The sequence below is a fragment of the Grimontia sp. SpTr1 genome (assembly GCF_947387585.1).
GTDB lineage: Bacteria > Pseudomonadota > Gammaproteobacteria > Enterobacterales > Vibrionaceae > Enterovibrio > Enterovibrio indicus.
In genome coordinates this window covers 115,344-173,014 of sequence record NZ_CANDOD010000010.1, presented here as the reverse complement: position 1 = coordinate 173,014, position 57,671 = coordinate 115,344, and the positions used below count along the sequence as shown (strand labels likewise).

51 protein-coding genes, 1 tRNA gene and 2 other RNA genes (1 of these 54 only partly in view) are annotated in these 57,671 nt (G+C 48.7%); 36 read left to right on the top strand and 18 right to left on the bottom strand.

What is annotated here, in order from left to right; translation table 11 throughout:
- Positions 1–182: 182 nt before the first annotated feature.
- Complete coding sequence (locus QL223_RS15425; RefSeq protein WP_281545227.1) at positions 183–656, bottom strand: GNAT family N-acetyltransferase; 474 nt, start codon at positions 654–656, stop codon at positions 183–185.
- A gap of 54 nt (positions 657–710) precedes the next feature.
- Complete coding sequence (locus QL223_RS15420) at positions 711–1,133, bottom strand: GNAT family N-acetyltransferase (RefSeq protein ID WP_281545226.1); 423 nt, start codon at positions 1,131–1,133, stop codon at positions 711–713.
- 275 nt (positions 1,134–1,408) lie between these two features.
- Here QL223_RS15420 and QL223_RS15415 point away from each other — a divergent pair, with 275 nt between their 5' ends.
- On the top strand, positions 1,409–3,040 hold the full coding sequence (locus QL223_RS15415) for an MFS transporter (protein WP_039850418.1): 1,632 nt from the start codon (positions 1,409–1,411) through the stop codon (positions 3,038–3,040).
- On the opposite strand, the gene QL223_RS15410 is transcribed toward QL223_RS15415, so the two are convergent.
- Positions 3,037–3,723, bottom strand: coding sequence for a hypothetical protein (locus QL223_RS15410; RefSeq protein WP_281545225.1), 687 nt, complete (start codon positions 3,721–3,723; stop codon positions 3,037–3,039). The two genes, QL223_RS15415 and QL223_RS15410, sit on opposite strands and share 4 nt — an antisense overlap.
- A 63-nt stretch (positions 3,724–3,786) precedes the next feature.
- Complete coding sequence (locus QL223_RS15405) at positions 3,787–4,278, bottom strand: DUF2867 domain-containing protein (protein WP_281545224.1); 492 nt, start codon at positions 4,276–4,278, stop codon at positions 3,787–3,789.
- 313 nt (positions 4,279–4,591) lie between these two features.
- Here QL223_RS15405 and QL223_RS15400 point away from each other — a divergent pair, with 313 nt between their 5' ends.
- The 5 genes from QL223_RS15400 (at position 4,592) to QL223_RS15380 (ending at position 11,555) form a co-directional block, all read left to right on the top strand.
- Positions 4,592–5,806 (top strand): NRAMP family divalent metal transporter, encoded by a 1,215-nt coding sequence (locus QL223_RS15400; RefSeq protein ID WP_002541328.1) that lies wholly within the window; start codon positions 4,592–4,594, stop codon positions 5,804–5,806.
- A 195-nt stretch (positions 5,807–6,001) separates the two neighbouring features.
- On the top strand, positions 6,002–7,015 hold the full coding sequence (locus QL223_RS15395) for an adenosine deaminase (RefSeq protein ID WP_002541327.1): 1,014 nt from the start codon (positions 6,002–6,004) through the stop codon (positions 7,013–7,015).
- A gap of 71 nt (positions 7,016–7,086) precedes the next feature.
- Complete coding sequence (locus QL223_RS15390) at positions 7,087–8,889, top strand: amidohydrolase (RefSeq protein WP_002541326.1); 1,803 nt, start codon at positions 7,087–7,089, stop codon at positions 8,887–8,889.
- 292 nt (positions 8,890–9,181) lie between these two features.
- Positions 9,182–10,408, top strand: a complete 1,227-nt coding sequence (gltS, locus tag QL223_RS15385) for a sodium/glutamate symporter (protein WP_002541324.1) — start codon at positions 9,182–9,184, stop codon at positions 10,406–10,408.
- Between the two features lie 115 nt (positions 10,409–10,523).
- Positions 10,524–11,555 carry an FUSC family protein gene (locus QL223_RS15380; RefSeq protein ID WP_039850416.1) on the top strand — a complete coding sequence of 344 codons (1,032 nt, stop codon included), beginning with the start codon at positions 10,524–10,526 and terminating at the stop codon, positions 11,553–11,555.
- 77 nt (positions 11,556–11,632) lie between these two features.
- Here the strand turns inward: QL223_RS15380 and QL223_RS15375 are convergent.
- The 3 genes from QL223_RS15375 to QL223_RS15365 form a co-directional block, all read right to left on the bottom strand.
- Positions 11,633–11,777, bottom strand: a non-coding RNA gene (locus QL223_RS15375) — RtT sRNA.
- A 43-nt stretch (positions 11,778–11,820) separates the two neighbouring features.
- A non-coding RNA gene (locus QL223_RS15370) (RtT sRNA) lies at positions 11,821–11,965 on the bottom strand.
- A gap of 43 nt (positions 11,966–12,008) precedes the next feature.
- Positions 12,009–12,099 (bottom strand) — tRNA-Ser (locus tag QL223_RS15365).
- 694 nt (positions 12,100–12,793) lie between these two features.
- On the opposite strand from QL223_RS15365, the gene QL223_RS15360 reads away from it, so the two are divergent.
- The 6 genes from QL223_RS15360 to QL223_RS15335 all read left to right on the top strand — a co-directional run bounded on the left by QL223_RS15360 (position 12,794) and on the right by QL223_RS15335 (position 18,279).
- The gene (locus QL223_RS15360; RefSeq protein WP_338035033.1) at positions 12,794–13,798 is read left to right on the top strand and encodes an amino acid ABC transporter substrate-binding protein; all 1,005 of its coding nucleotides are present in this window, start codon (positions 12,794–12,796) and stop codon (positions 13,796–13,798) included.
- Positions 13,799–13,881: 83 nt separating this feature from the next.
- Positions 13,882–15,090, top strand: coding sequence for an amino acid ABC transporter permease (locus tag QL223_RS15355; protein ID WP_002539044.1), 1,209 nt, complete (start codon positions 13,882–13,884; stop codon positions 15,088–15,090).
- Positions 15,091–15,093: 3 nt separating this feature from the next.
- Positions 15,094–16,194 (top strand): amino acid ABC transporter permease, encoded by a 1,101-nt coding sequence (locus QL223_RS15350; protein WP_002539045.1) that lies wholly within the window; start codon positions 15,094–15,096, stop codon positions 16,192–16,194.
- Between the two features lie 18 nt (positions 16,195–16,212).
- A complete protein-coding gene (locus QL223_RS15345; protein WP_002539046.1) occupies positions 16,213–16,962 on the top strand; it encodes an amino acid ABC transporter ATP-binding protein in 750 nt (249 codons plus the stop codon).
- A 213-nt stretch (positions 16,963–17,175) separates the two neighbouring features.
- The gene (locus QL223_RS15340) at positions 17,176–17,841 is read left to right on the top strand and encodes a Bax inhibitor-1/YccA family protein (protein WP_002539047.1); all 666 of its coding nucleotides are present in this window, start codon (positions 17,176–17,178) and stop codon (positions 17,839–17,841) included.
- 108 nt (positions 17,842–17,949) lie between these two features.
- Positions 17,950–18,279, top strand: coding sequence for a TusE/DsrC/DsvC family sulfur relay protein (locus QL223_RS15335; protein ID WP_281545223.1), 330 nt, complete (start codon positions 17,950–17,952; stop codon positions 18,277–18,279).
- A gap of 33 nt (positions 18,280–18,312) precedes the next feature.
- Here QL223_RS15335 and yccX read toward each other — a convergent pair whose 3' ends face one another.
- Positions 18,313–18,585: an acylphosphatase gene (gene yccX / locus QL223_RS15330; RefSeq protein WP_039850065.1), complete on the bottom strand. Its 273-nt coding sequence runs from the start codon at positions 18,583–18,585 to the stop codon at positions 18,313–18,315.
- Positions 18,586–18,683: 98 nt separating this feature from the next.
- Here yccX and QL223_RS15325 point away from each other — a divergent pair, with 98 nt between their 5' ends.
- The 9 genes from QL223_RS15325 to QL223_RS15285 all read left to right on the top strand — a co-directional run bounded on the left by QL223_RS15325 (position 18,684) and on the right by QL223_RS15285 (position 31,295).
- Positions 18,684–20,069 (top strand): methyl-accepting chemotaxis protein, encoded by a 1,386-nt coding sequence (locus QL223_RS15325; RefSeq protein WP_281545222.1) that lies wholly within the window; start codon positions 18,684–18,686, stop codon positions 20,067–20,069.
- A gap of 139 nt (positions 20,070–20,208) precedes the next feature.
- A complete protein-coding gene (locus QL223_RS15320; protein WP_281545221.1) occupies positions 20,209–21,396 on the top strand; it encodes a class I SAM-dependent methyltransferase in 1,188 nt (395 codons plus the stop codon).
- Between the two features lie 63 nt (positions 21,397–21,459).
- Positions 21,460–22,122 carry a DUF2057 family protein gene (locus QL223_RS15315; RefSeq protein ID WP_046306765.1) on the top strand — a complete coding sequence of 221 codons (663 nt, stop codon included), beginning with the start codon at positions 21,460–21,462 and terminating at the stop codon, positions 22,120–22,122.
- A gap of 511 nt (positions 22,123–22,633) precedes the next feature.
- A complete protein-coding gene (locus QL223_RS15310) occupies positions 22,634–25,801 on the top strand; it encodes a glycosyl hydrolase family 18 protein (RefSeq protein ID WP_281545220.1) in 3,168 nt (1,055 codons plus the stop codon).
- Positions 25,802–26,076: 275 nt separating this feature from the next.
- On the top strand, positions 26,077–27,906 hold the full coding sequence (locus QL223_RS15305; protein ID WP_281545219.1) for an ABC transporter ATP-binding protein: 1,830 nt from the start codon (positions 26,077–26,079) through the stop codon (positions 27,904–27,906).
- Between the two features lie 132 nt (positions 27,907–28,038).
- Positions 28,039–28,290 carry a hypothetical protein gene (locus tag QL223_RS15300; RefSeq protein ID WP_002539055.1) on the top strand — a complete coding sequence of 84 codons (252 nt, stop codon included), beginning with the start codon at positions 28,039–28,041 and terminating at the stop codon, positions 28,288–28,290.
- Between the two features lie 48 nt (positions 28,291–28,338).
- Complete coding sequence (locus QL223_RS15295; protein ID WP_165016770.1) at positions 28,339–28,596, top strand: hypothetical protein; 258 nt, start codon at positions 28,339–28,341, stop codon at positions 28,594–28,596.
- Positions 28,597–28,902: 306 nt separating this feature from the next.
- On the top strand, positions 28,903–30,279 hold the full coding sequence (locus tag QL223_RS15290; RefSeq protein WP_281545218.1) for a hemolysin family protein: 1,377 nt from the start codon (positions 28,903–28,905) through the stop codon (positions 30,277–30,279).
- Positions 30,279–31,295, top strand: coding sequence for a hemolysin family protein (locus QL223_RS15285; RefSeq protein ID WP_039850081.1), 1,017 nt, complete (start codon positions 30,279–30,281; stop codon positions 31,293–31,295). Before QL223_RS15290 ends, QL223_RS15285 begins: the two co-directional genes overlap by 1 nt.
- Positions 31,296–31,398: 103 nt before the next feature.
- On the opposite strand, the gene QL223_RS15280 is transcribed toward QL223_RS15285, so the two are convergent.
- Positions 31,399–33,003, bottom strand: a complete 1,605-nt coding sequence (locus tag QL223_RS15280) for an ABC-F family ATPase (RefSeq protein ID WP_281545217.1) — start codon at positions 33,001–33,003, stop codon at positions 31,399–31,401.
- A 224-nt stretch (positions 33,004–33,227) separates the two neighbouring features.
- Positions 33,228–34,271 carry a PHB depolymerase family esterase gene (locus QL223_RS15275; RefSeq protein WP_281545216.1) on the bottom strand — a complete coding sequence of 348 codons (1,044 nt, stop codon included), beginning with the start codon at positions 34,269–34,271 and terminating at the stop codon, positions 33,228–33,230.
- A 355-nt stretch (positions 34,272–34,626) separates the two neighbouring features.
- On the opposite strand from QL223_RS15275, the gene QL223_RS15270 reads away from it, so the two are divergent.
- The 5 genes from QL223_RS15270 to QL223_RS15250 all read left to right on the top strand — a co-directional run bounded on the left by QL223_RS15270 (position 34,627) and on the right by QL223_RS15250 (position 38,075).
- Positions 34,627–35,589 (top strand): transposase, encoded by a 963-nt coding sequence (locus QL223_RS15270; protein WP_002539061.1) that lies wholly within the window; start codon positions 34,627–34,629, stop codon positions 35,587–35,589.
- A gap of 432 nt (positions 35,590–36,021) precedes the next feature.
- The gene (locus QL223_RS15265; protein WP_152442372.1) at positions 36,022–36,666 is read left to right on the top strand and encodes a hypothetical protein; all 645 of its coding nucleotides are present in this window, start codon (positions 36,022–36,024) and stop codon (positions 36,664–36,666) included.
- 62 nt (positions 36,667–36,728) lie between these two features.
- On the top strand, positions 36,729–37,046 hold the full coding sequence (locus QL223_RS15260; RefSeq protein WP_002539063.1) for a hypothetical protein: 318 nt from the start codon (positions 36,729–36,731) through the stop codon (positions 37,044–37,046).
- The gene (locus QL223_RS15255; protein WP_002539064.1) at positions 37,036–37,200 is read left to right on the top strand and encodes a hypothetical protein; all 165 of its coding nucleotides are present in this window, start codon (positions 37,036–37,038) and stop codon (positions 37,198–37,200) included. The genes QL223_RS15260 and QL223_RS15255 overlap by 11 nt, the downstream gene beginning before the upstream one ends.
- Before the next feature lie 41 nt (positions 37,201–37,241).
- A complete protein-coding gene (locus tag QL223_RS15250; protein ID WP_281545215.1) occupies positions 37,242–38,075 on the top strand; it encodes a hypothetical protein in 834 nt (277 codons plus the stop codon).
- Positions 38,076–38,216: 141 nt separating this feature from the next.
- On the opposite strand, the gene QL223_RS15245 is transcribed toward QL223_RS15250, so the two are convergent.
- Positions 38,217–39,341 (bottom strand): M14-type cytosolic carboxypeptidase, encoded by a 1,125-nt coding sequence (locus QL223_RS15245; protein WP_281545214.1) that lies wholly within the window; start codon positions 39,339–39,341, stop codon positions 38,217–38,219.
- 528 nt (positions 39,342–39,869) lie between these two features.
- Here QL223_RS15245 and QL223_RS15240 point away from each other — a divergent pair.
- Both QL223_RS15240 and speG read left to right on the top strand, forming a co-directional pair.
- On the top strand, positions 39,870–41,072 hold the full coding sequence (locus tag QL223_RS15240) for a sugar transporter (protein ID WP_281545213.1): 1,203 nt from the start codon (positions 39,870–39,872) through the stop codon (positions 41,070–41,072).
- 160 nt (positions 41,073–41,232) lie between these two features.
- The gene (speG, locus tag QL223_RS15235) at positions 41,233–41,757 is read left to right on the top strand and encodes a spermidine N1-acetyltransferase (protein ID WP_046303507.1); all 525 of its coding nucleotides are present in this window, start codon (positions 41,233–41,235) and stop codon (positions 41,755–41,757) included.
- Between the two features lie 68 nt (positions 41,758–41,825).
- On the opposite strand, the gene QL223_RS15230 is transcribed toward speG, so the two are convergent.
- From QL223_RS15230 to QL223_RS15205, 6 genes are all read right to left on the bottom strand, one after another.
- Entirely contained in the window at positions 41,826–42,800 is a 975-nt protein-coding gene (locus QL223_RS15230) for an ABC transporter permease (protein WP_046303508.1), read from the bottom strand.
- 1 nt (position 42,801) lies between these two features.
- Entirely contained in the window at positions 42,802–43,920 is a 1,119-nt protein-coding gene (locus tag QL223_RS15225; RefSeq protein WP_046303509.1) for an ABC transporter permease, read from the bottom strand.
- Complete coding sequence (locus QL223_RS15220) at positions 43,917–45,461, bottom strand: ABC transporter ATP-binding protein (RefSeq protein ID WP_281545212.1); 1,545 nt, start codon at positions 45,459–45,461, stop codon at positions 43,917–43,919. The genes QL223_RS15225 and QL223_RS15220 overlap by 4 nt, the downstream gene beginning before the upstream one ends.
- Positions 45,462–45,604: 143 nt before the next feature.
- Positions 45,605–46,603 carry a BMP family ABC transporter substrate-binding protein gene (locus tag QL223_RS15215; RefSeq protein ID WP_002539073.1) on the bottom strand — a complete coding sequence of 333 codons (999 nt, stop codon included), beginning with the start codon at positions 46,601–46,603 and terminating at the stop codon, positions 45,605–45,607.
- A gap of 190 nt (positions 46,604–46,793) precedes the next feature.
- On the bottom strand, positions 46,794–47,924 hold the full coding sequence (locus QL223_RS15210) for an endonuclease/exonuclease/phosphatase family protein (protein ID WP_281545211.1): 1,131 nt from the start codon (positions 47,922–47,924) through the stop codon (positions 46,794–46,796).
- A gap of 46 nt (positions 47,925–47,970) precedes the next feature.
- Positions 47,971–48,474: a hypothetical protein gene (locus tag QL223_RS15205; protein ID WP_002539075.1), complete on the bottom strand. Its 504-nt coding sequence runs from the start codon at positions 48,472–48,474 to the stop codon at positions 47,971–47,973.
- A 377-nt stretch (positions 48,475–48,851) separates the two neighbouring features.
- Between QL223_RS15205 and mobB the strand changes: the two genes are divergently transcribed.
- The 3 genes from mobB (at position 48,852) to fabV (ending at position 51,318) form a co-directional block, all read left to right on the top strand.
- Positions 48,852–49,433 (top strand): molybdopterin-guanine dinucleotide biosynthesis protein B, encoded by a 582-nt coding sequence (gene mobB / locus QL223_RS15200; RefSeq protein ID WP_281545210.1) that lies wholly within the window; start codon positions 48,852–48,854, stop codon positions 49,431–49,433.
- A gap of 222 nt (positions 49,434–49,655) precedes the next feature.
- Complete coding sequence (locus QL223_RS15195) at positions 49,656–50,111, top strand: methylglyoxal synthase (RefSeq protein ID WP_039850084.1); 456 nt, start codon at positions 49,656–49,658, stop codon at positions 50,109–50,111.
- A 10-nt stretch (positions 50,112–50,121) separates the two neighbouring features.
- Positions 50,122–51,318 (top strand): enoyl-ACP reductase FabV, encoded by a 1,197-nt coding sequence (gene fabV / locus QL223_RS15190; protein ID WP_281545209.1) that lies wholly within the window; start codon positions 50,122–50,124, stop codon positions 51,316–51,318.
- 64 nt (positions 51,319–51,382) lie between these two features.
- On the opposite strand, the gene QL223_RS15185 is transcribed toward fabV, so the two are convergent.
- Positions 51,383–51,676, bottom strand: coding sequence for a winged helix-turn-helix domain-containing protein (locus QL223_RS15185; RefSeq protein ID WP_281545208.1), 294 nt, complete (start codon positions 51,674–51,676; stop codon positions 51,383–51,385).
- A gap of 253 nt (positions 51,677–51,929) precedes the next feature.
- Between QL223_RS15185 and QL223_RS15180 the strand changes: the two genes are divergently transcribed.
- The 5 genes from QL223_RS15180 to btsR form a co-directional block, all read left to right on the top strand.
- The gene (locus QL223_RS15180) at positions 51,930–52,178 is read left to right on the top strand and encodes a hypothetical protein (RefSeq protein ID WP_062714788.1); all 249 of its coding nucleotides are present in this window, start codon (positions 51,930–51,932) and stop codon (positions 52,176–52,178) included.
- Positions 52,179–52,309: 131 nt separating this feature from the next.
- On the top strand, positions 52,310–53,602 hold the full coding sequence (locus tag QL223_RS15175) for a permease (RefSeq protein ID WP_281545207.1): 1,293 nt from the start codon (positions 52,310–52,312) through the stop codon (positions 53,600–53,602).
- 152 nt (positions 53,603–53,754) lie between these two features.
- Positions 53,755–55,239, top strand: coding sequence for a carbon starvation protein A (locus QL223_RS15170; RefSeq protein ID WP_281545206.1), 1,485 nt, complete (start codon positions 53,755–53,757; stop codon positions 55,237–55,239).
- A gap of 96 nt (positions 55,240–55,335) precedes the next feature.
- Positions 55,336–57,033, top strand: a complete 1,698-nt coding sequence (locus QL223_RS15165) for a sensor histidine kinase (protein ID WP_281545205.1) — start codon at positions 55,336–55,338, stop codon at positions 57,031–57,033.
- Positions 57,027–57,671, top strand: partial view of a two-component system response regulator BtsR gene (gene btsR, locus QL223_RS15160; protein ID WP_281545204.1) — the 5' portion only. Its footprint extends 87 nt past the window's final position; only the first 645 of its 732 coding nucleotides appear in the window; it begins with the start codon at positions 57,027–57,029; its stop codon lies beyond the right edge, outside the window. The genes QL223_RS15165 and btsR overlap by 7 nt, the downstream gene beginning before the upstream one ends.

Genomic DNA, 57,671 nt, shown 5'->3' with positions numbered 1-57,671 from the left:
ATTAACACCGAATTTAATTATTTATTTAAACACGGCATGAATTAATATAGTTCAAAGTGACTGGTTCAACAGGAAAGATAAACATAGAAAGACATTTTAATTCAATCCAGCAATACATATATGCATTTTACACTTGTACAGCCTTTCGGACTGAGCCCAAGATCTTGTCTGTCCAAGCGGCTTTATCTACGCAACATTAGCTTCATCACATGTTGAGGTCCCACTGGACCACCGTGATACAGTGATCCTGTATCTTCAAAGCCCCCTTTAAGGTATGTCTGATAAGCAACCGTGTTTTTACAATTCACCGTCAGATAGAGCCAAGAGACATCAGGAAACTCGAGGGAAATGGAGTCTGCCAATAATGAGACCGCCTTTTTACCGATCCCCTTTCCTTGGTAGCGACGATCAATAGCAAAACTTCGAAGCCCTACCCCTGTAATCCCATCCCCAACGATTTCAGAATTAAAAGCAGTATCAATTTTGAAGTAGCCAACAATGAGATCGTCATGGACAATCAGAAAGCGATTGATGTTTTCCTCAACATCACTGATGAAATTTTCTGGTGGCGCTGTAAATTTGACCTGTTCTTCCGCTAATAATATTTTAAGCACATCATATTCATCTTTCTGTTTGAATTTTCTTATCGCTGTCATTCGTATTCCTTTAAAATCGTGCACTTCAGAATATTAGCAATCCCTGATCACGTTTCATTTATATATGTCAGGATGCCATACCTGCATTAACGAGTCAGGATTGGCAATCGGCGTAAAACCGTACTTTTCATATAACCCATGTGCATCACGGGTTGCCAGCATGGTTCGACGAAGACCTTGTAGGTCAGGATGTGCCACAATGCTATCCATCAATACTCTAGCAATCCCCTCACCTTGACGCTCTTCCACCACAAAAACATCTCCCAGATAGGCAAATGTCGCCCGGTCAGTGATCATTCTGGCAAACGCTAACTGCGTGTTGTTTTCATCAAACACACCAAAACAGAGAGAATGTGCTAATGCCTTTTCTAACGTCGCTTTTGGAATGCCTTTTGCCCAGTAGGACTCTGATATCACCTGATGAATGAGGTCGATATTCATGTGCTCTAATTGGTTGGATACGCGAAATCTTTCCATGATTCATTCCCTCAGATTTAGCAAAACTAGACCATACTCAATCATGAATAAGAAATATGTCGGATTTGCGAGAGCCAGCAGTGAAAGCCTTTGAGTTCTCTCATTTCCACGTTCTCTCAGTGGTAACATTTTTAGGCTAACACGCATTTTTGAAGCTCAGAGCCGGTTTGATAGAAAACCCTCATAAAAACTTCATTCTTTTGCTCTTTAAACCACCAATAACTAAGCTCCGATTCTTTCTTTATTGGAACTTGCATTACTCGGCATATACGGACATGAAAGCGAATATATTCATACGGATACGACCCATACTCTTCACGATATTTGGGTTTGCTATCAGCCACAACCTCTTTTTCGTCATGCTACCTATCCGCATGAAGGAAAACGGCTACCCGACAGCCGATATTGGTCTGGCAATGAGTATGTTTGCTGTAGGAGCAATTTGTGCAGGGTTGTTTGGTTCCCGGGCAGTGCTCCGTGCCGGACACATTCGCGCGTTTGCCTCAATGGCGGCAACCCTGTCTATTGTGTCTGTTGTTCATAGCTACACGACCGATATTGTTGTTACCGCCGCACTGCGCGCGATTGCAGGCTTCTGCTATGTCACGTCATTTATCACGCTCGAAAGTTGGCTCAATGTACTGAGTGATCGAAGTAACCGAGGCCGAGTTTACGGCACCTACCAGATCTGTTTTGCGATTGGATTCGGTACCGCTCCCTTTCTTTTCAGCGCATTTAACGAAAACGACCCACGGCTGTTTGGGGTGATTTCGGTATTCCTTTGTGTTTCCCTCATCATCATGTCAATGAGCCGTTTACCGGCACCGGAATTGCCCAAACGCGCGACACCGATTTCTCTTAAAAAGCTCTGGCAATACTCCCCTTCAGGCACGCTCGCTTGTTTCTGTGCCGGGTTGATTAATGCAGCCAGCGTTTCACTTATCTCTCTTTACGCTTACAGCAAAGGGATCTCAGGAATCTGGCTATCACTGATCCTGGGTTCTTACCAAATGGGCGGTTTGCTCACTCAGTTTCCAACCGGGTGGCTGGCCGATCGCTACGACAAACGTGTCGTGGCATCAGGTCTCATGTTTATGGGGATCATCAGCAACAGCTTGATAGTGCTTGATAACTTTTACCCTTATCCGATCGAATTGTTGGCCGTGCTGTTTTGGGTATCAGGCGGTTCAGGCGTGGCACTTTTCCCGCTTGCTGTTACTCAAGTGTTTGACCACATTGAACAAAAAGAAGCCATGCCTGCCACCAGTACTATGCAAATATTGCTAGGCGTCGGTGGTGTGATTGGGCCGATTGTGGCGAGTTTCCTGATGAATGAGTTCGACGTCGTCTGGCTCTACTACTACATCATTACGGTTCATATTTTCGTCTTTGTCTTCCTGATGGCACGTAAGCTGTTTGTTCGCACAGAAACATTGCCAGCGGCCTCTTCCTTCAAGGTCAACGTGCAACCTATGGGGAGTTCGAGTGATTATGACCCAATGATGGATTTCAAGGACATCGACAAAGCCAACCCAGAGCTAAAACTTCTCATCGCTGCGTTGGGTCAGAATCCATCCGATCCGGGGATTTTGATCCGACTCGCTCTACAAGGTTCTTCGCTGAACGCACATGACGTGGCGAAGAACATCGTGCTCGCCTATCCGAAAAAAGGTGGTGACATGCTGCGCCACTTGATTGAGCAGTTCCCTAAACGGCGCTTGGAAGTCGCTTATTCACTGCATGACCTGTTTATTTTGAGGAAAGAGCGGATTAACAACCTATTGCAGGAAGCGTTGTTAGACGGAGCCTCGATTGAAGAAGCAGAGAAGATTAATGAGTTGCTCGACGACATCGCGATAGCTAACAACAAAGCCGACGATAGCGATGCCGCCGAAAAGCCCGTTTAGCGTTTTCTCGGGCAAGACATGAGGTTGAAGCTTTTGTCGAAACAGATACCAAACTCATGACGGCTTTGATGCAGCCAAGTATTCTTCAGTTCAGGATTATTATCGCGCATCCAACGAATTGCTTTCTTGGCATTCAAGTCAGCAGGCGGCAGCTTAAATTGACCGGCAAGTTCGAGCGTCTTGTCGAAATACGCTTCTGCTGAATCAAAGTCGCACGAACCGTGTTTTTCCCACTGCCCTTGCAGCAGGCGCGTGCCCGGGCTCATACACAGATATGGCTTGATAGTTTCCAACGGCAATGGTGCTAAGTCGCCCTTACAGAATCGAGGATGTCCCTTGTTGTTGCCTGACTTATAAGCCTTTTCTGACTCTCCCCAAAGACCATGCACCACCCAACCGAAGTCATTCCCAGAGTCACACTGAAACCGCACGGACGCCTCGCGGCCCTTTCGTTCCATGGTTTTACAAAAGCCCGGCGAATTGGAGTAAACCAACAGGAAGAAATCAGTGGGTACGTTTTTGTTTTGGTAGTCGAGATGATTGTCATAGCGCAGGTTGAGGTCAGAGACATCAATATCACAACTTTCGGGAGTTAAAGCGTGAGAGCTTGTTACCGAGCCGAAGAAAAGCGCTAAAGCAGCAACGAGCGAAAAGTGTTTTAGTGAGGGAAGGAACCGAAGCACAACGCATACCTTTAAAACGATAAGTTGGCTTGAAAGATATTATGCTTCGTATCAATTGTCACATCAGAGCTTCTTCAGTGTCGCTGGCACGATGATTTTATGTACTGGCCCAACGAAGAACATGTATATCTTACCGAAGGTATTTTTAACGTGAACAACAGAACTTGCCGTCACCAACGCTTTGTCACCGTGAGGTTCAACAAAGAATGACAACTTCACATCCAGATGTTTATCTCTGTCTTCCATGATCACTTCTGAGTGAGATTTGTAGATCATCTCGAAAATGCCGACTTTATCGCCCACCTGATAGTCATCCGCCGTTTTCTTCGGGTAAAAGTCATCGAGATTACCAAGGTGTTTTAAGCCCATTCTCGAAACCACTTCGTTGCGGATTTTCATCAGCTTGTTCACCCAATCCGGTGTGCTGTTCATCACCCGGAGATAAACCTCCATGGCAGATTCGCCCTTGTAATCTATTTCTTTGGTGTAGTTATCTGCAAAGTAGGCATTATTCGAATAACGATAAAGCTCTGTGAAACTGGGTATTCCATCCATGATTTATCCTCTTTCATAGTTTTTGACGATTCGTCATTTTTTATTAAGGTACCATATGCATAAAGAATTAGGTATGCCAGAATCCATTTCTGGTCACAAAAGTCACCATTGAAAACCAAGATGAAAAAACCTCAAACTATTTGCGGTTTAATGATTGACTTGAAAGTTGGTTGCCATTAACATCCGCGCCCAGCAAAAAGAGAGCTTACCAAGGCTTTTCTTTTCAATAGCTTAACAGCTCTCTATCAGCTGATCCCGGTCAGTTGTTTTTCTTTTTTTATTAAATAGGAAGACAACAAAATCGGAACCCGGCATGACCGCAAAAGCACACACCCAACTCAACGCCAACTGGCAATCCAAAGCCATTTTCAGCGTCGCATTCTTAATGGCTACCACTTCAGTTGGCCCCGGCTTTCTGACACAAACCGCTGTTTTCACCAACATCTATAAAATCGACATGGCTTTCCCTGTGTTTGCCTCCATGTTTATCACCTTCGGTATCGTTATGAACCTGTGGCGAATCGTGGGTGTTTCAGGCCTTCGTATCCAAGATATCGCGAACAAAATCGCGCCAGGTGCAGGCTACTTCATCGGTATTCTGCTGGCATTAGGTGCGGTGGCATTCAACTTCGGTAACGTCAGTGGTGCTGCGCTTGGCATCAACGTGCTGACTGGCGTGGATACCACTTGGGGTGCGCTGTTTACCGGTGTTGTCGGTTGCCTGTTGTTTGTCGTTCATAACGCATCAAAGCGTATGGATCAGATGGCGCGCTACCTCGGCCTGTTTATGATTGTTTTAATCGCCTATGTCGCCATGACCAGCCTTCCACCTATGGGGGAAACCTTATCCGCAGCAGTGATGCCAACAGACATGGGCAGCCTTTTGCTTCCGACCCTGACCATTGTTGGTGGCGCTGTGGGAGGTTACTACACTGGCGCACAACGTTTGGTTGATATCGGCCTGCAAGGAAAAGAGAACGTTGAGCACATCAACAAAGCTGCCTGGGCAGGTATCTCTATCGCTGTTGTTATCCGCATTCTGCTTTTCATGGCCGTGTTTGGTGTGATTGCTGCTGGTGCAGTGCTGGACACTGCAAACCCAGCCGCAGACGCGTTTCGTCAAGGCGCGGGCGAAGTAGGTTACTTTATCTTTGGTCTGGTGCTGTTCGTTGCGTCTATCACGTCGGTGGTGGGTAACTCCTACATGGCTATCTCACTGATCAAAACACTGTTCCCTGTGGTTGCCCGTAACGAAAAAGCCTGGTGCTGTGGCTTCATCATCATTACCAGCGTTGGTACCGTGCTGATGAACATGCCAATCCTGCTACTGATGCTTGCTGGCTTGGTAAACAGCATCATCCTGCCTGTGGTACTGGGGTTTGTGTTGGCTGCGACGCGTCGTAAAGACATTGTGGGTGATTACAAACACCCTATATATTTAACCCTTACAGGTGCGGCGATTGTTGTCATCATGGCAATTTCGAGCCTGAGTAATGTGCAGAACTTTATGACTAAGTTCATCGGTTAAGCTTCCTTTCAAAGCAAAAATGCCGTCTGACGTTGGCGGCATTTTTGTGAACTTATGACAAGCTGCCGTATTGCGAATTCCAAAATTTGACCGATGAGTCAACACCAACTAGTTTAGATCCATACAGCATTCCATTCTCAAAAATTTGCCCTACCGATATATACCTTTCAATAAGTTACGAACAGGGAGAAGACGATGGAAAAGTTTATCCGATGCTTGCCGAAGGTGGAGTTGCATCTGCATATTGAAGGCTCACTTGAACCCGAGTTGATGTTTGAACTCGCAGAAAGAAATGGTATTTCCACGCCCTATTCAAGCGTTGAGGAAGCCCGCAACGCCTACCAATTCCATAACCTGCAGTCCTTCCTCGATATTTACTATCAAGGGGCCAATGTCCTTATTACTGAACGTGATTTCTTCGACCTGACCTGGGCGTATCTGCTGCGTTGTAAAGCCGACAATGTCATGCATACAGAAATCTTCTTTGACCCTCAAACCCACACCGACCGGGGGATTTCATTCGATACGGCTATCAATGGCATCTACCACGCTCTTCGCCAAGGGGAAAAAGAGCTTGGCATTACAAGCCAGCTGATCATGTGTTTTCTTCGCCATTTATCGGAAGAAGCGGCCTTTGAAACTTTGGAAAAGGCGAAGCCTCACTTAAATCGGTTAGTTGGTGTTGGGCTGGACTCTTCCGAAGTAGGCCATCCACCAGAGAAATTCCAACGTGTATTTGCTGAAGCGCGAGCACTGGGGTTGAAAACTGTCGCGCATGCAGGGGAAGAAGGCCCTCCGAGTAACATCAGAGATGCGATTAATCTTTTGCATGTCAGCCGCATTGATCATGGCGTGAAAAGCAGCGAGGACCCCGAACTGGTAAAAGAGTTGGCGATATCTAGAATGCCTCTCACCGTCTGCCCACTGTCTAACATCAAGCTTCGCGTGTTTGACAAGATGGCAGACCACAACATCCTCAACCTACTGGCTCAGGGACTCTGCGTGACCGTCAATTCCGATGACCCCGCCTTTTTCGGTGGATATATGACGGACAATTTTATTGCCCTTAATAATGCTTTATCTCCCAGCCCTCAGCAGCTGGCACAATTTACCCGAAATGCCATTGAAGCTTCTTTCGTCTCCGAAGAACGCAAGAAGGAAATGATGCAAAATCTGGACGACTTTTGGGATAAACACGGCATACACTGATTCCAATCAGGTTCATAACGCACTGAATCACAGACGGGCTAGGCCCGTCTTGTTTTTCCAGAGGAGTCTCCATGAAAGCTTCAATCGCCGCCCTTTCAGCGCTGTTTGTTTCTGCTCCAATCTTCGCTACCAGCCCACCAAAACCTTTTGCTGACACCATTTACCACAACGCTCAGGTCATAACGGTCAATGATAAACAACCCGAGGCGGAAGCTGTTGCCATCCTAAACGGAAAAATACTCGCCGTAGGGGAAGCAGAAGAAATTCTCAGGCTAAAGGGTGACAAAACCAAAGTGGTGGATTTAAAAGGTTTGACCATGATCCCCGGCTTTATTGATGCTCACGGCCACGTAATGAACACAGGCTTACAGGCTGTATCAGCCAATTTGTTGTCACCACCTGATGGCCCTGTGACTGATATCGCAAGCCTTCAACAAGCCCTGAGAAAATGGGCTGAAGTCCCAGTAAACAAAGCGCAGGACTTTATCATCGGCTTTGGCTACGACGACTCCCAGCTCAAAGAGCAAATTCACCCAACCCGCTTTGACCTTGATAAAGTATCAACCGACGTTCCCATCCTGATCATTCACCAATCTGGTCATATCGGAGTCATGAACAGCAAAGCGCTGGAGATGATGAAACTGACGGCGACCAGCAAAAACCCACCAGGTGGCGTGATTCGACGTGTGAAAGACAGTGATGAACCCAATGGTGTGCTGGAAGAGTCCGCTTTCTTTGGCGCGCTGATACCACTGTTCACGCAAATCAGCCCAGACGAAAATGAGATGCTATTCCGCGCAGGGATGGATCTGTACGCCAAGTATGGGTACACCACCGCGCAGGAAGGCCGTTCCATGTCTGACAGTGTCAAAACCATGTACGAGATTGCCCAGCAAGAGCCGCTTCCTATTGATGTAGTGGCCTACACCGACATTCAACTCGGCACTGACACTCTCACAGCACCTTACCTCAGCAATAGCTACACCAACGGTTTTCGCCTCGGTGGCGTGAAACTGACACTGGATGGCTCACCACAAGGGAAGACCGCATGGCTCACCAAACCATACCTAATCCCCCCTGAAGGCCAAAATGCTGAATATCGGGGTTATCCCATCATGTCTGACGAAGAAGCGGAGAAATATGTCGGCATGGCGATGGAAAATGGCTGGCAACTGCTAACCCACGCGAATGGTGATGCATCGATTGACCAATACATCCGCGCAGTAAAAAATGCGACAGCGAAATACGGCGCAAAAGAACGCCGATTTGTGGCGATTCACGCCCAAACTGCCCGTGAGGATCAAGTTCAGGCATTCAAAGACCTGAACGTGATTCCCTCGTTTTTCCCTATGCACACCTTCTATTGGGGAGACTGGCATGCGCAATCCGTGTTGGGTGATGAACGTGCTGAGAACATTTCCCCAACGGGTTGGGCACTGGATAGAGGCATGATTTTCACTTCGCACCATGATGCGCCCGTCGCTTTCCCAGACTCGATGCGGGTTTACTCTGCAACAGTTAACCGCATTACACGAAGTGGCCGTATTTTAGGTAAAGATCAGCGCGTATCCGCCATGACAGCGCTTAAAGCACAAACCATCTGGTCTGCGTATCAGCATTTCGAAGAAGACACTAAGGGATCGATTGAAGTTGGCAAGGTCGCCGACCTCGTTTTCCTCTCAGATAATCCGCTAACTATCGATCCAATGAAACTGGCGAACATCTCTGTGATGACGACGATTAAAAACGGCAAAATTATCTACACCAAAGCCAGTGACAAAACAGCCTTAGAAAGCTGCGCCAGCTCGACCAAATGCCAAAAGCTCGCCTCTCATACCATGATGATTGCAGGCCTTATTCCTCATAAACATTAATTGACTCAAGACGTTATTAAGCCGGGCTCAAATTTCAACATCGCCCGGCTTTTTCTGACAACGTCAACATGGCGTAGCGACACGTTCTCATCGCTTGTGGAGGGATGTGAATATTTTCTCGGATAGACTTGTCATTCTATTCAACAATATGAGATAACGTCGCCCTGTTTTAAGCTGGCTAGCGCTTGCGGTTATGGATACCGCCACCAGATTTAGTCAAATACTCTCTCCAAAGCGCGCTAGAACGAAGACTCTCACTCATTACGGACGATGATGAGAACACAGAGGCTTTATGAATCAACTCATTTCCGTGGGCGCACTCGAATCCTTCCTGATTGCGATTTTCGTGCTCTTCCTTGGACACTTTATTAACGCCCGCGTATCCGCATTTAAGAAGTTCAACATCCCTGAACCCATTGTCGGTGGCTTGGTGGTGGCTGGCGCAATTACTGCGCTGCACTTCAATGGCATTGAGCTGGAATTTCACCTTCCGCTACAACACACCTTTATGCTGATGTTCTTTGCAACTGTTGGACTGGCAGCGAACTATACCCAGCTTCTAAAAGGCGGGGCGAAAGTCTTTATTTTCCTCGGTGTTGCATCGCTGTATATCGTGCTGCAAAACGGCATTGGTATCTCGATGGCGACTGCGCTGGGGCTCGACCCACTGATGGGCTTGATTGCCGGCTCCATTACCCTTTCAGGCGGTCATGGCACGGGTGCAGCTTGGTCTCAAACCTTCCAGGATGTTTATGGCTTGGAAAATGTGCTTGAGATAGCCATGGCATCAGCCACTTTTGGCTTGGTGATGGGCGGCATTATTGGCAGTCCGGTAGCTCAACGTCTGGTTGAAAAGAACAAACTCAAATCCCAGTACGGCAACACCAACAATACGCATGAGCAATTCCCGGAGCTGGTCACGTATAACGAGAATGAGCAGGACAAAGTCACTGCAAAAAAAGTAATCGAAACCCTGTTTGTGTTGTTGATCTGTGTGACAGGCGCAAAGTATCTCGAGCAGTGGGTTAGCAGCTTTGAAATCAGCTGGCTGATGATCCCTGACTTTGTTTACGCCCTGTTTATCGGCGTGGTCATTACCAACGTTCTCGAAGTGACTAAAGTGGAAAAGCTGGATGTGGAAACCGTCGATATTTTGGGTACGGTTTCACTGGCACTGTTCCTTGCCATGGCGCTAATGAGCCTGAAGCTTTGGAACATTCTCGATCTGGCGTTACCATTCCTGGCGATTCTGATGGTGCAGTCATTGATGCTGGCGCTGTTTTCTTACTTTGTCACGTATCGTGTGATGGGTAGAAACTATGATGCCGCGGTGATTTCCAGTGGACATTGCGGTTTTGGTCTTGGTGCGACACCGACGGCGGTGATGAATATGGGTTCGGTGGTAAACCGCTTCGGTCCATCTCCACAAGCCTTTATGGTGGTGCCGATTGTTGGTGCGTTCTTTATTGATATCGTCAACCTGATCATTCTACAAACCACACTGACGTTCATCGGTTAACACAATCCCCGCTTCCTGCGGGGATTTTTCTATTCCTGACTGTCGCACTATTAGAAAAGCAAATTTTCACGTCTGTGAATAAGCTTTCTGCATCATTCTTCCAGCGCCTTTCGCTATGTCCCATTACCGCAGTTTTGCTATTCGACATTCACGGCTGCTTTATATGCTGAGAGTCGCCTTGGTAATGGGATTAATCCTCGTGATTGTCAGACAGTTCAACCTTCCTTATGGTTACTGGGCGCTGATCACCGCCGTCACCATACTCGGCGCAATTCCCTTTGTCGGTGGTGTGATATCCAAAGCAAACCAAAGGATTTGGGGCACGGTCGCTGGAGCCACAGTAGGGTTGGCCCTTTTCCTCATTCCTCCGCAATATCATTGGACACATCACCTCGCTTTTTTTGGCCTACTCATCGGCACTATGTACTTCACGCAAGAGAGATACGCTTATGCGGCTCTCATGGCAGCGATAACCATAGTGATCGTGGCCGGTGGTGGCCCAGCCGATTTTGAAGCGGCAGGCTGGCGTATTCTCAACGTTGTTTGGTCAGCAGTATTGTCGATTCTCGCCAGTCTTTATGTTTTTCCAGCAAGAGCTACCGATCAATTCATCTATCTACTTGAATCCTTTTGCCATCAATGCGGTCAGTTTTACCATCAACACAATGAAACCATGTCAGACAACACATTTGTCCCACAAAATGCCATTTCGCTGTCTGACCTGATTGAGAAACAACAAGGCTTACTGCCACATGCTGCGAGAGAATCGGGTCCCTTAAAGCCTGTCTTGGCCTCTATTCTATCCATAGAAAAACGCATTTATACCGACTTGGAAACCTTGATCAGCACACACTGGGATAGCCAACAAGGGAAAGAGAAGATTGGCGATCTTCATGGATTAAAAGCTGCTAAAGAAGAGTTAGCATCAAAATTTGATGCGTTGAGAGATGGCTTGGTGAACCGTGAAGTCGATATCTTGGATACGGATTCCTTGCTCCTGATGAGCCTCAAGCCCAAACACCAATTGTCTGAAGATGATGATGCCAGTGACATCAGTTATTACGGTTACCTTTGGTTGAATCGCGAACTTGCTAGACAGTTAGTACAACTTACCATCGCGAGCAAGAAGCTGTTTCTTTATCGATAAGTGAAGAGGTCGAAAACAATACAGAATACAGATAGAAACGAAAAAGGCCGCTGATAGTTCAGCGGCCTTTTCTAATGTGGCGGAGAGATAGGGATTTATGCGGTCGCTTCGCGCCCTTCCCTGCGGGCCGTTGCCTATTCGGCTTCGCCGGGCAACGTTGTCTCGCTTCGCTCGGCTGAACTTAGAGTCTAGGGTTCTTCACCCTATATCTTACGAGGCTCAAAATGCAAAAAGGCCGCTGATAGTTCAGCGGCCTTTTCTAATATGGCGGAGAGATAGGGATTTATGCGGTCGCTTCGCGCCCTTCCCTGCGGGCCGTTGCCTATTCGGCTTCGCCGGGCAACGTTGTCTCGCTTCGCTCGGCTGAACCCAGGGTCTAGGGTTCTGCACCCTATCTCTTACGAGGCTCAAAATGCAAAAAGGCCGCTGATAGTTCAGCGGCCTTTTCTAATATGGCGGAGAGATAGGGATTTGAACCCTAGATACGCTATTAACGTATGCCGGTTTTCAAGACCGGTGCTTTCAACCACTCAGCCATCTCTCCGTAAGTGCTGCGTATACTAATGTGCACATTGCATCGTGTAAACCCATTATTTATGCATTTTGGTTCGAATGCATACATTTACGCCATCATGCGCATATCACCACCAGCTCTTGACCTATATTCAATCAGTTATCTCTAAACAAGCTGCGCCTTGAATTTGGAAATGCATAAACATCTAATCAGATTTGAGACAGGATTCTAGTCAAAACTAAACGCTAAAAAACAATCAGGTAATGGCGATGTTGCTGCGTGTTGATTGTTCGTTAAACAATTTTACCTCTCATTTACATAAAAACAGCATGTTAGGAGTTAGACTTCTTCACATTTTCTCCTGAAAAATGTCTCATTTCTTCGAAGATCAATGCCTAGATCACACCTCCAACCTGTTCAATTTGCAGCCATGTTTTCTCCCCCTATACTAAATTTTGTTAACTTTGTGTTAATAAAACTTCTAAGTGGTTTTACGAGGTTCACATCATTTTTAGGCTGCTTGCCTCTTATGAGCCTTGTCCATGAGTAACAACCAGTAATAACCAATAAAGGATTGATAGGTATGGTTAATAAAAAGTCGACACTCGGGCTTGCAGTGCTCTCAGCTCTACTGCTTGCAGGCTGTGACAGCGGTGGTAACAGCGCTGAAAGTCAGAAGCAAATCGACGACCTTCAAAAGCAGGTGGCTTCCTTAGAAAAGCAACTGTCTGAAGCAAAAGCGAGTACTGCACAAGCTCCTGCTCCTTCTGCCCAAGGTGAAAATACTCTGGAGAAAGTGAAGAACGCAGGCGTTATCAGCTGTGGTGTGAGCACCGGTCTTCCAGGTTTCTCTAACCCTAACGCTAACGGTGAGTGGGAAGGTATTGACGTAGAGTTCTGTCAAGCCATGGCTGCCGCAGTACTTGGTGATAAGAGCAAAGTTAAATTCGTTCCTCTGACAGCGAAAGAGCGTTTCACCGCGCTGCAATCTGGTGAAATCGACGTGCTTTCCCGTAACACCACTTGGACACTGCAACGTGACGGCACACTGGGCCTGAACTTCGTTGGCGTTAACTACTATGACGGCCAAGGCTTCATGGTTAAAAAAGATCTGGGCGTGAAAAGCGCACTGGAACTTGACGGTGCTTCGGTATGTGTTCAATCAGGTACAACGACAGAGCTGAACCTGTCTGACTACTTCCGCTCTAACGGCATGTCCTTCAAGCCAGTGGTTTACGATACGTACGATGCGACCGTTAAAGGCTTCGAATCTGGCCGCTGTGACACGCTGACGACCGACCAGTCTGGCCTGTATGCGTCACGTATCAAACTGGCAGATCCAGACAGTGCTGTGGTACTGCCTGAAATCATCTCTAAAGAGCCACTGGGTCCTGTTGTTCGTCAAGGCGATGACAACTGGTTCAACATTGCTAAGTGGACGCTGAACACCATGATCAATGGTGAAGAGTTCAACATCACTTCTGCAAACGTTGACGAGATGGTTAACTCTAAAGATCCAAACATCCGCCGTATCCTGGGCCAAGACGGTCCTAAAGGTAAAGGCCTTGGCTTGAATGATGACTGGGGTTATCAGGTTATCAAACAAGTGGGTAACTACGACGAGAGCTTCCAGCGCACTGTAGGCTCAGACTCTCCACTGCAAATTTCACGTGGTGTGAATGCGCTATGGACTGACGGCGGCATCCTGTATGCGCCACCTATCCGCTAATAAGTCGTTCGTTTTATAAACGTATGCTGGGGCACAGTTTTCTGTGCCCCACAATTAACGTATAAGGATAGAGGTGCAGATGTATGGCATCTAAAGATAATGCGCTGAACTCTGGATCGGTCGCTCGTCCAGAGAAGAAGCAAAGCATCATTTACAATCCAACGTTTCGCTCTGTTGTTTTCCAAGCCGTAGCTATTATTGCGCTGGTGTTTTTTGTCTACACCATCGTGAACAATGCCCTGACTAACCTTGAGTCCCGTGGTATTGCGACCGGTTTTGGCTTTTTAACACAGGAAGCGGGATTTGGGATTGGTTTGACGCTGATTGAGTACGATGAAACGTACTCTTACGGCCGAACCTTTTTTATTGGCCTGTTAAATACCGCGTTGGTCTCCGTACTCGGTATCGTCTTCGCAACTATCATCGGGTTTCTGATGGGTATTGCGAGACTATCGAACAACTGGCTGCTAAGCCGTTTTGCAGCGGTATATATTGAAATCTTTCGAAATATCCCGCTACTTCTGCAAATTTTCTTCTGGTATTTCGCGGTTCTTCAAGCTCTGCCTTCCCCAAGAGAAAGTATCAGTATTGGTGAATCTTTCTTCCTTAACGTGCGAGGTATGTTCTTTACCCGTCCCGTCTTTGAGGAAGGTTCCACCATCATCTTTGTTGCGTTAGCTGCTGCGCTGGTTTTCAGCTTTGTGCTGGCCAAATGGGCGAAACGCAAACAGGAAACAACAGGTGAACAAACGCCGGTATTTACCATTTCATTGGCAGCCATCATCGGATTACCGCTGATAGCGTTCTTCGTTGCGGGCATGCCAGTGTCACTGGAATACCCAGAGCTGAAAGGGTTTAACTTCCGCGGGGGGATTTCCATCATCCCCGAATTAGCGGCGTTAACACTCGCATTGTCTATTTACACGGCCTCTTTTATTGCAGAGATCGTGCGCTCGGGCATTAATGCTGTGAGCCATGGACAAACAGAAGCTGCGATGGCATTGGGCTTACCGCGCGGTAAAACACTGCGATTAGTTATTATCCCGCAAGCAATGCGTATCATCATCCCCCCTCTGACCAGCCAATACCTGAACCTGACAAAGAACTCTTCACTCGCGATGGCCATTGGTTATCCGGATCTGGTGTCAGTGTTTGCGGGTACAACCTTGAACCAAACGGGTCAGGCTATCGAAATTATCGCAATGACGATGGGAGTTTACTTGACTCTCAGCTTGTTAACGTCCCTGCTGATGAACATATACAACGCCAAGATGGCACTGGTTGAGAGGTAACCCATGACAAGAAAACATGAGTTTCAACCTGATCTGCCACCACCACCAAACACGGTAGGTGCAGTGGGTTGGCTGAGAAAGAATCTGTTCTCAACACCACTTAATTCGGTCATGACTGTCATCCTGGCTTATATCGCCCTGATGGCACTCTGGTCTGTGTTTGATTGGGCGTTTTTGAATTCTGACTGGGTGGGAACAACACGTGAAGACTGCACAAGCGACGGTGCTTGTTGGGTATTCATCAATGTTCGCTTTGAGCAATTCATGTTTGGATTCTATCCAAGCGAAGAGCTCTGGCGCCCTAAACTCTTTTACGCGATTCTGGCAATTTTCACAGCACTGCTAGTCTATGAAAAGACACCGAAGCGCGGTTGGATTCTGCTCTTGTTCTTGGTGGCATTCCCCATTATGGCAGTCTTCCTGCTGTTTGGAGATGTTGCTGGTCTGCCTAAAGTGGAAACGCACCTTTGGGGTGGCTTGTTGATCACTATGATCATCGCCATCGTGGGTATCGTGATTTCACTACCTATCGGTATTGTGCTGGCACTGGGCCGACGCTCAGAAATGCCTATCATCCGAAGCCTTTCTACCGTGTATATCGAGGTATGGCGTGGCGTTCCACTGATCACCGTTCTGTTCATGGCGTCGGTGATGCTGCCATTGTTCATGTCGGGTGAATCGGAAACCAACAAGTTAGTGCGCGCACTGATTGGTGTGGTCATGTTTGCTTCGGCATACATGGCAGAGGTGGTACGTGGTGGCCTTCAGGCAATTCCAAAAGGCCAGTATGAAGCTGCTGATGCCCTGGGACTCACATATTGGAAGAAGATGAATCTCATCATCCTTCCTCAGGCGCTCAAAATCACGATTCCATCCATCGTAAATACCTTTATCGGTCTGTTTAAAGACACCAGTCTGGTTCTGATTATCGGTATGTTTGATGTACTAGGTATCGGCCAGGCCGCGAATACCGACCCGAACTGGCTCGGTTTCGCAACAGAAAGCTACGTGTTCGTTGCTCTCGTTTTCTGGATCTTCTGTTTCGGCATGTCCCGCTACAGTATCTATCTGGAAAACAAGCTTCATACCGGTCACAAGCGATAAAGAACAAGGATTGTATTTATGAGTCAACAAGACGCCCCTGTTATCAAACTGACCGATATGAACAAATGGTACGGTCAGTTTCATGTACTGAAAAACATCAACCTGTCGGTCGCGAAAGGCGAGAAAATCGTTATTTGTGGCCCTTCAGGTTCAGGCAAATCAACCATGATTCGCTGCATAAACCGTCTTGAAGAGCATCAACAAGGCTCGATCGTTGTTGCAGGCACCGAATTGACGGACGATTTGAAAAACATCGAAGCAGTGCGTAAAGAAGTCGGAATGTGTTTCCAACACTTCAACCTCTTTCCGCACCTTACTGTTCTGGAAAACTGCACCCTTGCCCCTATTTGGGTGAAGAAGATGCCGAAAGACGAAGCAGAAGCGATCGCCATGAAGTATCTCGAGCGTGTGAAAATCCCGGAGCAGGCTGACAAGTACCCAGGTCAATTGTCTGGTGGTCAGCAGCAGCGTGTAGCGATTGCCCGTTCATTGTGCATGAACCCTAACGTCATGCTGTTTGACGAGCCAACGTCGGCACTCGACCCAGAAATGGTTCGTGAGGTGCTCGATGTTATGGTTGAACTGGCAGAAGAAGGCATGACCATGCTGTGTGTGACACACGAAATGGGCTTTGCGAAAGAAGTGGCAGACCGCGTTATCTTTATGGATGCCGGTGAAATTATTGAAGAAAATGTTCCAGAGGAATTCTTCAACAATCCACAGTCTGACCGCACTCAGCTCTTCCTCAGCCAAATCCTGCATCACTAATTGTTAATAAAAAGCCGCTACACTTACTGAGTGTAGCGGCTTATTAACATCCATTTACAAACTCGAATACGACCGTGTGGCACGATATATTAGTATTTTCAGAGGCTAAGCCGCATTATTATCACTTGTGCGACAATTGCGACTTGAAAAATTAAGCCGAAGACGCCATTAATGTCGTAATAAACAAAATATGTACCCCATTGGGAGAAACCTATGAACGAACGTTTTGTTTCAGCCAGTCAAACACAAGAGAGTGTATTGGCGACAAACAAAGTACTGCGTAACACCTACTTTCTGTTGTCACTGACTCTGGTATGGGCGGCTGTTGTAGCCGGCGTATCAATGGCTGCGAACCTGCCTTACCCTGGCATCATCATCACACTGGTTGGTTTCTACGGTCTGCTGTTCTTGACTGAAAAGAACAAGAACAACTCGATGGGTTTGGTGTTTACCTTCCTGTTTACAGGTTTTACTGGTTACACCCTTGGCCCTATCCTGAACATGTACGTAGGCGCTGGCATGGGCTGGGCGATTGCTCCCGCACTTGGTGGCACAGCACTGACCTTTATGGCTTGTTCAGCGTACGCACTGACCACTAAACGTGACCTGTCGTTCCTGAACGGCATGCTGTTGGCCGGTTTTGTTGTGCTGGTAGTAGGTATGATTGCTAACATCTTCCTGCAAATGCCAATGCTGTCAGTAGCAATCAGCGGTATCTTCGTACTGTTCTCAACAGGCGTTATTCTGCTGACTACTCAGTCAATTGTTCGCGGCGGTGAAACTAACTACATCTCAGCGACCATCAGCCTGTACGTGTCTATCTACAACCTGTTCCTGAGCCTGCTGCAACTGCTTGGCATTTTCGGTGGCGATGATTAATCGAACAGCTTGATGATAAAAAGCTCCTTCGGGAGCTTTTTTTGTTTCAGCCTTTTTTTGTAACGGTTTAGGTATTATCCTTTGCGCGTTCGAAGTACGAGGTTATCCATGTTGGAATTAAACGGTAAGCAAATCGAAACCGATGCACAGGGTTATCTGAAAAATTTTGCCGATTGGCATGAAGAATTAGTTCCGATGCTGGCTGAACAGGAAAACATCGAATTGACTGAGGCGCATTGGGAAGTCGTTTATTTCGTGCAGGACTTTTACAAAGAGTTCAACACCTCCCCTGCTATTCGCCTGCTGGTCAAGTCGATGGAACAAAAGTATGGTCCAGATAAAGGCAACAGCCGCTACCTGTATAAGCTGTTTCCTAAAGGCCCGGCAAAGCAAGCGACCAAACTCGCAGGTTTGCCAAAGCCAGTGAAGTGCATTTAAAAGCGGAGCCTGATGGCTCCTCTTTTCGTATGGCTACTGAATAGAAAAGCCATCAATTGCCTGCCAATCGACATGTTCGTGAATCAGCCCAGTAACATTCGCCGTTGGTGGTCCTTTGTCCAACCACGCCAGCAGTGCCTCAACATTCTTCTCGTCACCACACATTAAAACGGTCACTGTTCCATCAGACTCATTTCGTGCATAACCACTCAGCGATAACTTTAAGCCTTCATGAGCCGTGTGAAACCTGAACCCAACACCTTGAACTTTACCAGAAACGACAGCTTTGACGCATATATGTGACATCTATCACTATCCCTATATTAGTGTTATGCATATGTAACGGTGTAATATGCCATACGGTATATATGCATGTACTCACATTTATTGGAGGAGCTCACACCATGAAAGAAACTCCATTCCGCTGGGTTGACCAGTTTCTTATCAAACTCAGTCTAAAAGAAAAATTCTACGCACTATATGTTTTCATTGTTGCTCTTGCTGTCGCAACGGGTTCAATTTTCTACTCTGCTTCTGAAGCCCAAGTTGCGCAGGTACAAGAAAAACATAGTGCAGCGCTGACGGCAGTGTTGTCTCACTACGACATCAGTGCCACCGAAGCCGCAAGTGTGCTGGCTCAAAACGGTATTAAACAAACTTCCGCATACGGTGCTGCAGCATCCTATGCACCAACCGATACCATCAGTTTTTTGGCACAAATCAGCGCAACGTCTTGGGTATTGATGGTTGTGTTGTTTGTTCTGGGTTTGATGGCGTTGCATTACGTGTCGAGCTTTATTGGCGGTGCCATGTATACCATGAACCATGCTCTGCAGCGCATGCTTGACGGCGACCTCACCAGTCGTATGAACTTCTTCCCTGTTCGCGATGAATTCAGCATTATCGCCACCACGGTCGACAATGTCGCTGACCGCGAACATGGTTTGGTAAAAGCCATCAAGAGCGCTTCGCAACTGATGGAGGAGCTGTCAGCGGATCTGGGCCGCCGCAGTGCAGACAGTGAGAACCTCTCAACAGAGCAACGTACTTACCTTGATTCTCTGGCCAGTGCGACCGAAGAAATGGCAGGTTCTATCCGTGATGTTGCCTCTCATGCAGAACAAACATCAGACGAAATTTCTGAGGCAGGTGTAGCTTCCCAACAAAGCCGTACTCAGGTGACCCAAACTCTGCAGGCAATTCAAGCTCTGGCATCTGAAATTGAAGCCGCTTCGCAAGCAGTGGCTTCATTGGAACAGAATTCGAATGAAATCGGCAGCATGGTTGCAACCATCAGTGCGATTTCAGAGCAGACCAACCTGCTGGCACTGAACGCAGCGATTGAAGCGGCACGCGCAGGCGAACAAGGCCGTGGCTTTGCTGTTGTTGCAGATGAAGTGCGCTCTCTGGCTGGACGCACACAGCAGACGACGGTTGAAATCCAACGCATGATTCAGGATCTGGAGAACAACACCGCACATCTGCGTGGCGTGATGCAAGGCACCGTTGATAACGCAGCAGCGAGTGAAAGCTTGATGCAAAACATCGATCTGGAAATCAGCTCTATTTCTGAGCGCAGTCAGCGTATCACTGACCGCAGCACAGAAATCGCCACGGCTGCGAACCAACAAGGCAGCGTAGCAGGTACGATTTCATCAGATGTTGAGCGCGTACGCCAACAGGCATGGCAGGTGAGCGAAATGATTCAACAAACATCTCAAGATGTCACGAATCTGCAAAAACAATCGTCCAGTCTTACAGATCTGGTGAAAGGCCTTCGTACAGAATAATCGCCGATTTGATGAAAAAGCGGCCGCCCATTGTGCGGCCGTTTGCATTATTGGCGAGCTTCTCTGACAATACAGCACCTTTTACTGGTTACTGGGTTCAACCCTCCCAGTATCCCCATATTGAAGTTAGGAAAAACCAATGAATCCGTCTGTTTATCTGGTTAAAGGCCGTGAAAAATCACTGCGCCGTCGCCACCCATGGGTGTTCTCCCGTGGTATTCAACGCGTCGAAGGTAAACCCTCCCTCGGTCAGACAGTGGATGTATATGATCATCAGGGCCAATGGCTGGCCCGCGGTGCGTTTTCTCCTAATTCCCAAATTCGTGTCCGTGTTTGGACATTCGAAAAAGAAGAAGTCAACGTTGAGTTCTTTAAAAAACGCCTTCAGGAAGCGCAAGGTCTGCGTGATGTTTTGGCTGCCCGTGATGGCCTGACTGGTTACCGCCTGATTGCCGCGGAGTCTGATGGTTTGCCTGGTATTACCATCGATCGCTATGAGAACTTCTTGGTTTGTCAGCTTTTAAGTGCTGGCGCGGAAGCACAGAAAGACAACCTGGTAGAAGCGCTTATCGCACAATATCCAGAGTGCAGCATTTACGAGCGTTCAGATGTATCAGTGCGTAAGAAAGAAGGCCTGAAAGAGCGTACAGGCGTTCTTCATGGTGAGATGCCACCAGCATCTGTAGTCATTGAAGAGAACGGCGTAAAAATCAGCGTAGACATCACTGGTGGCCACAAAACCGGATTCTATCTGGACCAACGCGACAGCCGTGAAGCGGCCGTCAAATACGTTAACGGCAAGCGTGTTTTGAACTGCTTCTGCTACACAGGCGGATTTGGCCTGTACTCGCTGAAAGGCAATGCAGCGGAAGTCATCAACGTCGATGTTTCCCAGCCTGCTCTCGATATCGCAAAGTCTAATGCCGAGATGAACGGTTATGACCTCTCGAAAGCACAATTCGTCAATGCAGACGTCTTTAAGCTACTGCGCGAATACCGTGATAGCGGGGAACTCTTTGATGTAGTCATTATGGACCCACCTAAGTTTGCTGAATCTAAAGCGCAACTGACAGGCGCATGTCGTGGCTACAAAGACATCAACATGTTGGCTATGCAGATCCTGAAGCCAGGCGGCACACTGCTGACATATTCTTGCTCAGGTCTGATGGATAATGCGCTGTTCCAGAAGATCATTGCCGATGCAGCACTGGATGCCCACCGCAGCGTTCAATTTATCGAGCGTTTTGAGCAAGCTGCTGACCACCCAATTGATAGCGGCTACCCAGAAGGTTTCTACCTGAAAGGCTTCGCTTGCCACGTTAAATAATAAAACAGCAGCCCGAAGCCAATGTGTTTACGGGCTGCACTCTACCTATTTTTGGGGAACACAATGAAAAGAAAATTCGCCTTTGCGTCAGTGTTGACCGCATTGCTTTCGTTTGGTGCGCACGCTGATGTGACGCTTCACCTTAACGACAATATCGAGTTGCTTGCCTACAACGGCGAGACTCACCAATCTTCGATGTTCAGCAAAGAAGAACCAGTTGTTTTAGCTGATGGTACCCAGCAACTAGCTTTTCGCTATGTTGAAAGCTTTGAAGAAGGAAAAGACGTCACTTTTGTTCGCTCTGACGTGTTGGTTGTTAAATTTGAAGCACAAGACACCGAGATTTTCTTCGATTTCCCAGAGCACAAAAACAAACGTCAGGTGCGTCAATTCAATGATAGCCCTGAATTTAAAATTCTGGATGGAAGCCAGAACACCATTCTATTTGAACAGAACAAACTGTTGAAATCAGGCTTCCAGTTGAGCCGTGATTACCTTTCAGAAATGCAGCGCTTCAACCAAACAGACGCCCCTGCGTCATTACAGTTAGGCGCATCAGAAGTTGTCGCTCAGCCTGTCGCACAACCAACTACTACCCCACGTGCAAGAGTGGTTGTGGGTGGGAAAGATGCTTTGAATGAAGTGGAGTACCAGCTTCACTACTGGTTTGATAAAGCAGACGCAGAAACACAAGCACGCTTCAAAGCCTTCGTGAATGCTCGCTAAACGCTCAACCATTTAAAGAGGCCGTGGATTAAGCGGCCTTCTTTTTTTCCACTTATTACTAAGCCTGTATATCCCTCAGCCACTCTTCAAACTGTGTCGCATCTTTCCCTGTTCAATCCCAAAGCTATCAACATTCCTTCCGCGTCACATATCTCAGAAAAATAGATATTGTTGACAATATTTACAGCGGCAATATTTGAGACGCATTCAGCAACTAAATATAAACATTTATTGTCGACATTTACCATCTGGCATTGGCTATTCAACCCTTGCTATTGAGCACATATTCACCGCACAAATTTCATGCAGCCTGTGAAAATTTACCCATTGAAACTGTGAGTCGTTACCAAGAGCGCAAAGCTTTTCAATTCAGGAACTGACTAGAGATCTAAATCTGACGAAATCCGGGGTGTCTCACTCTTGCAACTCCTCTACTTTATTTATTGCGCGATTTAAGTGCGCTAACAACATACAAATCAATAGATAACATTTTATTTTCGAGGGATATCCAATGGATGTGACAGGTAAGAGCAAAGGATTCGCGCTCTCGGCAATCGCCGTAGCGTGTATGTTTTCTTTCAATGCTCAAGCTGCTGTTGACTGTACCAACATTGAAAAATGGTCAGCAGACAAAGCATATGGCGGCGGTTCAACTGTTCAGCACGAAAGCAACGTTTACACCGCTAACTGGTGGACGAAAGGCAACAACCCTTCTACCTCATCAGGCGATTACAAAGAGTGGAAATTTGTAGACCAATGTGACACTGGTGTTGTTGATCCTGTAAACGAAGCGCCAACCGTTTCTCTGGATTCTCCACTTGCGACTGACACCATTAAAGATGGTGACGTTGTCACGCTAAGTGCAACAGCGGAGGACTCAGATGGCACTGTCAGCAAAGTAGAGTTCTTCATTGATGGCGCTTCAGTCGGTTCAGATACGACTTCTCCTTATTCTCTGAACTGGACTGCTGCTGAAGGCCCTCACACGATCACAGTGAAAGCAACTGACGACAAGGGCGCTGTAACTGAAACAGCCGCTCTTAGCATCACTGTTCAGCCAGGCGTTATTGACCCGGTTAATGAGCCACCAACCGTCGCTGTAGCGGCATCCGCAACAGCCGTTGATCAAGGCGCAGTTGTTACCCTGACTGCAGATGCAGCAGACACTGACGGTACTGTGGAAAAAGTTGATTTCTATGCTGCTGGCCAGTTAGTTGGCTCGAAAACAGCAGCGCCATTCGCACTGGACTGGACTGCAAGCAAAGCTGGCAACGTTTCTATCTACGCAAAAGCGACTGATGACAAAGGCGCATCAACCGATTCTGCACAGGTCACTGTTACCGTAGCGGGCACGCCAACAGTATCTAACTGTCGTCCAGAAGGTCTGTTCCAAACCCCTGGTGTTAACGTTCCATACTGTACGATCTACGATGCAGAAGGTCGTGAAGACATGGGTGCCGACCACCCACGTCGTATCATCGGTTACTTCACCAGCTGGCGCGCAGGCGATGACCCGCAAGCCGCTTACCTTGTTAAAGATATCCCTTGGGAAGAACTTACCCACATCAACTATGCGTTCGTCAGCATCGGTGCTGACGGCAAAGTCAACATCGGTGATGTGAACGATCCAAACAACGCCGCGGTAGGTAAAGAATGGCCAGGCGTAGAAGTTGATCCTGCACTGGGCTTTAAAGGCCACTTCGGTGCACTGGCAACTTACAAAGCGAAGCACGACGTTAAGACACTGATCTCTATCGGTGGTTGGGCGGAAACCGGCGGTCACTTTGGCCTTGACGGAAACCGCGTAGCAGACGGCGGCTTCTACACCATGACCACCAACGCTGACGGTTCAATCAACCATGCTGGTATCCAGAAGTTTGCGGATTCTGCAGTTGAAATGATGCGTAAGTACAAGTTCGATGGTCTGGATATCGACTACGAATACCCAACCTCAATGGCAGGTGCAGGTAACCCGTACGATAAAGACTTCATGGAACCACGTCGTGCATACCTGTGGGCTTCTTACCAAGAGCTGATGCGCGTCCTTCGTGAGAAAGTCGATATCGCTTCTGAGCAAGACGGTCACCACTACATGCTGACCATCGCAGCACCATCTTCTGGTTACCTGCTACGTGGTATGGAAACGTTTGATGTCACTAAGTACCTCGACTACGTGAACATCATGACTTACGACCTGCACGGTGCTTGGAATGACCACGTTGGTCACAATGCGGCACTGTTCGACACAGGTAAAGACTCTGAGCTGGCAGCTTGGAACGTATACGGCACCAGCCAGTACGGTGGTATCGGTTACCTGAACACTGACTGGGCATATCACTACTTCCGCGGCTCAATGCCAGCGGGCCGTATCAACATTGGTGTTCCTTACTACACCCGTGGTTGGCAAGGCGTAACAGGCGGTGAAAACGGTCTGTGGGGTAAAGCTGCACTTCCTAACCAAGCTGAGTGTCAACCAGGCACTGGTGAAGGTGAGAAGAACAACTGTGGTAACGGCGCGATTGGTATCGACAACATGTGGCACGATACGGATCCGAAAGGTAACGAAATGGGTGCAGGTTCTAACCCAATGTGGCATGCGAAGAACCTTGAGCATGGCATCTTCGGTACCTACGCATCTGCGTACAAACTGGACCCAGTAAACGATCCACAAGACGTGCTGAAAGGTACTTACCAGCGCAACTACGACTCAGTCGCTGTTGCACCATGGCTGTGGAATGCTGAGAAGCAAGTGTTCCTGTCTACTGAAGACGAAGCGTCAATCAAAGTGAAATCTGACTACGTTATCGACAAAGGTATCGGCGGCATCATGTTCTGGGAACTGGCGGGTGACTACGCATGTTACCAACTGGATGCAAACGGCAACCGTACTGACGTTGTAGACCCAACTGAAAATGCTTGTGCAACGGGCAACGGTGAGTTCCACATGGGTAACACCATGACCAAAGCAATCTACGACAAGTTTGCAGCTGCGACACCTTACGGTGCGAAACTGTCTGAGACTGCAATGCCAACCGAAGCGGTTGATATTACCGTTAGCGTAGGTGGCTTCAAAGTCGGTGACCAAAACTACCCAATCAACCCGAAAATCACTTTCACTAACAACACTGGCGTAGAACTGCCTGGCGGTACTGAGTTCCAGTTTGACATTCCGACTTCAGCACCAGACAACGCGAAGAGTCAGAATGGCGGTAAAGTGAATGTCATCTCTTCTGGCCACACCAAAGCGAACAACATCGGTGGACTGGAAGGTACTATGCACCGCCTGGCGTTCTCACTACCAACGTGGGATTCTCTGGCACCTGGTGCAACGTACGAACTTGACTTCGTGTACTACCTGCCAATCTCTGGCCCTGCGAACTACACAGTGAATATCAACGGTGTTGATTACGCATTCGCATCTGAGTACAGCGACCTGCCGTTGGCAGACCTGTCTACAGGCGGTGGTAACGGTGGCGGTGACAATGGTGGTGGCACGGGTACTTGTGACACGACTGGCATCGTGGTTTACCCAGATATGCCTCAGACTGACTGGGCAGGTAACCCAAGCCACGCTGCAGCCGGTGACAAAATCGTGAAAGACGGCGTTGTTTACCAAGCAAACTGGTGGACTGCTTCTGTTCCAGGTAGCGATGGTAGCTGGACCAAAGTGTGTGGTTAATCCACTAACCTAACGAGCTTAACTAGACAAAGCCGACTCAATTGAGTCGGCTTTTTGTTGGCCATCACACTCGAAAGGACCCTACGCCTATCTGTTCAGAATAATTGAACAGTTCCGTAGAAAACATTGGCATTATTCAATGCGATAAACCTGATAGAATCTCACCGTCTTTCATTTGGGTTCGCGTTAACCAGCCCCGGAAAGTATTTAATTATCAGTTCTTTCCATACTGCATTTCTGTTTTTGAACGCGACCGTCCTACTCCGGAAGGATTCATGATTTATAAATTGTTCGAACGCATGACAATGGCTTTTCCACCTAAACAGCCGGAACAGCCACCAAATGGCCTGCTCGCCTTTTGTCGCCACTACACCAAAGGCTTTGAACGCCCGCTGATCACCATGGCGGTGCTGACTGCGATGATTGCTATCGCGGAAGTGTCACTGTTTGGCTTTATGGGGCAGTTGGTTGACTGGCTAACCAATCAAGACAAGGCCAGTTTTCTCGCCGATGAAGGTAATACCCTGATTGCCATCGGCGTGCTGATACTGATCGGTATGCCAATACTGGTCGCTGTGCATTCTTTGGTTTTGCACCAATCCTTGCTAGGCAACTACCCGATGTCCATTCGCTGGATGGCTCACCGTTACCTGCTGAAGCAAAGCATTGGCTTCTATCAGAATGACTTCGCAGGTCGCATTGCCACGAAGGTGATGCAGACTGCCCTATCGATTCGCGAAACCGTGATGAAGCTGCTGGATGTCGCGGTATACATCGCTGTCTACTTCATCTCCATGCTATTCATCGTCGGACAAGCAGACATTCGCCTCATGCTGCCGATGCTTATTTGGCTAATGGCATATATCGGCATTCAAATTTACTTTGTGCCTAAGCTGAAAGCGGTTTCTACTGAGCAGGCAGACGCCCGCTCTTTGATGACAGGCCGCATCGTCGACAGCTACACCAACATCGCCACGGTCAAACTGTTCTCACACACAGATCGTGAAACCCAATATGCCGAAGAAGGCATGGGCGTGTTTATGGATACGGTTTACCGTCAAATGCGTCTGGCTACTGGCTTTAACATCTCGGTAGAAATCGCCAACTACGCCCTGTTGTTCTCTATCAGTGCCATGTCAATCTGGCTATGGCTGGACTCGGCAATCACTGTGGGTGCGATTGCTATTGCGGTCAGCCTAGCTTTGCGTATCAACAGCATGTCGAAATGGATCATGTGGGAAATCGGCTCGCTGTTCGAAAACATTGGTACCGTGGTCGACGGCATGGCAACGCTTTCTAAACCTGTCGAAGTGTTGGACAAGCCAAACGCACCTGCACTGGAAGTGCCTCAAGGTGCCATTAACTTCACCGATGTGCGCTTCCACTATGGCGAAGGCAAAGGTGTGATTGAAAAGCTAAACCTCAATATCAAACCGGGTGAGAAAGTCGGCCTGGTTGGTCGTTCGGGCGCAGGTAAATCAACCTTAGTGAACCTGCTGATGCGTTTTCACGATGTCGAGGGCGGTGAAATTCGCATCGATGGACAGAATATTTCTGCCGTCACACAGGATTCATTACGCGCCAACATCGGCATGGTGACGCAAGACACTTCCCTGCTGCACCGTTCTATCCGTGAGAACATTCTTTACGGTGACCCAAATGCCAGCGAAGACGCGATGCTCGCCGCTGCGAAGAAAGCACAAGCTCACGACTTCATCGAAACCCTGAGCGACCCACATGGCAATCGTGGTTACGATTCGCAGGTAGGTGAACGCGGTGTGAAGCTCTCAGGCGGCCAACGACAGCGTGTGGCAATCTCCCGTGTTCTGTTAAAAGACGCGCCAATTCTGATTCTTGATGAAGCGACTTCAGCGCTGGATTCGGAGGTGGAAGCAGCAATTCAGGAAAGTCTTTATCAATTAATGGAAGGTAAAACTGTTATCGCCATTGCTCACCGACTTTCCACCATCGCTGCGATGGACAGACTGATTGTACTTGATCAGGGCGAAATCGTGGAGCAAGGCACCCACCAAGAGCTGATTTCCAGCGGTGGCATCTACGCACAACTCTGGCAGCATCAAACCGGTGGCTTTATTGGGGACTGAACCCGATACAGGTAACTAACAAAAGTAAAAGGGCGCGTTGGCGTCCTTTTTTGTCTCAGTTACCTTTCAATATCGCAAAGTTAGGAAAGCTCTCCTACCCTTTTAGTTGTCAGCAAAAAGGGGATGCGATTTATGTTCAGCGTAAAAAACACCATAAAAACCACACTTCTAGCCACCGCAGTTTTCGGCCTTGCCGCCTGTTCCGATTACGATCCTGTCGCAGAAAGTGACTGCAACAAAGTGGTCAGCCACGCTCAGAAAATTCTTGGCGCCTTAGCACCCTCTGCAGGCGAATTGATGAGCCAATGTAAAGCGGCTTCAGACAGCGAACGCGGCTGCGTGATGGCCTCCACCAAAAAAGGCCAGCTTGCGCAGTGCCTATAACCGGATAAATTGTCGTATACTGGCGCCCGTTTTTAACGGGAGCCATGTATGCAACGTTCCACTCTTATCGGCCTCAAAGTCGGCCTGCTCGCCCTTCTTCTTTTTATCGGTATGCTCGGTATGAGCACCAACTCACCTGCTACAGAATGGCTCAGAGAAGCATTTCTAGGCATCAGTTTTGCTTTCGCCTTCGGCTTGGGTGCGCCGGAAGCATTGGCTTACATACTGGCGACAATCGTATTTATTGCGGTTTTCTGCGTGGGGTATTTTGTTGGCAAGAAAGCTTCTGGCAAATTGGATAGCTAAAGCCGATAACGCAACCCGACTCACCAAAGATTTTTAAAACAGCCCGTAAGCCCCAAAGTGGCCAAACTCGCCGTTTTAATCGTGATTTTCGGCCATTGCAGCTTATTTGCACATAACATGGAAATCCCGCAGGCCGAGTGTCTCAGTAAGTTTGCAGGGGATAATCAAACTATTCACTAGACTATTTCCACATCGCGGAAATATACTGCGCTTCCTGTTATTACTGTAGGAATACTTTGTGGACCCCAACTCTAGTCGATTGTGTCAAACCTTACTGGCTTCTTGTCATCAAGGGAGGACACAGCAATGATTGAGACCCTCCTTACCCTTCTGTTCGGCATTCTATTTATCTTGGCTATTATCGCAGCAAACGGCTACTTCGTTGCCCAAGAGTTCGCGTACATGGCTGTGGATAGAGCAAAACTCGCAACCCTTGCTGCGACTGGTGATGCCGCTGCAAAACGCGCGCTCAAAGTGACCAAACGTACCAGCTTTATGCTGTCCGGTGCCCAACTTGGTATTACGGTAACCGGTCTGGTTCTAGGCTTTGTCGCGGAACCTCTGGTCGGCCAGTCTCTGGGTGTATTACTACAAAGCTTTGGGTTATCGCTAGAGGCGGGGATCGCTCTAGGTACCGTCATCACCCTGGGTGTCGCTATGGTCGTTCAAATGATCATGGGCGAGCTATACCCGAAAAACCTCGCGATTGCGAACGCAGAACCAATGGCTCGTATGATGTCCCGCTCAACACTGATTTATATGTCTGTGTTTGGCTTTTTCATCAGCTTCTTCGACAAGTCAGCCAACCTGCTACTTCGCGCGGTTCGCATTGAACCTGTGCACGATCTTGATGTAAGTGCATCAGAAGAAGACTTGCACCATATCATCGCTAACTCGCGTGAAACCGGCGACATCCCAGTCGAACTGTCACTGATGATGGATCGTATTCTGGATTTCCCAGAACGCGATGTAGAACACGCCATGGTGCCTCGTTCACAAGTCGACTGGGTTGAGCCGGAAACCACATTGACTGAGCTGGTGTCTCTGATGGCACAAGCACATACCCGTTACCCTGTGGTGAACGATGACGATGCACCTGTGGGTGTAGTTCATCTTCCTGATGTGTTGGCACGTATTGATGCTGGCCATGCTGACGACACTGTAGAATCAGTGATGCGCCCTGCTACCGTGCTGCCAACGCTCATGAGCCTGCCAGACGCCCTCGACCAGTTGGAAAAATCAACCAACCATCTGGCGTGCGTCATTGACGAGTACGGCGGTTTTGCTGGCGTGCTAACGATTGAAGACCTTGCAATGGAAATCGTGGGTGAAATCACCGACGAGCACGACGCGGACGCGGCTGATGCCGTTGTGCCGCAGAGCGACAATGTATGGTTGATGGAAGGTGACGTCCACATTGATGAAGTGGAGCGTGCGATTGGCTACGACCTGCCGAAAGACGATGTAGAAACCATCGCCGGTATGTTGATTGCTGAACGTGGTGCACTTCCAGCTGAAGGTGAGACCGTTATTATCGAATTGCCTGTCGACCCATCCGAATTTGCTTCCGGCGAGCTGTTCAAACGCCACCTTGAAGTTGAAGTGTTGCGTATTGAGCGACACGTTCCAACAGAGGTGCGCGTCAAGCTTGTAGAGAATCCTATTGAGGAGGGTGAAGAATGATGACTGATCCGTTGATTGTCACTCTGGTGACCACTGCCCTCATCGTATTGAGTGGCTTCTTCGTTATCATCGAATTTGCGTTGATGGGTGCGCGCCGCCACCGCCTGGAAGAAATGGCCGTGGAAAGTGCGTCTGCACGCGCTGCACTGCGCGGCATGAATGACCTGACGTTGATGTTAGCTGGTGCCCAACTGGGCATTACCTTCTGTACCTTTGCGTTGGGTGCAGTCACCAAGCCAGCGGTAGACCATTGGATTGGTCCAGTGTTTGCGTCCATGGGCATGCCGGAATGGGCGGTAGATGGTGCGTCGTTCGGTTTTGCGCTGTTTGTGGTGACTTTCCTTCACCTTGTTGTCGGTGAAATGGCACCGAAATCCTGGTCGATTGCACACCCAGAAAAATCAGCGCTGGCAATTGGTTTGGTCGCGCGCGCTTATGTGTGGCCACTGCGTCCGTTGCTGAACTGGATTAACAGCATTGCAAACCGACTGGTAAAAGCGTCAGGTGTAGAGCCTGTAGAAAGCGCCGCTGTCGGTGGACAAGACATTGATACCATCCGTCAACTCGTCGAACACTCGGGTAAAGTGGGTACACTGCAACCGAGTATTCAGAAGCAGCTTTCTGGCCTAATTGACCTGAGCTCAATTCCGGTTGAAACACTGGTGACAGAAGGTCAGGTGATGGCCCATGTCGACAAACGCGCAACCGTTGCAGAAGTGCGCAAGGTGTCGATGGAAACAGGACACATGCGTATTCTGGTGTTCGGAAATCGTGGCCTTAAACCGCTAGTGGTTCATGTGCGCGATACCCTGCTGGAACCCGCTGACCGACCTGCGCGTGAAGTTGCACGTAAAGCGCATGTGCTTGATGCAAACACACCAGTTTACGAAGCGTTGGCGCGTATGCGTGAAGCGAGTGTGCAGCTTGCCGTGGTAAGCAAAGGTGACAAGATGATTGGTGTGGTGACACTGGCAGATATCCTGAAACGTGTGCTGCCAACATCAGCACCGAGCTAATCGTCCGCTGTTGTCCCAACAAAAAACGCCACCTTTTCAGGTGGCGTTTTCGTTTTTATCAAACCTTGAATCACAAGCGTTTGAATGAAATCTGATAGGCAGCTTATGCCGCACTCAATACTTTCTGCTGATGAGCAAGATACTCTTCGTAAGTACCTTGGAAGTAATCCAGCTTCTTGTCTTTGATTTCGATAACCGCCGTCGCCAGAGATGATACAAACTCACGGTCGTGACTCACGAAAATCAGCGTTCCCGGATACACTTTCAGCGCGCTGTTCAGTGCTTCAATTGCTTCCATGTCCATGTGGTTGGTTGGCTCATCCATCACCAGCACGTTGATGTCTTGCATCATCAGCTTGCCGAAGATCAGACGGTTCTTCTCACCACCCGAACAGTTTCTGGCTTTCTTGTTCACGTCATCTTCGGTAAACAGCAGACGCCCCAGAATCGCACGCACAATCAGGTCGTTGTGCTTTGCGGTGCGCCACTGAGAAATCCACTCAAAGATGGTCATGTCGTTGTCGAAATCAGCAGTACAATCCTGCGGACAGTAACCGACAGACGCATTCTCCGCCCACTTCACCACACCTTGGGTTTGCTCAAGCTCGTTCACCAAGCAGCGCAGCAACGTGGTTTTACCCACACCGTTCTCACCGATAACCGCGAGGCGCGAGCCTGCTTCCAGCAGCAGGTTACCGTTTTCAAACAACATCTCGCCGTTATAGCCGTGACCCACTTGTTGCAGCTCAAGCGCCTGACGATGCAGTTTCTTGCCTTCACCAAAATCAATCGACGGACTGATACGGCTGGAGGTTTTAACTTCATCCAGTTTGATTTTGTCCATGCGTTTCGCGCGCGAACTCGCCAGCTTTGCTTTAGAGGCGTTGGCACCGAAGCGGTTCACAAACTCTTGCAGCTCGCTAATTTCGGCCGCTTTCTTGGCGTTACTCGCCAGCAATTGCTCGCGTTGCAAACCAGACGCTTCCAAGAAGTAATCATAGTTACCTGGATAGATTCGCAGCTCACCGTAATCAATGTCTGCCATATGGGTACAGACTGTGTTCAGGAAGTGACGGTCGTGCGAGATAATAATCATGGTGCACTTACGCTGGCTCAACTCTTCCGCCAACCAACCGATGGTGTGAATGTCCAGGTTGTTCGTCGGTTCGTCCAGCAGCAGAATATCCGGGTTCGCAAACAGCGCCTGCGCCAACAGCACACGCAGTTTCCAGCCCGGCGCAACTTGCTGCATCAGGCCAAAGTGTAGGTGTTCTTCGATACCCGCTTTGATCAGAATATCGCCCGCGCGACTTTCTGCTGTGTAGCCGTCCATTTCCGCGAACTCGACTTCAAGCTCAGCGACTTTCATGCCGTCTTCTTCGCTCATTTCCGGCAAAGAGTAAATGCGGTCACGCTCTTGCTTCACTTCCCACAGCTTTTTGTCGCCCATGATGACGACATCAATCACGTTGAAGTTTTCAAAAGCGAACTGATCCTGACTCAATACGCCCAACTTCAATCCTGGGGTGATAGACACGTTGCCAGAGCTCGGCGTAAGTGCACCACTCAGAATCTTCATAAAGGTTGATTTGCCACAGCCGTTAGCGCCGATCAGACCATAACGGTTACCGTTACCAAACTTTGCTGAGATGTTTTCAAACAACGGCTCCGCGCCAAATTGCATGGTGATGTTAGCGGTTTGAATCAATGAAGTATTCCTAGATGAATGAAGTAGGGCGTTCAGAGCGCCAATCTAAGTAGCGCGAACCAACAGGCGGCGAATTATACAGACTAAATTGGGATTGAACAGATGGGAGCTGTATAGGTTTTCAATACGAATGCTCAACTGACTCAAGAGGCAGCCAATATCGTAGGCATGGAAACGAAAACGCCACTGCATAGGAACAGTGGCGTTAATTGCGCTGCGCGAGTTTAAGATGCGTTAGGGTTTTGCAACAGGTGCTTCACCATCTTATTGACCGCATTCATCTGCGGGCCAGATTTAAAGGAGTAGTCATACCGGGTGTAGCCCCACCAGTCCCAGCAGCCTTTCGGGTTAATCAGTTGACGAGTTTTCGCTTGTGGGTACAGCACAATGATGTTGTTGGCATCGGCCCACTCGTTAATTCCCACTTCTTTCGCGTATTCATCGCCAATGGTGTCTTTGTTTTGCTGACATCCGTGGAAAGCGACATGCACTTTACAGCCGCTGTCTGTGGTGCAGCTGTCTGGGACGAACACGAAGCCCTGATCATCCATGCTGGTCAAACTGCTGGTAAAGAAAGGACGTTGGTCAAAAACGTGGAGTTTGCCGGGTTTCTTGGGGGCTTTTTCTTTCAACGGACCGACAATCCAAGAAAGCATCTCGCCAGCACTGTCGTAGTTACAGTTGTTGATGTAGGGGCTTTGCGTGGTGTTGCACTCGCTGCCAAATTCGTCAGTCACAAAAGCGTGTCCTGCGGGAACGGTATCAACGAAGTTGATGTTATCGCCCGTATTCACCTGCTCGTAGTATTCGTTTACTGCTTTCATGGTGACGGGTTTTACAGTTGGATCTTCAGTGCCACTGAACAGCCACACTTTTTGACTGGCAATGTTAGTGATGTCGTCGATTTTGCCGTCTTTTTCGCGCTTCTTGGTTAAAGACAGCAGGCTGTCGACATCTGCACCTTTTTCCATGCAGTGAAATGCGCGGGTAATACTGTTCAGGTTTGCCAAAGGATCTTTCGGATCAAAGCTCAGTACATTGACGCAGTCATACGGAATGCCCGCAATCACGCCAACACCTTTCACTTCAGAAGAGTAAGCAACGCTGTACTGCACAGCCATTGCACCGCCAGAGGATAATCCAGAAACCGTCACGGTTTCACTGTCTGCGCCAAGTTGAGGGAGGGGATCTGCCTTGTCGTTATTCGCAAATGTTGCCGCACTAAAAAGTAGTGCTGAAACAACCAGCGCATTGGTTATTGTTTTCATCTTGAGCCCTTAAATGTTTATCCATAACTGTTGTTGTATGTGATGCAGAGAGAAAGCCAGCGCTCCGCATTGGGCCAGCGCCCATTTTTGTATAGGAAATTCTGGATGTTATGTCAATTTATCTGGACAATTCTTGCATTGAAACCTTAGAAGGGCATATGCACCTTAGAGGGACAGACACTTTTAGAAAAAGTCCATGCACCTTAGAGGGACAGACACTTTTAGAAAAAGTCCAAACTATCAGTTTCATCCCTGCGTGCATGCCACCTCAGACCTGTTCATTCATCCAGAAAGGAATGGCGAGTTAAGTTAGGGTAAGTGAATTCAACAATGATCTGAAATATTCGAATTCGCTATGACAACCGCTCGTGCCTCACTCATCAATGTCGATGCCACACCTTACTATCATTGTGTTTCACGTTGTGTTCGACGCTCATTTCTCTGCGGCTTCGACAACACACAGGGAAAGTGCTTTGAACACCGTCGAGGTTGGATAGAGAAACGGCTTCTTGCATTAGCTAAAGCTTTCTGTATCGATGTGTGCGCCTACGCGATTATGAGTAATCATTACCATGTCGTATTGCATATCAACATAGAGAACGCCAAAACATTAACACCAATAGATGTCGCAGAGAGATGGTTAGCGTTTCATCAAGGTCCTGTGCTGATACAACGCTTTATGCGGGGCGAAGAAATGTCTGAGGCTGAAAATGAACGATGTATGGAGCTCATTGAAACGTGGCGAGAACGCTTAACCTCCATCAGTTGGTTTATGCGGACGTTGAATCAATACATTGCAGCAGAAGCAAACCGTGAAGATCAATGCACCGGACATTTTTGGGAAGGTCGTTTTAAGAGCCAGGCATTGTTGGATGAAAAAGCATTGGCGGCAGCAATGGCCTATGTTGACCTCAATCCTATTCGTGCAGATATTACTGACTCGCCTGAGACCTCTGAGTACACCTCAGTCAAAACGAGAATTGAAGCACTGAAAAATGATCAGGTTAATGCTGACGGTTTATATGTATTCGCGGGATATCCACGTAAAGACCAACCAGCAGGCATTCCTTTTCGGTTATTGGACTATCTGGAGTTGGTTGATTGGACAGGTAGACAACTTCGCGATGGTAAACGTGGGCAGATAGACGATAAATTGCCACCGTTACTGGAACGCCTTGGCATCGAATCGTCCCTTTGGCTAAGAACAGCCTCCAATATTGAAACCGGTAATCTTGTTGGGTCTGAAAACGCCGTCAAAGCGGCATTACCACACCTTCAACGTCAAAGAGTGTCAGGTATACGGTTACCCGACAGCTAAACCTTTCTTTTCTCTTTCATTTTGATAATCAGGCTGCAGCCTGATGTTTATGCTTCCTGAAAACGACTTAAATCAAGCCAAAACGTTAGTTGGGACTCGAAGCCAACACTGATCACTGCAAATAGGCGACCAATTACGTGGTTCTCTAAAAGCGGGAAGATCTATCTACCCATTTTCCTCATGATTTTCCTCATGTTATGTCTGTCCTTTTTGTCCTTTAATTGTTTGTTTTAGATCAAAAACCGACACGTTACAGACGATTACAAAACACTTTGAGTTAACGCCATTCGCAAGGTGCCCAAAGCCCCGGCATGCTTGAAAGAGCAATATCAACGTCCTAAGGGGATGAATGTGAACCGAGAGTTGGTTTACCTATTGACCGATATCAGGCGGGAGCTGCTTATTCGATTGCCTCACACTTCGAAGCTTAAGATGATCGATGACATGCTTAGTTGGCTCGATACAGGCTCACCGTGCGGAGAGTTTGCGTTTCACTTTCCGTCACAGATGACAGATGAGGGATTCAGCGCCTTTGAGCGCGAACAGTTTTGGGAAAACCCATACTGCAGTTGCTATCTGTTTATAGAAAAATACGGTTCCTATTCAAAAAAGGCGCTCGTGCTGAACGCATTGGAGTATCGCCCCTTATATACCGAAGCAGGAATGCCCAGCTTTTTCTGGATAGACAAGGAAAAGGTAGCTAGTGTAACGGAAGCATTATTGTTATTACTTTCTCAATTACTCGCGCATCAAACAGAACTACCGCACGCTTTAGATTCTCAAGTTTCAGTATCGGCTTTTTTTTCGACAAATGATCTTCAAGGCTGTGCAAGGCAAGATGTCCTGGATGAAATTCATTGGCACTGCGAGGTCGCAATACAAGGTATCGCGTTGGCGGAGCACACCCACTCGAAGTATGTCGGTATCTACAAAAACGGCGAAAAGCAGATGGGTAATATTCACTATGAAAATACCGTAGACACACGTATTCATAGGGCAATGAAAATTACTAATCCAAATCAGAACCCAAGCTTCTTTTATGAAGCGGACTCAGCCTTTGTCATTTTTGGGAGTTGATCAAGTTGAGAATATGGGTTGCTCTTTTATTGGTGCTTTTATCTCCCTGTGTGCAAGGAGCTGTGATTAAACACACCGAGTCACTCAGTCGTGATCATTTCTATATTGCTATCGATGAAGGTGAGCAGACATTTACTCATAAGTTTCAAGTCGGTGGAGAGCATATAAACCACTATTACATCTTTGGTGTGATGGGAGAACGGTTCGCCATCACAGTTGAAGAATGGGAAGGTAGGGTAGATGTTTATGTTGACGGTGAAGGGATAAGGCACGAGTTGGACGAGTATTACGTTGATAAACGCTACACCTGGCTGGAAGTCGCAGTGTCGGCTCACCCCTATGCGAATTACAACCTAAAGGTCCGGCGTCATGGAAAATGAAAGATTGAGTCAAGCACAGCAACAGGCACTCATCGATTTGTTACAGACTTTGAGTGCCGAAATGCGTTTTGCAGGTTTGTCAGAAGACGATGTATTGCAGCAGCGGATCCATGAAGCGATTAAGGCGCTTCGCGCAGAGGTGTGCTTCCGGTAAGGCAGTTCGACGACCTAAGATAAACATGAAATGGAGGCTATATGAAATACGCAATCCCACTCGCTATTTTGTTACTTACTTCTCTTCCAGCCAATGCAGGGGAAGGGTTAACCTGCTCCGAAGCAAAAGCAGAAGTCGAGCAGCAAGAAGCTCAGAATGCATTCAATGTTTCTTTTACTAACTTCTTAAGACAAAAGCATATCAGCGCAGAGCGCCACGCGTTTGAGGTGAACGAAGACTATGCTGCCGTTTCCGAGTACAGCACATACAGAAGTCATGATATTGAGTTCGCAAAGCGGGAAATTAGAGCCTTCGAGTGGCTGTTCAATGATCTGAGTGGAGTATCGGGCGGTAAGACGTTGAAAGTGCCTGAACCACACCTTGTAGATGTAAGCTTTCTACTACTTATGGAGATGGGGCTTGAGTTTACGCCCGCAGAGCTCCATAACGGTGTGAAGCTAACGAAAAGTGAGGTGGCAGAGCTCCAAGAAGCCGTAAGTTACGAACTGACCATTTTGTACCGAAATCATCGCTTGTATGCAGCTCACATATTCAAGGATAAAGCAGGCCAACAGACGGTTGCGTTTATCTGGAGTAACTTTTGTGGTGCAGGTAAAGCACCAGAAACCATCGTTTCTAAGATAAACGGTACTCGCGTTTCGATGGATATCTACTGCATTGAAAATGATGCATTCTCGAATGCCAGCTTTGCTATTGCGAACACGGAAGCCGGCCGCCGGTACATACACCGCGAACTGTCGGAGAAAGAGTGGCTAAACGTTCAACTGCCCTTTGAGGATTCATCAATGCTGACTCAGTTCTGGGCGAAGGGTTTTAACCGAGCATGGACAAAACTCGGGGGAGAGCTTTATTAGAGAGGCACCGTTGTATACTGATTGGAAGCTCTATTTGATGATCTGTGGGCTGAGGCGGTATTGTCATGGCGTGGGCGCCATAGCCTCTTGTTATACGCCACCCTCCAGTGGCGTCTGCATTTCAATTCTTCAATCAACCCATCAAAGCTTCGGCAAGGTCGCCCAAACCGCCGCCAGCATATCTCGGCCGAATCCTGCGCTTCGCTCTGGTGACCAACCGTAAACGTCGTCTGGCTGGTCGTTGTGATCTTTAAATGGCATTTCAACGGTGTAAGACAAACACTTAAATTGCTCTGCCACCCAGTTAGAACCCACAGTCAGGTTAGCTGTGCCCGGCGCGCTTTTCGGATAACCGTGCTCGTCCTGAAACTCTGGGGTGATGGTCAGTAGCGCTTGCTTGAAGTGGGCTTCCAGTGCGGCGAAATCTTCATCATAGGAAGGAATACCCTCACTGCCTGCCACAAAGTTGTATGGGATCGCTTCGTCGCCGTGAATATCGAGGAACATATCTACGCCCGTTTCCAACATGCGTTCGCGCACGTAGAAAACTTCTGGGCTGCGCTCTACCGTCGGCGTTTGCCATTCGCGGTTAAGGTTTGCGCCAACCGCATTGTGACGCAAATGACCACGAATGCTGCCGTCTGGGTTCATGTTAGGCACGATACGGATAACCGCATTATCAATCAGCGCTTTGCCGACGGTGTTGGTTTCATCCAGTAGTCGCATCAGCAAGCCTTCGATAAACCACTCTGCCATGGTTTCACCCGGGTGTTGACGGCCAATGACCCAAATGTTCTTTTTACCTTCGGCTGGTTCGCCAATGGTCAACAGGCTGATGTCGTTGCCATCAATGGTTGCACCCAGCGTTTCCAGTTTGCAGGCGTAGTGGGTTTGCGCTTCGTGCAGCAAATCCTGATGACGCTCATAAGAGTATGGCGCGAAGTAGGCAAAATACATGGAGCTTGCTTCAGGGATCACTGAGAACCGCAGGTTGTCGCCATCAAACTCTGAAGGAATACGGAACCACTCGTTACGGTCGTAAGACGCGACGACATCGTAATCCTGCCAACCTTCTGGGTAAGCGGATTTAGCAAGGTTCAGCAGCGTGAACTGGTGCAGTTCCTGCGAATCACTTTCCAAACGGAAGTGGAACCATTGCGCGGTTTCTGTGTTGTTATCGGCTGGGATTGAAAGCTGAATATTGGCTGGTGAGTCAGCGGAAACTACCTGAATGTTGCCGCTGTCAAAGTTGCTGAAGATTTTCATTGTTGATCGTCTTTCTTATCGGAATTTGGGAATCACATTAGCATAGTTCCCGATTCGCGAAAGCAAGTATACCCAAACAACCTGAAGATGCAGGATTCAGCGAGTTTGACTGGCGTTGTGATCGCGGCGTTCCTTTGCAGGTGTAGCCATCTCCATCAAAAAGGAACAACAAAGAGCACGGCGTCAGTCAACTCGCCCGGAGGGAGGCCATCAATGCGCCCACTTCTTTGTTAAATACCACGGAAATAGAACGACTATTCCTCGTGGTATTTGCCTCGAATTGAACGCATTGATAGCCTATGAATGCGAGCATCTTCAGGTCGTTTGGGTATAAAACTGTATGAAATGATGAATAGCTCGGTTGGTTGGCTCAGTTGCCTAAAAGTCGTTCAAGCTTGTCTTTATCTGTTAAACGAAGCGTAGATTTGATTGCCACTTTTTTGACCATTGCCTCTTTTTTGAACCTGCATTACACTCGCGTTCCTTTTTCGTTTGTTGTTTATTTTTTGCCTGTCGCTTCTCATCACCATGCACACCAAAAACCAAAATCTGTTGCCTTGGCTCAGAGTGTTTCTGATCGCCCTGAGCGCCTTTATTTTCAATACCACCGAGTTTGTCCCAGTCGGCATGTTGGCGAACCTTGGCGAAAGCTTTGGTATGCGCCCTGCTGAAGTCGGGCCAATGCTGACGATTTACGCCTGGATTGTGGCGCTGGCTTCTTTGCCAGTAATGTTGCTGCTTGCCAATTTTGAGCGTCGTCGCCTTATGCTGGGCGTATTTGCATTGTTTGTTGGTAGCCATGTCATTTCTGCCATGGCTATCAGTTACAACATGCTGCTGGTTTCCCGTGTTGGTATCGCGTTTGCGCACTCGGTGTTCTGGTCGATAAGTGTCGCGATGGCAGTAAGAATGGCACCAAATGGCAAAGGCGCGGTGGCAATCAGTCTGCTTGGAACGGGTACGGTGCTAGCCATGGTGATGGGCGTGCCATTGGGTCGCGTTGTTGGCGAATGGTTCGGCTGGCGCACGACTTTCGGTGGCATTGGCGTGATTTCTGGCGTGCTGATGTTGGCGCTTTGGCGCTGGATGCCGACGCTGCCGGTTTCCAACTCCGGTAACTTATCAAGCCTGCCAGAGATTGCACGTAATAAGCCCCTGCTGAGTCTGTATCTGTTGACGGCGATTATCGTCACTGCTCATTTTACGGCTTACACCTATCTTGAACCGCTGATTCAGCAGGTTTGGAATTTGAGTGCGGATGTCACCACTTGGGCACTGATGACTTACGGCGCGGCGGGTATTGTTGGCAGCTTGTTGTTCAGCCGCATGCAGCCTCGTCATCCAAACACCCTGCTGATTCTTGGCTTTGGTTTGCTGGCGCTGTGCCTTTCTATGCTCTCGAGATCCGGCGTTGGCATATTCCAGCTTTTCCCGGGTGTGGCACTTTGGGGCGCGGTGATGATGACAGTCGCCCTCGCCTTGCAAACACGGGCGCTGGAATACGGCTCGAAAGCGACTGATATCACCATGGCTATCTACTCCGGCATTTTTAATGTGGGGATTGGCGGCGGCGCGCTGCTGGGTAGTCAGGTGGTGCTTCACTATGGCGCGGCGAAAAACGGCCTTGTTGCCCTTGCCGTGATCAGCTTTGGCCTGCTGCCACTTTGGTATTTGGTGCGGAAGAAAAGAACAGACGACACGGAGCCGGAGTTGGTTCAAGTGCCATCTTGATAGCCAGAACGAAAAGCCGCTGACCGACATCAGCGGCTTTTATCTATGGGCAATCAAAAACGCCAGAATATTTCATTTCCCTACTTCGAAATCCGGTGATATCTTCCGTCGCCGACAAAAATTCAGTCGCGCTACCAATCACTTTAGAACGAGAAATAGTATGCAAAACGCTATTCGATTGCGCGCCCTTGAGCAAACAGATCTTCGCTTTATCCACCAGCTAAACAACAACCGCTCTATTATGTCATATTGGTTCGAAGAACCTTATGAATCTTACTATGAGCTGGAAGATCTGTTCAGAAAGCACATTCACGACAGCACTGAGCGTCGTTTTATCGCAGAGAACGAGCAGAAGCAGGCGGTTGGCCTTGTGGAGCTGGTCGAGATCAACTCGATTCACCGAAATGCTGAGTTCCAGATTATTATCGCGCCGGATTTCCAAGGTTGCGGCTACGCGAAAACACTTATCAATAAGGCGCTGAACTATGCCTTTACGATTCTGAACCTACACAAGGTTTACCTGAATGTGGCAGTGAACAACGAAAAGGCGATTCACTTGTACAAGAAGTGTGGCTTCGTTGAGGAAGGCCATCTCGTGAAGGAAATCTTCGTGAACGGCGAGTACTGCGACATTAAGCGCATGTACATTCTGCAAGATGACTACTTGGCAAAGCGAAGCGCTTAACCGCAGATTGCTAGAGAATAAAAAACGAGGGCATTTGCCCTCGTTTTGTTTTGTGCTGATTTAAGCCATTAACGTTCTTTCTCGTAAGGTCGCCCAATCGCTTTCGGCGCCACAGCTTTGCCGATAAAGCCCGCCAGCAGTACCACGGTCAACACGTAAGGCAATGCGGAGAACAGCTGGGTTGGCAATACGCCAATCAGCGGAATCGACACGCCCTGCATACGCGTTTCCAGCGCTGAGAGGAATCCGAACAGCAAACAGGCCAACAGCGCGTTGCGTGGCTGCCATTTACCGAAGATAACTGCTGCCAGCGCGATATAGCCCTGACCTGCTGTCATCTCTTTACCAAACGCCGCATTCTGCGCTGTAGAAAGGTACGCACCTGCTAAGCCACACAGCAAGCCTGCAATCAGCACCGCACGGTAACGTAACCAAACGACTGATATACCTGCCGTATCAATGGCATTCGGCTCTTCACCTACCGCACGCAGACGTAAACCGAAGCGTGTTCTGAACAACACCCACCAAGTGATGATCACCGCGATAAAGGCCAGATACACCAGAATGTTGTGGCCGGAAATAACATCGCGATAAAGCGGACCAATCACAGGAATGGTGTCACCCAGCCATTCAGCGCCTGGCAATTCAGCCGGAAGGAATCGCTGGTCGTTGTGAAGCGTTGGCGTTTGACCACCACGCTCAAACCAAGCGTGGCCGAGGGTAATCGTCATCCCCGAGGCAAAGAAGTTCACCGCAAGGCCAGAGATAATCTGATCGCCCTTTTGGGTGATAGAGGCATAGCCATGAACCAGTGCCAACATCATTGAGCCTGCAATCGCAGCCAGAAGCCCCAGCCAAGGGTTACCCGTCACGTAGGAAACCGCAGCCGCAGCAAACGCGGCGAAGAGCATTTTACCCTCAAGACCGATATCAACCACGCCAGCGCGTTCAGAGAAAATCCCTGCCATGGCAGCGAAAATTAACGGTATGGCGAGACGTATGGTGGAATCAGCCGATGAGAGGATCCAGTTAAACCATTCCATGTTACGCCCCCTCTGCTTGCGCGTTACGGCGCATAAAGAAGCCTTCGACTGGCTTGCGGATTAATCTGTCGAGCGCCCCCGTAAAGAAGATCACCAGACCTTGAATCACCATAATCAGCTCTGGGTTGAGGCTCGGCATTTCAAACTGCAGCTCAGTACCACCTTGGTAAAGCGCACCGAACAGCAGTGCAGCAACCACAATCCCGAACGGGTGGTTACGCCCCATCAGTGCCACGGCGATACCGATGAAACCAAAGCCACCCGTGAAGTTCAGGATCAGGCGGTTTTGCGCGCCATAGACTTCGTTCACCGCCATCAAACCTGCCAGTGCGCCAGAAATGGTCATCGCGATAATGATGATTTTCTTCGCGTCGATACCTGCATACTCTGCCGCTGTTGCGTTCTGCCCTACGACGCGAATCGCGTAGCCAAGGCGGGTTCTGAACATCAGTACCCAAACCAGATACGCCACCAGCAATGCGATAAGGATGGAAGGATTCAGCAGAGAGAATGGCAGTTCGAGACCATAACTTGCGCCGAGTTCATAGAGTTTCGGGAACACTGCTTCAGGGTTGAAGTAACGGGAATCGGTCGAGTTACCACCGTATTTGGCGATGTGCTCAACCAACGCGTAACCCATCACTGAAAACGCAATAAAGTTGAACATGATGGTGGTCACCACAATGTGCGAACCACGTTTTGCCTGAAGATAGCCCGGCACTGCGCCCCAAAGCGCACCGAAAGCCGCCGCAACCAAAATCGCCAATGGCGCCATCAGCCACATGTTGAGTACACCATCAAGCAGCAGCATCAAAATGCCGATGCCTAAACCCGCAATGTAGGCCTGTCCTTCACCGCCGATATTGAACAAACCTGCGTGGAAAGCGACAGCAACCGCCAGCCCAGTAAACACAAAGTTTGTCGCGTAATACAGGGTGTTGTTCAGACCACCAAATTCCAGATTGGTCGCCCCCTGAATCATCACGCTGAATGCTGCAGTTGGGCTTTCCCCTACCAGCAATACCACCAAGCTGGAAATCACCAGCGCGACAGAAAGCTGAATAAAGGGAACCAGAAAGGTTTTCACCCACATTGGGGCGCTTTGTTGAGGTACATTCATGCTGCGCCCTCCTCTTCTGCGGCATTCGCCATCAAGATACCGAGTTGACGCTCGTCCATGTCTTTAGCAATCACATCACCGGTGATTTCGCCATCCACCAATACGATGATACGGTCGGACAGCGACATAATTTCTTCAAGCTCTGTCGAAACCAGTAAAATCGCGGCACCAGCATCTCGGGCGGCAATCAGGTTGCGGTGAATAAATTCAATCGCACCGATATCCACACCACGGGTTGGCTGACCCACCAAAAGCACTTCTGGCTCACGCAACATTTCACGGGCAATGATGAGTTTCTGTTGGTTACCACCGGAGAAGTTGGCGGATTTCAGTTGTGGATCAGCAGGACGCACATCGTACTGCTCCATCATGTCTTTGGTTGCTTTTTCAATCGCCACCGGATCGAGCAGGCCTTTGCCGTAAGCAATGTCGTGCTGGAAGCCAAGAATCGCGCTTTCTGATGCTGGCATCGCTTTTACCAAACCTTGCTTGATACGGTCTTCAGGAATATGACCGACACTCAAACGTCGCATTAAGCTAGCATCACGACTGTCTTTGCTGGCGAACTTCTGGCTGCCTTTGGAGGTCGTTAAGGTAAAATCCCCTTCCTGCGGCACTGTGACACCTGAGAGCACAGAAAGCAGTTCGGACTGACCATTGCCTGAAACGCCTGCAACACCCAGAATTTCGCCTGCTTTCAGGCTGAAATTCAGATTCTTTAAACGCTTAACACCGCGGCTGTCGAACCAGGAAACGTTATTCACGCTAAGGCGTTCTTCGCCCGGCGTTGCTTCGGTTTTGTCGACGCGCAGTAAGACTTTACGCCCCACCATCAACTCTGCCAGTTCATCTACATTTGTTTCTGTGGTTTGACGATGTGCGACCATGGCACCCTGACGCATGACAGACACAGAATCCGTGATTGCCATGATCTCTTTAAGTTTATGAGTGATCAGAATGATGGTGACACCCTGTGATTTCAGGGTGTTGAGGATCTCGAAGAACTGTTCAATTTCCTGCGGCGTCAAAACGCCTGTCGGTTCATCCAGAATCAGAATGCGTGCGCCACGATACAAGGCTTTGAGAATTTCCACGCGCTGCTGAATACCAACGGGAAGCTCACCGACAATGGCATTGGAATCAACGGTCAATCCGTATTCTTCTTCAATTTTCTCCAATGCGCCGCCGACGTTTTTTGAGGCCACGTCCAACAGGCTGTGTCCTTCTGCACCGAGCATGATGTTTTCGAGAACAGAGAAGGTTTCCACCAACATGAAGTGCTGGTGAACCATGCCGATGCCATGGGAAATGGCATCTTGAGAATCTTTGATATTTACGGTTTCCCCATCGACTTCGATGGTGCCTGAATCAGCTTGGTAGAAACCGTAGAGAATCGACATCAGCGTCGATTTACCTGCACCGTTTTCCCCGACAATACCGTGGATGGTTCCCGGCATCACCGTGAGGTCGATGTCTTTATTTGCATGAACTGCGCCGAATCGTTTGTTGATTCCTCGCAGTTGAATGGCGGGTTGTGTCATGCCTGCTCCTTGGCATCAATTTAAGAACGACGTAAGCGATTATTCTTGTGAGAGCAATACGTTAAGTAACAAGGCAAATCGCTATCTTTTGATGCAATTCGCCCCCAGTGGCACAAACCAAACTGGGGGCGAGACAAACGAAATTAGTATTCGCAAGAATCGGTGCTGAAGTAATCGTGAACCACGATCTTACCTGCGATGATGTCATCACGGATTTGCTTCACACGCGCTTCCATTTCTGGGGTCACGAGGTCACGGTTGTACTCGTCCAGTGCCCAGTCAACGCCGCCTTCTTTCAGACCCAACGCTTGCAGACCTGGGGTGAATTCGCCGTTTTTCGCATCATTGAATGCGTCTTGTACCGCAACGTCTACACGCTTAACCATAGAAGTCAGCATCACGCCTGGGTGCAGGTAGTTTTGGTTTGAATCAACGCCAATAGCGTATTTTTGACCGTCAACGGCTGCCTGGTAAACACCGACACCAGTACCACCCGCTGCTGCGTAAACCACGTCTACGCCTTTATCGAACTGCGATTTTGCCAGCTCAGCACCTTTGGTTGGGTTGTTCCATGCTGCAGGGGTTGAGCCTGTCATGTTCTGGATAACGTCTGCGCCTTCTGCTTCAAACTTCGCGCCTTGCTCATAGCCACACGCAAACTTACGGATCAGAGGAATGTCCATACCCCCAACGAAACCGACTTTGTCACTTTCACTCTTCATGACTGCCAGCGCACCTACCAGGAACGAACCTTCGTGCTCTTTAAACACAACAGAGCGTACGTTTGGCAGATCGACCACTGCATCGATGATAACGAATTCCGTTTTAGGGAATTGCTTCGCCACTTTCTCTACGATAGGTGCTTGTTGGAAACCTACCGCAACGATTGGGCTGAAACCACGCTGAGCCATACGCAGCATCGCTTGCTCACGCTGTGCTTCATTGGTGATTTCAAACTCACCGTAGCTGATGCCTGTTTCTGTCTTAAACGCTTCTGCGCCAGTGTAAGCCGCCTGGTTGAATGATTTGTCGAACTTACCACCCATATCGAAAATGACAGAAGGCTTGAACTGAGCTGCTGACGCCGATGCAGACATAAGACCCAGGGTAACTGCTGCAGCCAGTGAGGTGATCGTTTTCATCCTTGATACTCCATCTATTGAGGAAATCCGTTATTTGATAAATTTATACGCTAGCCATATGAAGACTCAGAGCTTCATATGATTCGGATATATGTATTCATAGGACAAATTAACATTTCATCCACAAAGCACGGACAAATATCGTTCTGCTTGCGGTGAAATCTTGAACGCTTTCACACACCGCTTGGTTTTACGTGCGCTGACTCTCGTTTTCACAAGGCTGCTTCTGTGATGACTCCTGCAGTATCACATCCACATAAACGAGGCGATGGTCGGAAGAACACCCCGATACCGCTTTTCCTTTCTCGTTATAGATGAATGATGCTAATGCATCGTCCACTTTCGGCCAGAAAACGCCAGAAGCCATGGGTGTAAGATGGTGAGATGGCAACACATAGTCGAGCCTCAATCCGCGATCGTGGGTTGCCCGGCTTTTGCCTCTGGAGCGTGAATTGAAAAGCGCCTTGGCTGCGCCTTCGCTTTGGGGTTGAACATCTTGAAGAATAGAGTCAGACAGCAATGTCCGAATCTGGGCTTTGTCGCCATCGCCATTCACCGGATCAGCATTGAGATCGCCCATGATGACAAATGGCTCTCTCTCATCAATGCCACCCTTAACACCGTTATCGTCGACCAGAAAGGAAGCGTTGTTGACAATGTCATGCAGCAGTTGAAGCTCATCCGCGTTTCTTCTGAGATTGCGCCTTTCCGGCCCATCAAATACCGGCGGGGTCGGGTGACACGCCACCAAATGAATGCGCTGGTTATTCACTATCACGGGCAATGCAATGTGATTTTTCGAGGAAAGGCGAATAGGTGCTAATCCCTTCTGTTCGAAATAGGACACAGGCATTCGGCTGCCTGGGTAGTTTTGCCAGAGTAACGTCTGCCAACTGCGGCTATTTTTGGTATCAAGCGGATATTTGCTCAGTACTACAAACCCATACTGGCCGTGATGTCTGCCAAATCCGTGCGCTCTTTCTGGCGACGCTGACACACCCTCTCCTTCCACCACTGGTAAACCGGTATTAGTGGAAGGTAGATAGGTATAAGGGAAGTGAATGGCAGTCTGCCCACATTGCGGCTTTTCCAAATATTCCTTTTGGAAGAACGCCAACATGCCATCATCACCGCCATGTCCGAGGTGGTCGAATTCGCAGAGCAACAACACATCTGGCTGGATGTGCTGAATGATGGCTGCAATATGGTTATAGCGGCGATGCTTCGCGAGTTTTAACTCAGCGAAGATCTCCCCCGGGTTATCGGCGGACATCGCCACATTGAAGGTGGCAAACCTTAATGATTCTCTATCAGGCACCATGATGACTACTCAGTCGTTTCGAACTGGGCATGGTAACCTTTTGAATCTACTGCGAACAACGTTCTTGGCTAAGAATCATCGACAAGGCAGTACGAATGTATTTGGCATCAGCTTCCGCACGGTGCGGTGCTGGCCCCAAGGATTCAAGCGCGGCAAGAAAATCATCGCGGTTGATGCTCTCATGGTTTAGTAACCAATGACCCACTTCCGTTAATGTAAAAGTCGGGCGCATGTGCGCAGCTTTATAAAGCCGGCCAAGCCAAAAAAGATCCCATTGGCTATCGCAAAGCACATCATCGTAATAACAAAGCGTGCTGTTGAGGTGCGAGCAAACATCGACAACTGACATGCCATCTTTTTTCAATGCAAAGCGGCTCAAACCATGGATCTCTGTTTCCGCAAACTCGTCCCAGTGTTGCCAGTTTTCAGGGGAGGTATCGGGGTTGATAAGCAGGCTGACACTGGTGCCATCGGGCAAGCTGTAACCAACTTCTATCGGATATGAAGCTTCTGTTAGGCCAGAGGCTTCAAAATCGAGGGTAACCCACATATTATCGCTCCATGATAATGTTGTGTTCGTGAAGGTCGTCAGAGCACAAGTCACACGCGGGTCTTTGCTAAAGGCACATCCATTTTGCCTAACAATTTTGCCCTTTAAGGCGCCTGCTGTGTTCTGAATTGATTGTATACCCTAGGCCGTAACCCTGCGGAAGTTGTGACCAAAGTAGAGAGGTTTATCCCATCCCTTTGTCATCAAACCGGTTTCGACTGGGAATTATTAGCGACTGTGCTACCACGAATATGCAACAGACACATACGCAACTAAATGTAGTGCGTTTCATTTTTTCTGCACGAAAAAACATTAACCGTATGGCATATTCATTACCGTTTTATCACTTTTTAGAAAATTAGCCTTTGGCGATATAAATGACATTCCAATCAAACACGCTGACACCCGTACTTGGTTTTGCTGGCTTCAGTGGCTCAGGAAAAACCACCCTGCTTGAATCTGTTATTCCCCATTTGAGGGCAGCAGGGCTGCGGGTAGGCTTGTTAAAGCACAGCCACCACGACATCGAACCTGATAAGCCAACCAAAGACAGTTATCGTCTGCGTTATGCAGGTAGCGACCAACTTTTGCTGGCCACCTCTAAACGCCACATGTTGTTTTTCGAATACCACGATAGCGAGGACAGAGAGCCAGATCTAAGAGAGTGTCTGGCGCAACTCGACCATTCCCGTCTGGACATTGTTTTAGTGGAAGGTTTTCGTGATGAAATCTTGACCAAAATCGAAGTGCACAGACCGAGTTATGGCAAGCCCGCGCTATATCTTCATGATCAGAATATTGTCGCCGTTGCGTGTGATGTGTTATCGAAAGACTTTGAAGCTTCGCCCCACCTTCGCCTTGATATTAACGCGCCTAAAGATGTGGCTGACTTCATCAAACATTGGCTGAAAACGGCGTCCGATAATGAGAAATATCTCGCCTATGAGCCTGGACTGTAAAAACACCCTGTTCAATCAGCTTATTGGCGTGAATAACCTCAGCTTGGCTGCCACAATCATTTTGTAGGTGCTCTTGGCGCTTGCTGTATATTTTTACAGCAGCCCACGAGACGCATAGTGGGCGAATAGACGATCTATGTCCGGCTTTTCCCATTCTTGTGTCGCCCGTTTCGATTAAAAACATCAAAATGAGTCTTTCCTATAATGCATAAGAAGTTAGATATGAATTCAACGACCCGCACTGTCACTCCATGCAAACAAGTGGCTTTGGTTGCTCACGACCACCGCAAATCCGAACTGTTACGCTGGGTGAAGGAAAACAGAGACGCATTGTCACATCATACCCTTTACGCGACAGGGACAACGGGCAACATTCTTAGCCGCGAAACGGGCTTATCCATCACTGCTTTGATGAGTGGTCCGATGGGCGGTGACCAACAGCTTGGCGCAATGATCTGTGAGAAGAAAATCGATGTGCTGGTCTTCTTCTGGGATCCACTCAGTGCCGTGCCTCATGACCCGGATGTCAAAGCCCTGCTGCGTATTGCGGCGGTTTGGAACATTCCGGTCGCGATTAACCGTGCTTCTGCAAATTACCTCATCACGTCACCGATGATGACGCACGAAATTGATATCGAAGTTCCTGACTACGACAAGTATCTTTCTGAAAGGCTATAAACCCGACCTCATGATTATCCAGCCCCAAATTCAAGGTGTGGTAGCGCGTAGCTGCCACCCTTTCGGTTGCCAGGCCGCCGTCTCTGAGCAAATAGAAAAATCACGTACCCAACAATCATCGTCCAAAGCCTTACCTAAACGGGTGTTGGTCCTCGGTGCATCGTCCGGTTTCGGATTGGCGTCCCGCATTGCACTGGCATTTGGCCCTGCAAAAGCGGACACCATTGGCGTGTCTTTCGAACGTGGTGTTTCAGACAAAGGCATTGGCAGCGCGGGCTGGTACAACAACATCTTCTTCCATCAAGCTGCAGAGCAGGAAGGGTTGGTCTCCACTAACATCGTCGGTGATGCCTTCTCTTCTGAAACCCGTAAGCAAGTGGCAAAAGCCATTGAACAGGATTTGGGTGGTCAGGTTGACTTGGTGGTCTATTCACTGGCAACAGGCATTCGACCTAACCCCGAAACAGGCGAGTTCTGGCGCTCTGCGATTCGTCCAGTGGGTGAAACCGTAGAGGGATATTCGGTCAACTTCGAGAAAAACAGCCTGAATAAGGTTTCACTGCCACCTGCCACCGAGCAGGAAATCGATGAAACCATCAAAGTGATGGGCGGCGAAGACTGGCTAAGCTGGATGCAGTTCCTCAACGAGAGAAACCTGCTGGCAAAAGGTTGTGAAACCGTGGCCTATTCCTATATTGGCCCCGAGCACACCCATGCTATTTACCACAAAGGTACGTTGGGTTTGGCAAAAACCCACCTTCACCACACCCGCGATGACATCAATACGCTGCTTGAAAGTATCGAAGGTCACGCCAACATCGCGGTATGTAAGGCGTTGGTCACCAAAGCCAGCGTATTTATTCCCGGCCTGACGCCTTACCTTCTGGCCCTGTATCGCGTCATGAAGGCCAAAGGTTTGCATGAAGGCTGTATCGAACAGATGAACCGCTTGTTCTACGGTAAATGGCATGATGATGCAGACCGAGATGCAGAAGGTCTTATTCGAATTGATGACTGGGAGTTACGTGATGATATTCAGCTTGAAGTGGACGCACTACTCGCTGAAATGACCCCAGAAAACTTCGAGACCATCGGAGACTATCAAGGCGTGCTTGGTGAATTCCTTCAACTCAACGGCTTTGCGTTCCCTTCTGTCGACTACAACCAAGATGTCGATATTGACGCCTTAAAGGCACTTCACCCCTAGATGGTACGCACTCAGAATCTACTAAACCTAAAAATGGCAGGGTCAACCTGCCATTTTTTATCGCTTAGCCAGACGTCGGATATTCCAGAAGAGTTTTGATCTCGACGAGATGCTTTTTCACCCAGGTGCGGTTTATCGCGCCCCAGTCTTTAATCTCATACCCACCGTTTTTATTAGCACCGACAAATTCGGTTTCAATGTCCAACTCGCCAAGCGCTTCAATCGTGTCCTGAGCCGTGCGTCTCGGCATGCCAGTTTCGCTCATAATGGCAGGGACGGTATTCACGCCATTGTCAATAAGATGCGCTACCAACAAGCGACGATAGAAACTGGTTTTGGTTTTGCTCGGTTTACTCAAATGCTTTCCCTTTCAGATTATTAGCCTGATTTAGACTGACTTTGAGTGTAACGCCAAAGCATGGCAGAAAAATGTTATCCGCCCTTTTTAGTGCAGCAACTCACGTCATTGGCCACCTATAAGTGAAATCATGCTCAATGCAACAATCCACATTCAGTCTCAGCAATAATACGGGATTCACCCGCTACTGGCTGAGATGCGTGCCAGACTGTTCGGTGCTCATACTATTCCGATATCAAAACGGAGGTCAGTGATGGCTCAGCAAAAAACAAAAGTATCTACCCACGAGACCATGGAAAATGCTTATGGTGACGACGTCGAACATAAGCACAACAAAGATCACCTCGATTATCGCGCCCACGAACCCAGCCACGGACACCATCTACATGGCGGAGTGAATTCCCACAAAGGGACTCACCACCATCACCGTACGACGCACCACCATCATCATTACTATGGTCCGGTGACAATTGTCATGGGGCCGGACGAGGACGACGAATAACAGAGAGTAGATAGACTTTAGGTAATCCAGCCCGATAACCGTCGGGCTTTACCCAGATTCGATACACTGCCACGGCGTTGACGAATCTAGGCTTTATTCCCAAAGATGCTCAATGTCAGGGTAATGCGGGTATGGACTTCATCCTTCATCTGTTAGATGTGTTTTTTAATATGGTGTGGCAGATCTACTGGCCACTGGCATTTGGCTTAATGCTGTCTTCCTTTATCCGCCACTTATTACCCGTGGAGACTGTGGTTAAACACCTTGGGCAAACCAATGTGAAAAGCCTGACGTTCACTACCTTGTTGGGCGTAATGTCTTCATCTTGTTCTTACGCTGCGGCTTCCCTTTCCCACACGCTGTTAACCAAGAAAGCGACGCTTGCCAATGCCATGGCATTTCTGGTTTCGAGCACGAACCTGATTGTGGAAATGTTTATCGTGTTGGTCGCACTACTTGGCTGGACCTTCTTCTGGGGAGAGATTATCGGCGGGCTCATCCTGATCATGGCGGTGGCTTTCCTGTTTGAGCGTTTCTATCCCAAAGAAGTGGAAGCGCAGCTTCACGCCAAACTTGATGCGGAATCAAAGCCAGAAACATCTGGCATGAGTGACTGTGGTATGGATATGTCAGCCATGCAAAAAGGCGATGATGATTGCGGCATGGACATGCCCACCATGAGCCACAGCAAACATGAACACCATCATATGGAGATGGCAAAAGACAAAGGCGATGACTGTGGCATGGACATGTCAGCCATGCACCACAGTGAACATCAACGCCACCATATGCAGATGGACATGACACCGAAAGATGATAGTTCGTCCATGGCAAAAGTCCGAAAAGCCGCTGGTTTCTTCCACATGGATCTCGCCATGATTGGCAAAGAAATCTTAATTGGAGTAGTCGTTTCTTCCCTGCTGATTGCGGTGGTACCGATTGACGGCTGGCGCACCCTGTTTATTAGCAATGACGCCAATATTCCCGCATTTCTGCATTCTCTTATCGACGTGGTGATTGGCGTGTTCGTGGCCATGATTGCCTATGTGTGCTCGGTGGGTAACCTGTTGCTGGCCGCGGCACTATGGCATGGCGGCATTTCCTTTGGTGGCGTCATTGGCTTTATTCTGGCCGATGTTCTTACCATTCCCATGATGCGGGTATACCAAAAATATTACGGCACTGAACCGACCAAATGGATTGTCGGCTTGCTCTTTGTTGGCATCGTCTTTACCGGACTGAGTATCGATGCCCTATTCACCTTGTTTGGTGTTTCTGTTTCGAGCGAAACACTGCGACCTTTGATTCAAGATGGCTTCGGTATGAACTTCACCACTGTGATGAACCTTATCTTCATTCCTCTATCCTTCTGGTTTTATCAGGTTGGGAAGAAAGCCAACGCGGGCATGGGAATGAGCATGTAGGGTGAGTCGGCAGCAAGAATTTTAAGCTGCCGCTTAACCTTCTAAGCGACCACTTAATTTTCTATTCCACCACTCAACCACTGAGCGAATGCGCGATTGTAAGGCGAGCCGTAGAGTTGGCACCGTGAATCAACTCAATAAGGACAATGGCTATGATGTGGTTTCTCACCTGTGTCGCTGCGCTGATTGGCGGCTACTTCCTCTACGGGGCGTTTATCGAAAAAGTGTTCGGCGTTAACGAACACCGTAAAACCCCTGCTCACACCAAAACAGATGGCGTTGACTATGTGCCGATGTCGACCCCTAAGGTATATCTGGTTCAACTTCTGAACATTGCTGGTGTGGGCCCAATCTTCGGTCCGATCATGGGCGCCCTTTACGGCCCAGCGGCGATGCTTTGGATTGTGGTGGGATGTATCTTCGCAGGTGCCGTACACGACTACTTCTCTGGCATGTTGTCTGTCCGCAATGGCGGCGCATCAGTACCAACGATTACCGGTCGCTATCTGGGTAACGGCGCAAAACATTTCATGAACATTTTTGCCATTATCCTTCTGCTTCTGGTCGGTGTTGTGTTCGTTTCAGCCCCTGCTGGCATGATCACTAACCTGATCAACGAGCAAACCAGTCTGACGGTCACCATGACCAGCATGGTCGTCATCATTTTCGCTTACTACATCATCGCGACCATTGTCCCTGTCGATAAAATCATCGGTCGCTTCTACCCGTTCTTCGGCGCGCTGCTGATCTTCATGTCTGTTGGCCTGATGACCGCGATTGGCTTCTCTGACGAGCACACAGTGATGGGCAGTTTTGAAGTCAGCGATATGTTCAGTAACCTGAACCCTAATGACATGCCATTGTGGCCTGCCCTGTTCATCACCATAGCTTGTGGCGCAATCTCTGGCTTCCACGCGACCCAGTCTCCGCTGATGGCACGCTGTATGGAAAACGAAAAGAACGGCCGCTTTGTGTTCTACGGTGCAATGATTGGTGAAGGCATCATCGCGCTGATTTGGTGTGCGATTGCCCTGTCTTTCTTCGGCACACTGGAGGGACTGAATGAAGCAGTCGCAAACGGCGGCCCAGGCAACGTGGTCTACAGCGCATCATTTGGCCTGCTGGGTGTGTTCGGTGGCATCATCGCCTTCCTGGGTGTGGTTATCCTACCTATCACATCTGGCGACACCGCATTCCGCTCTAGTCGCCTTATCCTTGCTGAGTACTTCAACATGGAACAGAAAACACTGCGTAACCGCCTGATGATGGCTGTACCTCTGTTTGTTATCGGTGGCATCCTGACTCAGGTCGACTTCGGCATTATCTGGCGCTACTTCGGCTTTGCGAACCAAGCGACAGCAGTGATGATGCTGTGGACTGCATCTGCTTACTTGCTGCGTCACAACAAGCTGCACTGGATCACCACCATTCCTGCGATGTTCATGACGTCTGTGTGTGTGACCTTCATTCTGAACAACAGCACTCTGGGTTTTGGTCTGCCAATGAATATCTCGACCGGTGCTGGCGTACTGTTTGCCCTGACTGCTGCAGGCTACGTGATTAAAACCTCGAAAGGTAAAGGTGAAACTGACCTGGCTGATGAAGAGCAGCCAAAGGTGGAAACCAAAACTGCCTGATATAACAAAACGTTAGAAAAAGAGCCTGCTTAGCAGGCTCTTGTTGTATCTGGATTTAGCGCAGATACAATGAAGAAAACTAAACAAAGGTTCATCATGGAACTGGTTATTTCGCTGCTGCAGCAAATGTGCGTGTATCTGGTGCTGGCTTATATGCTCAGCAAAACACCGATTGTCCTGCCTTTGCTGAACATTTCATCCCGCTTAAGCCACCGCCTGATTTGTTACGTGCTCTTCTCCGGCTTTTGTATTCTCGGCACCTATTTTGGTCTTCAGATCAATGATGCTATCGCCAATACCCGCGCAATTGGCGCTGTGATGGGTGGCCTTTTTGGCGGGCCTGTTGTTGGCTTTTTCGTGGGTTTAACGGGCGGCATTCACCGTTATTCTCTGGGTGGATTCACTGACTTAGCCTGCGCGATCTCCACTACCGCAGAAGGTTTGATTGGCGGTCTGATGCATGTGTATTTCGTGAAGCGAAACCGTGTTAGCCAGCTATTTAGCCCAGTGGTGGTATTCGGTATTACCTTTGTGGCGGAAGTGGTGCAAATGGCGATTCTGTTGATTGTCGCCAAGCCGTTTGACCAATCCTATGCGCTGGTTTCGACCATCGCCGCGCCGATGATCATTGCCAACTCCTGCGGCGCTGCGCTGTTTATGAGCATCCTTCAGGACAGAAAAACCATCTTTGAAAAGTACTCTGCCTCTTTCTCCCGTCGCGCATTGACTATTGCTGACCGCTGCGTGGGTATTCTCCACAACGGTTTGAACGGTGAATCCGCTGGGAAAATCGCCCGAATCATCTATGAGGAGACGCAGGTTGGCGCGGTGTCTATTACCGACAAGGAAAAGATTCTGGCCTTTGTTGGCATTGGCGATGACCACCACTTACCGGAAACCAAAATCTCTTCGCAGAACACGCTTGATGCCATTGAGATGAACAAAATCATGTATCTTGATGGCGCAGAAAAGTCTTACCAATGCTCGCTCTCAGCAGATTGTAAACTTGGTTCGGCTCTCATCATTCCGCTTCGTTCCGGCGAAGAAGTGGTCGGCACCATCAAGCTTTATGAGCGCAAACATAAGCTATTTTCGACCATCAATATGTCGATGGCTGAAGGGATTGCCCAGCTGCTTTCCAGCCAAATCCTGTTCAGTGGCTACCTACAACAGAAGTCCTTGCTGACCCAAGCGGAAGTGAAGCTGCTTCATGCACAGGTGAACCCGCATTTTCTGTTCAACGCACTCAATACCATTAGCGCGGTAGTTCGCCGCGATGCGGACAAAGCCCGCGAATTGATTCAGAACCTGTCGCAATTCTTCCGAAGCAACCTTAAGCAAAACGTTCGCTCAGTTTCGCTACGCGATGAACTCGAGCATGTGAATGCTTACCTAAGCATTGAAAAAGCACGCTTCACTGACAGGCTTAATGTCGACATACAAATCGACGATTGTTTGCTGGATGTGCAAATCCCGAGTTTCACCCTTCAGCCGCTGGTCGAAAACGCTATCAAACACGGTATATCAAACCTGTTGGAAGGTGGAACCGTACGTATTTTCAGCCAGGCAACGGCTGACGGATTTTCGATTTCAGTGGAAGACAACGCGGGTTGTTTCGTGCCACCCCCGGAGAATCATCAGGGGCTAGGACTCGAAATTGTTACGAAACGGCTTGAACATCAATTTGGGCGTGACTCATCGCTGAAAATTGAAAGTGAACCCAATGAATTCACCCGGATGACGTTTATTATTCCGGCCTCAGAAGTAAGCACAGGTGCAAAGGTAGGATGTTAACTGCACTGGTCATTGACGACGAACAGTTTGCCCGCGAAGAACTCGCAACATTATTGGAAGAAACCGGCGAGATAGAGATCGTCGGTGAAGCGCCCAACGCTATCATCGGCCTCAAGAAAATCAACGAATTGAAGCCGGATGTGGTGTTTCTGGATATCCAGATGCCGCAAATCACCGGGCTGGAACTGCTTTCCATGCTCGACCCGGAGAACATGCCGTTTGTAGTTTTTGTCACTGCGTACGATCAATACGCCATTGAAGCATTCGAAGAGAATGCCTTTGACTATCTGCTAAAACCTGTTGAGCCAAGCCGTCTGACCAAAACCGTGCAGAAACTGACCCGCACAGTGAAAAAACAGTCTGTCCCACAGAATCTATCCGCACTGGCACCGGAAAAGCTGTGCCAAATCCCCTGCACAGGCCATAACCGCATTCTGCTAATACCGATTGATCAGGTTGAGAGTGTTTACAGCGACATCAGTGGTGTTCATGTTCATACTGCAGACAAAACGCCAACGACTCAACTCACCCTAAAAACGTTGGAAGAAAAGACGCCACTGCTGCGCTGTCACCGTCAGTATCTGGTTAGCGTCAATCACATTAGCGAAATCAAATTGCTGGAAAATGGGCTGGCGGAA

Coding starts and splice junctions, on each gene's coding strand:
- QL223_RS15170 (WP_281545206.1), top strand. CDS start 53,755: ATGATGTGGTTTCTCACCTGTGTCGCTGCGCTGATTGGCGGCTACTTC.
- QL223_RS15210 (WP_281545211.1), bottom strand. CDS start 47,924: ATGGTGCCTGATAGAGAATCATTAAGGTTTGCCACCTTCAATGTGGCG.
- speG (WP_046303507.1), top strand. CDS start 41,233: ATGCAAAACGCTATTCGATTGCGCGCCCTTGAGCAAACAGATCTTCGC.
- QL223_RS15230 (WP_046303508.1), bottom strand. CDS start 42,800: ATGGAATGGTTTAACTGGATCCTCTCATCGGCTGATTCCACCATACGT.
- QL223_RS15215 (WP_002539073.1), bottom strand. CDS start 46,603: ATGAAAACGATCACCTCACTGGCTGCAGCAGTTACCCTGGGTCTTATG.
- QL223_RS15295 (WP_165016770.1), top strand. CDS start 28,339: ATGCAACGTTCCACTCTTATCGGCCTCAAAGTCGGCCTGCTCGCCCTT.
- QL223_RS15335 (WP_281545223.1), top strand. CDS start 17,950: ATGTTGGAATTAAACGGTAAGCAAATCGAAACCGATGCACAGGGTTAT.
- QL223_RS15315 (WP_046306765.1), top strand. CDS start 21,460: ATGAAAAGAAAATTCGCCTTTGCGTCAGTGTTGACCGCATTGCTTTCG.
- QL223_RS15380 (WP_039850416.1), top strand. CDS start 10,524: ATGTCCCATTACCGCAGTTTTGCTATTCGACATTCACGGCTGCTTTAT.
- QL223_RS15305 (WP_281545219.1), top strand. CDS start 26,077: ATGATTTATAAATTGTTCGAACGCATGACAATGGCTTTTCCACCTAAA.
- QL223_RS15325 (WP_281545222.1), top strand. CDS start 18,684: ATGAAAGAAACTCCATTCCGCTGGGTTGACCAGTTTCTTATCAAACTC.
- QL223_RS15285 (WP_039850081.1), top strand. CDS start 30,279: ATGACTGATCCGTTGATTGTCACTCTGGTGACCACTGCCCTCATCGTA.
- gltS (WP_002541324.1), top strand. CDS start 9,182: ATGAATCAACTCATTTCCGTGGGCGCACTCGAATCCTTCCTGATTGCG.
- QL223_RS15405 (WP_281545224.1), bottom strand. CDS start 4,278: ATGGATGGAATACCCAGTTTCACAGAGCTTTATCGTTATTCGAATAAT.
- QL223_RS15165 (WP_281545205.1), top strand. CDS start 55,336: ATGGAACTGGTTATTTCGCTGCTGCAGCAAATGTGCGTGTATCTGGTG.
- mobB (WP_281545210.1), top strand. CDS start 48,852: ATGACATTCCAATCAAACACGCTGACACCCGTACTTGGTTTTGCTGGC.
- QL223_RS15320 (WP_281545221.1), top strand. CDS start 20,209: ATGAATCCGTCTGTTTATCTGGTTAAAGGCCGTGAAAAATCACTGCGC.
- QL223_RS15195 (WP_039850084.1), top strand. CDS start 49,656: ATGAATTCAACGACCCGCACTGTCACTCCATGCAAACAAGTGGCTTTG.
- QL223_RS15415 (WP_039850418.1), top strand. CDS start 1,409: ATGAAAGCGAATATATTCATACGGATACGACCCATACTCTTCACGATA.
- QL223_RS15245 (WP_281545214.1), bottom strand. CDS start 39,341: ATGAAAATCTTCAGCAACTTTGACAGCGGCAACATTCAGGTAGTTTCC.
- QL223_RS15275 (WP_281545216.1), bottom strand. CDS start 34,271: ATGAAAACAATAACCAATGCGCTGGTTGTTTCAGCACTACTTTTTAGT.
- QL223_RS15345 (WP_002539046.1), top strand. CDS start 16,213: ATGAGTCAACAAGACGCCCCTGTTATCAAACTGACCGATATGAACAAA.
- QL223_RS15225 (WP_046303509.1), bottom strand. CDS start 43,920: ATGAATGTACCTCAACAAAGCGCCCCAATGTGGGTGAAAACCTTTCTG.
- QL223_RS15300 (WP_002539055.1), top strand. CDS start 28,039: ATGTTCAGCGTAAAAAACACCATAAAAACCACACTTCTAGCCACCGCA.
- fabV (WP_281545209.1), top strand. CDS start 50,122: ATGATTATCCAGCCCCAAATTCAAGGTGTGGTAGCGCGTAGCTGCCAC.
- QL223_RS15180 (WP_062714788.1), top strand. CDS start 51,930: ATGGCTCAGCAAAAAACAAAAGTATCTACCCACGAGACCATGGAAAAT.
- QL223_RS15395 (WP_002541327.1), top strand. CDS start 6,002: ATGGAAAAGTTTATCCGATGCTTGCCGAAGGTGGAGTTGCATCTGCAT.
- QL223_RS15265 (WP_152442372.1), top strand. CDS start 36,022: ATGATCGATGACATGCTTAGTTGGCTCGATACAGGCTCACCGTGCGGA.
- QL223_RS15425 (WP_281545227.1), bottom strand. CDS start 656: ATGACAGCGATAAGAAAATTCAAACAGAAAGATGAATATGATGTGCTT.
- QL223_RS15355 (WP_002539044.1), top strand. CDS start 13,882: ATGGCATCTAAAGATAATGCGCTGAACTCTGGATCGGTCGCTCGTCCA.
- yccX (WP_039850065.1), bottom strand. CDS start 18,585: ATGTCACATATATGCGTCAAAGCTGTCGTTTCTGGTAAAGTTCAAGGT.
- QL223_RS15220 (WP_281545212.1), bottom strand. CDS start 45,461: ATGACACAACCCGCCATTCAACTGCGAGGAATCAACAAACGATTCGGC.
- QL223_RS15400 (WP_002541328.1), top strand. CDS start 4,592: ATGACCGCAAAAGCACACACCCAACTCAACGCCAACTGGCAATCCAAA.
- QL223_RS15240 (WP_281545213.1), top strand. CDS start 39,870: ATGCACACCAAAAACCAAAATCTGTTGCCTTGGCTCAGAGTGTTTCTG.
- QL223_RS15255 (WP_002539064.1), top strand. CDS start 37,036: ATGGAAAATGAAAGATTGAGTCAAGCACAGCAACAGGCACTCATCGAT.
- QL223_RS15310 (WP_281545220.1), top strand. CDS start 22,634: ATGGATGTGACAGGTAAGAGCAAAGGATTCGCGCTCTCGGCAATCGCC.
- QL223_RS15290 (WP_281545218.1), top strand. CDS start 28,903: ATGATTGAGACCCTCCTTACCCTTCTGTTCGGCATTCTATTTATCTTG.
- QL223_RS15340 (WP_002539047.1), top strand. CDS start 17,176: ATGAACGAACGTTTTGTTTCAGCCAGTCAAACACAAGAGAGTGTATTG.
- QL223_RS15420 (WP_281545226.1), bottom strand. CDS start 1,133: ATGGAAAGATTTCGCGTATCCAACCAATTAGAGCACATGAATATCGAC.
- QL223_RS15250 (WP_281545215.1), top strand. CDS start 37,242: ATGAAATACGCAATCCCACTCGCTATTTTGTTACTTACTTCTCTTCCA.
- QL223_RS15205 (WP_002539075.1), bottom strand. CDS start 48,474: ATGTGGGTTACCCTCGATTTTGAAGCCTCTGGCCTAACAGAAGCTTCA.
- QL223_RS15175 (WP_281545207.1), top strand. CDS start 52,310: ATGGACTTCATCCTTCATCTGTTAGATGTGTTTTTTAATATGGTGTGG.
- QL223_RS15350 (WP_002539045.1), top strand. CDS start 15,094: ATGACAAGAAAACATGAGTTTCAACCTGATCTGCCACCACCACCAAAC.
- QL223_RS15390 (WP_002541326.1), top strand. CDS start 7,087: ATGAAAGCTTCAATCGCCGCCCTTTCAGCGCTGTTTGTTTCTGCTCCA.
- QL223_RS15270 (WP_002539061.1), top strand. CDS start 34,627: ATGACAACCGCTCGTGCCTCACTCATCAATGTCGATGCCACACCTTAC.